Source organism: Paraburkholderia sp., from assembly GCF_028283785.1.
Taxonomy (GTDB): domain Bacteria; phylum Pseudomonadota; class Gammaproteobacteria; order Burkholderiales; family Burkholderiaceae; genus Paraburkholderia.
In genome coordinates, this window is sequence record NZ_JAPWKB010000002.1 from 229,246 (window position 1) to 286,916 (window position 57,671).

General features: G+C 63.5%; 53 protein-coding genes (2 of these 53 only partly in view). 22 read left to right on the forward strand and 31 right to left on the reverse strand.

Features of this window, described 5'->3' with window-relative positions; all coding sequences use genetic code 11:
* On the reverse strand, positions 1 to 283 hold the 5' end (the start) of the coding sequence (locus PW947_RS01550) for an ATP-grasp domain-containing protein (RefSeq protein WP_299629031.1). The gene continues 809 nt to the left of window position 1, outside the view; only the first 283 of its 1,092 coding nucleotides appear in the window; its start codon is at positions 281 to 283; its stop codon lies beyond the left edge, outside the window.
* A gap of 12 nt (positions 284 to 295) precedes the next feature.
* Between PW947_RS01550 and PW947_RS01555 the strand changes: the two genes are divergently transcribed.
* The 9 genes from PW947_RS01555 to PW947_RS01595 all read left to right on the forward strand — a co-directional run bounded on the left by PW947_RS01555 (position 296) and on the right by PW947_RS01595 (position 9,890).
* Positions 296 to 1,084 carry a HisA/HisF-related TIM barrel protein gene (locus tag PW947_RS01555; protein ID WP_299629033.1) on the forward strand — a complete coding sequence of 263 codons (789 nt, stop codon included), beginning with the start codon at positions 296 to 298 and terminating at the stop codon, positions 1,082 to 1,084.
* Positions 1,085 to 1,319: 235 nt separating this feature from the next.
* The gene (locus PW947_RS01560) at positions 1,320 to 2,717 is read left to right on the forward strand and encodes a formylmethanofuran dehydrogenase (protein ID WP_299629035.1); all 1,398 of its coding nucleotides are present in this window, start codon (positions 1,320 to 1,322) and stop codon (positions 2,715 to 2,717) included.
* A complete protein-coding gene (locus tag PW947_RS01565; protein ID WP_299629037.1) occupies positions 2,714 to 4,426 on the forward strand; it encodes a formylmethanofuran dehydrogenase subunit A in 1,713 nt (570 codons plus the stop codon). Before PW947_RS01560 ends, PW947_RS01565 begins: the two co-directional genes overlap by 4 nt.
* 29 nt (positions 4,427 to 4,455) lie before the next feature.
* A complete protein-coding gene (gene fhcD, locus PW947_RS01570) occupies positions 4,456 to 5,418 on the forward strand; it encodes a formylmethanofuran--tetrahydromethanopterin N-formyltransferase (RefSeq protein ID WP_299629039.1) in 963 nt (320 codons plus the stop codon).
* Positions 5,415 to 6,233 (forward strand): formylmethanofuran dehydrogenase subunit C, encoded by an 819-nt coding sequence (locus tag PW947_RS01575; RefSeq protein ID WP_299629040.1) that lies wholly within the window; start codon positions 5,415 to 5,417, stop codon positions 6,231 to 6,233. Before fhcD ends, PW947_RS01575 begins: the two co-directional genes overlap by 4 nt.
* 170 nt (positions 6,234 to 6,403) lie before the next feature.
* Positions 6,404 to 6,967 (forward strand): cytochrome b, encoded by a 564-nt coding sequence (locus tag PW947_RS01580; protein ID WP_299629042.1) that lies wholly within the window; start codon positions 6,404 to 6,406, stop codon positions 6,965 to 6,967.
* Between the two features lie 37 nt (positions 6,968 to 7,004).
* Positions 7,005 to 7,931 carry a pyrroloquinoline quinone biosynthesis protein PqqB gene (gene pqqB, locus PW947_RS01585; protein ID WP_299629044.1) on the forward strand — a complete coding sequence of 309 codons (927 nt, stop codon included), beginning with the start codon at positions 7,005 to 7,007 and terminating at the stop codon, positions 7,929 to 7,931.
* A 31-nt stretch (positions 7,932 to 7,962) separates the two neighbouring features.
* Positions 7,963 to 9,180, forward strand: coding sequence for a pyrroloquinoline quinone biosynthesis protein PqqE (pqqE, locus tag PW947_RS01590; RefSeq protein WP_299629307.1), 1,218 nt, complete (start codon positions 7,963 to 7,965; stop codon positions 9,178 to 9,180).
* Complete coding sequence (locus PW947_RS01595) at positions 9,177 to 9,890, forward strand: response regulator transcription factor (protein ID WP_299629045.1); 714 nt, start codon at positions 9,177 to 9,179, stop codon at positions 9,888 to 9,890. The genes pqqE and PW947_RS01595 overlap by 4 nt, the downstream gene beginning before the upstream one ends.
* Here the strand turns inward: PW947_RS01595 and PW947_RS01600 are convergent.
* A complete protein-coding gene (locus PW947_RS01600; RefSeq protein ID WP_299629309.1) occupies positions 9,850 to 10,812 on the reverse strand; it encodes an ATP-binding protein in 963 nt (320 codons plus the stop codon). The two genes, PW947_RS01595 and PW947_RS01600, sit on opposite strands and share 41 nt — an antisense overlap.
* A 281-nt stretch (positions 10,813 to 11,093) precedes the next feature.
* On the opposite strand from PW947_RS01600, the gene PW947_RS01605 reads away from it, so the two are divergent.
* On the forward strand, positions 11,094 to 13,448 hold the full coding sequence (locus PW947_RS01605) for a TonB-dependent receptor (protein WP_299629047.1): 2,355 nt from the start codon (positions 11,094 to 11,096) through the stop codon (positions 13,446 to 13,448).
* A gap of 54 nt (positions 13,449 to 13,502) precedes the next feature.
* Here PW947_RS01605 and PW947_RS01610 read toward each other — a convergent pair whose 3' ends face one another.
* Positions 13,503 to 14,549, reverse strand: coding sequence for a beta-propeller fold lactonase family protein (locus PW947_RS01610; RefSeq protein ID WP_299629049.1), 1,047 nt, complete (start codon positions 14,547 to 14,549; stop codon positions 13,503 to 13,505).
* A gap of 210 nt (positions 14,550 to 14,759) precedes the next feature.
* The gene (locus PW947_RS01615; protein WP_299629051.1) at positions 14,760 to 15,338 is read right to left on the reverse strand and encodes a DUF3280 domain-containing protein; all 579 of its coding nucleotides are present in this window, start codon (positions 15,336 to 15,338) and stop codon (positions 14,760 to 14,762) included.
* A 209-nt stretch (positions 15,339 to 15,547) separates the two neighbouring features.
* On the opposite strand from PW947_RS01615, the gene PW947_RS01620 reads away from it, so the two are divergent.
* The 6 genes from PW947_RS01620 to PW947_RS01645 are packed head-to-tail and all read left to right on the forward strand — an operon-like array spanning position 15,548 to position 22,145.
* Positions 15,548 to 16,363 (forward strand): DeoR/GlpR family DNA-binding transcription regulator, encoded by an 816-nt coding sequence (locus tag PW947_RS01620; RefSeq protein ID WP_299629053.1) that lies wholly within the window; start codon positions 15,548 to 15,550, stop codon positions 16,361 to 16,363.
* A 22-nt stretch (positions 16,364 to 16,385) separates the two neighbouring features.
* A complete protein-coding gene (locus PW947_RS01625) occupies positions 16,386 to 17,306 on the forward strand; it encodes a substrate-binding domain-containing protein (RefSeq protein WP_299629055.1) in 921 nt (306 codons plus the stop codon).
* Positions 17,303 to 18,880, forward strand: a complete 1,578-nt coding sequence (locus tag PW947_RS01630) for a sugar ABC transporter ATP-binding protein (protein WP_299629057.1) — start codon at positions 17,303 to 17,305, stop codon at positions 18,878 to 18,880. The genes PW947_RS01625 and PW947_RS01630 overlap by 4 nt, the downstream gene beginning before the upstream one ends.
* Positions 18,877 to 19,878 (forward strand): ABC transporter permease, encoded by a 1,002-nt coding sequence (locus PW947_RS01635; RefSeq protein ID WP_299629059.1) that lies wholly within the window; start codon positions 18,877 to 18,879, stop codon positions 19,876 to 19,878. The genes PW947_RS01630 and PW947_RS01635 overlap by 4 nt, the downstream gene beginning before the upstream one ends.
* A complete protein-coding gene (locus tag PW947_RS01640) occupies positions 19,871 to 20,854 on the forward strand; it encodes a sugar kinase (RefSeq protein WP_299629061.1) in 984 nt (327 codons plus the stop codon). Before PW947_RS01635 ends, PW947_RS01640 begins: the two co-directional genes overlap by 8 nt.
* Positions 20,847 to 22,145 (forward strand): D-tagatose-bisphosphate aldolase, class II, non-catalytic subunit, encoded by a 1,299-nt coding sequence (locus PW947_RS01645; protein ID WP_299629063.1) that lies wholly within the window; start codon positions 20,847 to 20,849, stop codon positions 22,143 to 22,145. Before PW947_RS01640 ends, PW947_RS01645 begins: the two co-directional genes overlap by 8 nt.
* 73 nt (positions 22,146 to 22,218) lie before the next feature.
* On the opposite strand, the gene PW947_RS01650 is transcribed toward PW947_RS01645, so the two are convergent.
* The 5 genes from PW947_RS01650 to PW947_RS01670 form a co-directional block, all read right to left on the reverse strand.
* Complete coding sequence (locus PW947_RS01650) at positions 22,219 to 22,725, reverse strand: hypothetical protein (RefSeq protein WP_299629065.1); 507 nt, start codon at positions 22,723 to 22,725, stop codon at positions 22,219 to 22,221.
* A 31-nt stretch (positions 22,726 to 22,756) separates the two neighbouring features.
* Positions 22,757 to 23,821 carry a poly(3-hydroxybutyrate) depolymerase gene (locus tag PW947_RS01655; protein ID WP_299629067.1) on the reverse strand — a complete coding sequence of 355 codons (1,065 nt, stop codon included), beginning with the start codon at positions 23,819 to 23,821 and terminating at the stop codon, positions 22,757 to 22,759.
* Positions 23,822 to 24,067: 246 nt separating this feature from the next.
* The gene (locus PW947_RS01660; protein WP_299629069.1) at positions 24,068 to 24,373 is read right to left on the reverse strand and encodes a hypothetical protein; all 306 of its coding nucleotides are present in this window, start codon (positions 24,371 to 24,373) and stop codon (positions 24,068 to 24,070) included.
* Positions 24,374 to 24,388: 15 nt separating this feature from the next.
* Positions 24,389 to 24,970, reverse strand: a complete 582-nt coding sequence (locus PW947_RS01665) for a sigma-70 family RNA polymerase sigma factor (RefSeq protein ID WP_299629071.1) — start codon at positions 24,968 to 24,970, stop codon at positions 24,389 to 24,391.
* A 77-nt stretch (positions 24,971 to 25,047) separates the two neighbouring features.
* Positions 25,048 to 25,788, reverse strand: a complete 741-nt coding sequence (locus PW947_RS01670) for an SDR family oxidoreductase (protein ID WP_299629073.1) — start codon at positions 25,786 to 25,788, stop codon at positions 25,048 to 25,050.
* 97 nt (positions 25,789 to 25,885) lie between these two features.
* On the opposite strand from PW947_RS01670, the gene PW947_RS01675 reads away from it, so the two are divergent.
* The 4 genes from PW947_RS01675 to PW947_RS01690 all read left to right on the forward strand — a co-directional run bounded on the left by PW947_RS01675 (position 25,886) and on the right by PW947_RS01690 (position 30,048).
* Positions 25,886 to 26,797 carry an AraC family transcriptional regulator gene (locus PW947_RS01675; RefSeq protein WP_299629075.1) on the forward strand — a complete coding sequence of 304 codons (912 nt, stop codon included), beginning with the start codon at positions 25,886 to 25,888 and terminating at the stop codon, positions 26,795 to 26,797.
* Positions 26,798 to 26,916: 119 nt separating this feature from the next.
* Positions 26,917 to 28,254, forward strand: a complete 1,338-nt coding sequence (locus tag PW947_RS01680; protein WP_299629077.1) for a chloride channel protein — start codon at positions 26,917 to 26,919, stop codon at positions 28,252 to 28,254.
* Between the two features lie 102 nt (positions 28,255 to 28,356).
* A complete protein-coding gene (locus PW947_RS01685) occupies positions 28,357 to 28,794 on the forward strand; it encodes a MarR family winged helix-turn-helix transcriptional regulator (protein WP_299629079.1) in 438 nt (145 codons plus the stop codon).
* A gap of 189 nt (positions 28,795 to 28,983) precedes the next feature.
* On the forward strand, positions 28,984 to 30,048 hold the full coding sequence (locus tag PW947_RS01690; RefSeq protein WP_299629081.1) for an ornithine cyclodeaminase: 1,065 nt from the start codon (positions 28,984 to 28,986) through the stop codon (positions 30,046 to 30,048).
* A 40-nt stretch (positions 30,049 to 30,088) separates the two neighbouring features.
* Here PW947_RS01690 and PW947_RS01695 read toward each other — a convergent pair whose 3' ends face one another.
* The 6 genes from PW947_RS01695 to PW947_RS01720 all read right to left on the reverse strand — a co-directional run bounded on the left by PW947_RS01695 (position 30,089) and on the right by PW947_RS01720 (position 36,874).
* Entirely contained in the window at positions 30,089 to 30,508 is a 420-nt protein-coding gene (locus tag PW947_RS01695; protein ID WP_299629083.1) for an Lrp/AsnC family transcriptional regulator, read from the reverse strand.
* Between the two features lie 53 nt (positions 30,509 to 30,561).
* Positions 30,562 to 31,734 (reverse strand): M20 aminoacylase family protein, encoded by a 1,173-nt coding sequence (locus PW947_RS01700; protein WP_299629085.1) that lies wholly within the window; start codon positions 31,732 to 31,734, stop codon positions 30,562 to 30,564.
* A 10-nt stretch (positions 31,735 to 31,744) separates the two neighbouring features.
* Positions 31,745 to 33,181, reverse strand: a complete 1,437-nt coding sequence (locus PW947_RS01705) for an amidase family protein (RefSeq protein ID WP_299629086.1) — start codon at positions 33,179 to 33,181, stop codon at positions 31,745 to 31,747.
* Between the two features lie 21 nt (positions 33,182 to 33,202).
* Positions 33,203 to 34,282, reverse strand: coding sequence for a porin (locus tag PW947_RS01710; RefSeq protein WP_299629088.1), 1,080 nt, complete (start codon positions 34,280 to 34,282; stop codon positions 33,203 to 33,205).
* 138 nt (positions 34,283 to 34,420) lie between these two features.
* A complete protein-coding gene (locus tag PW947_RS01715) occupies positions 34,421 to 35,746 on the reverse strand; it encodes an MFS transporter (RefSeq protein WP_299629090.1) in 1,326 nt (441 codons plus the stop codon).
* A gap of 171 nt (positions 35,747 to 35,917) precedes the next feature.
* Positions 35,918 to 36,874, reverse strand: coding sequence for a LysR substrate-binding domain-containing protein (locus PW947_RS01720; protein ID WP_299629092.1), 957 nt, complete (start codon positions 36,872 to 36,874; stop codon positions 35,918 to 35,920).
* A 166-nt stretch (positions 36,875 to 37,040) separates the two neighbouring features.
* Between PW947_RS01720 and PW947_RS01725 the strand changes: the two genes are divergently transcribed.
* Positions 37,041 to 37,610, forward strand: coding sequence for a thioredoxin domain-containing protein (locus PW947_RS01725; protein WP_299629094.1), 570 nt, complete (start codon positions 37,041 to 37,043; stop codon positions 37,608 to 37,610).
* A gap of 34 nt (positions 37,611 to 37,644) precedes the next feature.
* Here the strand turns inward: PW947_RS01725 and PW947_RS01730 are convergent, their stop codons facing one another.
* Positions 37,645 to 38,841, reverse strand: coding sequence for a diguanylate cyclase (locus PW947_RS01730; protein WP_299629096.1), 1,197 nt, complete (start codon positions 38,839 to 38,841; stop codon positions 37,645 to 37,647).
* Positions 38,842 to 39,101: 260 nt separating this feature from the next.
* Positions 39,102 to 39,605: a septal ring lytic transglycosylase RlpA family protein gene (locus tag PW947_RS01735; RefSeq protein WP_299629098.1), complete on the reverse strand. Its 504-nt coding sequence runs from the start codon at positions 39,603 to 39,605 to the stop codon at positions 39,102 to 39,104.
* A 231-nt stretch (positions 39,606 to 39,836) separates the two neighbouring features.
* Between PW947_RS01735 and PW947_RS01740 the strand changes: the two genes are divergently transcribed.
* A complete protein-coding gene (locus tag PW947_RS01740; protein WP_299629100.1) occupies positions 39,837 to 41,030 on the forward strand; it encodes a glycosyltransferase family 4 protein in 1,194 nt (397 codons plus the stop codon).
* A 229-nt stretch (positions 41,031 to 41,259) separates the two neighbouring features.
* On the opposite strand, the gene PW947_RS01745 is transcribed toward PW947_RS01740, so the two are convergent.
* The 14 genes from PW947_RS01745 to PW947_RS01810 all read right to left on the reverse strand — a co-directional run.
* A complete protein-coding gene (locus tag PW947_RS01745) occupies positions 41,260 to 42,738 on the reverse strand; it encodes a DUF1254 domain-containing protein (RefSeq protein WP_299629101.1) in 1,479 nt (492 codons plus the stop codon).
* 135 nt (positions 42,739 to 42,873) lie between these two features.
* Positions 42,874 to 43,275 (reverse strand): hypothetical protein, encoded by a 402-nt coding sequence (locus PW947_RS01750; protein WP_299629102.1) that lies wholly within the window; start codon positions 43,273 to 43,275, stop codon positions 42,874 to 42,876.
* A gap of 105 nt (positions 43,276 to 43,380) precedes the next feature.
* Positions 43,381 to 44,628 carry a serine hydroxymethyltransferase gene (gene glyA / locus PW947_RS01755; protein ID WP_299629104.1) on the reverse strand — a complete coding sequence of 416 codons (1,248 nt, stop codon included), beginning with the start codon at positions 44,626 to 44,628 and terminating at the stop codon, positions 43,381 to 43,383.
* Between the two features lie 114 nt (positions 44,629 to 44,742).
* Complete coding sequence (locus PW947_RS01760; protein ID WP_299629106.1) at positions 44,743 to 46,128, reverse strand: L-serine ammonia-lyase; 1,386 nt, start codon at positions 46,126 to 46,128, stop codon at positions 44,743 to 44,745.
* A 271-nt stretch (positions 46,129 to 46,399) separates the two neighbouring features.
* Positions 46,400 to 47,446 carry a GlxA family transcriptional regulator gene (locus tag PW947_RS01765; RefSeq protein WP_299629107.1) on the reverse strand — a complete coding sequence of 349 codons (1,047 nt, stop codon included), beginning with the start codon at positions 47,444 to 47,446 and terminating at the stop codon, positions 46,400 to 46,402.
* A gap of 7 nt (positions 47,447 to 47,453) precedes the next feature.
* Complete coding sequence (locus PW947_RS01770; protein ID WP_299629109.1) at positions 47,454 to 48,443, reverse strand: LysR substrate-binding domain-containing protein; 990 nt, start codon at positions 48,441 to 48,443, stop codon at positions 47,454 to 47,456.
* A 142-nt stretch (positions 48,444 to 48,585) separates the two neighbouring features.
* Positions 48,586 to 49,353: a pyrroline-5-carboxylate reductase gene (locus PW947_RS01775; RefSeq protein ID WP_299629111.1), complete on the reverse strand. Its 768-nt coding sequence runs from the start codon at positions 49,351 to 49,353 to the stop codon at positions 48,586 to 48,588.
* Between the two features lie 98 nt (positions 49,354 to 49,451).
* The gene (locus PW947_RS01780; protein WP_299629113.1) at positions 49,452 to 50,945 is read right to left on the reverse strand and encodes an aldehyde dehydrogenase; all 1,494 of its coding nucleotides are present in this window, start codon (positions 50,943 to 50,945) and stop codon (positions 49,452 to 49,454) included.
* 17 nt (positions 50,946 to 50,962) lie between these two features.
* Entirely contained in the window at positions 50,963 to 52,294 is a 1,332-nt protein-coding gene (locus PW947_RS01785) for an FAD-binding oxidoreductase (RefSeq protein ID WP_299629114.1), read from the reverse strand.
* Between the two features lie 5 nt (positions 52,295 to 52,299).
* Positions 52,300 to 53,190 carry a dihydrodipicolinate synthase family protein gene (locus PW947_RS01790; protein WP_299629116.1) on the reverse strand — a complete coding sequence of 297 codons (891 nt, stop codon included), beginning with the start codon at positions 53,188 to 53,190 and terminating at the stop codon, positions 52,300 to 52,302.
* Between the two features lie 155 nt (positions 53,191 to 53,345).
* A complete protein-coding gene (glyA, locus tag PW947_RS01795; protein ID WP_299629118.1) occupies positions 53,346 to 54,641 on the reverse strand; it encodes a serine hydroxymethyltransferase in 1,296 nt (431 codons plus the stop codon).
* A 134-nt stretch (positions 54,642 to 54,775) separates the two neighbouring features.
* A complete protein-coding gene (locus PW947_RS01800) occupies positions 54,776 to 55,657 on the reverse strand; it encodes a glycine betaine ABC transporter substrate-binding protein (RefSeq protein WP_299629120.1) in 882 nt (293 codons plus the stop codon).
* 81 nt (positions 55,658 to 55,738) lie between these two features.
* A complete protein-coding gene (locus tag PW947_RS01805) occupies positions 55,739 to 56,623 on the reverse strand; it encodes a proline/glycine betaine ABC transporter permease (RefSeq protein WP_299629122.1) in 885 nt (294 codons plus the stop codon).
* Positions 56,620 to 57,671: the 3' portion of a glycine betaine/L-proline ABC transporter ATP-binding protein gene (locus PW947_RS01810; RefSeq protein WP_299629124.1), read on the reverse strand. Its footprint extends 232 nt past the window's final position; the window shows 1,052 of its 1,284 coding nt (coding positions 233-1,284); its start codon lies off the right edge, out of view; its stop codon occupies positions 56,620 to 56,622. Before PW947_RS01810 ends, PW947_RS01805 begins: the two co-directional genes overlap by 4 nt.

Consider the following 57,671-nt stretch of genomic DNA (forward strand, 5'->3'; position numbering starts at 1 on the left):
CGATGCGCGCGACAAACGCACTCAGGATCTCGCCGGGACGCGCAACGGATTGCACCGGAACCGTGGTCGCATGCGCTGCGCGCATGGCAGGCGAGCGCTCGAAACGCGAACTCGCGTACGTGACCTGCACGCCGTCCAGTTCGCAGAGATCGGCGGTCAGCGCGTCGCGCATCGCGCGTCCTTCGACGATCAACGCGCTCAGGTCGGCCAGACTGCCGATCCCCGCCACCTCGGGATCGATGCCGCCGCCGGATAGATACTCGTAGACGAATAGCTTGATCAAGGAAAGTCATCCATGCAGGTGATACCGGTTCTCGATCTGCTCGACAATCACGCCGTCAGGGCCGTGCGCGGCGAGCGCGCTAGTTACCGACCTATCCAGTCGAGCCTCTGCGCGACCAGCGATCCGCTCGTCGTCGCTCGTGCGCTCCTTGCAGCAACCGGTGCGCGGATGCTCTATATCGCGGACCTCGGCGCGATCGTCGAACGGCGCGCGCATATCGACGTGCTTGCCCGACTGTGCATCGCGCTCGGCGAACCCGCCGCGTCGCCCACGACGCCCGTTGAAATCTGGCTCGACGCCGGGTTCGCCGATCTCGCATCCATGCATGCGCTTTTCGCATGCGTCGCAGATCGCGTGCAGCAGCGCATGCGCGACCGCATCGCCACGCCGGACTGTCGGGCGGCCTCGCTCGTGCCGGTGTTCGGCTCGGAGTCGCTCGACGACATCGACGCACCGCGCGCCGCCGAATCGTCGGGCTTGCGCCCGGTACTGTCGCTCGATCACCGGGGCGGTCAACTGCTCGCTACTGACGTCGCGCATCGTGCCGCACTCCTCGATTCCACTCACGCGTGGCCGTCCCGGTTGATTGCAATGACACTCGATCAGGTCGGCGCGTACGAAGGACCGGATCTCGCTCTGCTCTCCACACTGCGCGCACGCGCCGGCAACCGGTCCGTGATCGGCGCCGGCGGTATCCGCAACGACGACGATCTTCACCGCGCCACGCAAAGCGGCGCGACCGCGTGGCTCGTCGCATCCGCCGTCCACGACGGCCGCCTCAACCTGTCTGCCGGATCGTGACGCGCTGCGGCTTGCCCAGTCCGGCTGAACACAATATCCATGCCAACGTACCCCGTCGTGTGCGACTCGTGATTCAGGGACACGTCGGGCATGGGTCGGTGCTGGCAAGTGACACAGTGTTTCAGCGCGACGCACATTCTGTGCTGCGTTTTCGCGGTTCATCGCGGGTTGCCATGCATGCGCGAGACGCATGCGAGAGGCACAGCCTTGCTGCGCCTCTCGCATGCAGACCGGCATGGTCCTTGCTCAAACGCCGCGCATGCACAGCGCATCCACCCAGTCATCCAGCACGACCGACACCGACTCGCCCGTATCCATCACGGACGACTGGACCTGTCCATTCTGTCCGCTCCTGTGCGACGACATCGCGGCTCACATCGACACCCGCGACGCGGTCAGTGCGCCCGACGTAGACTGCCCTCGCCTGCGCGCTGCGCTGATCCAGTGTGGCGTCGGTGATTCCGGCGCGCTGCCGTCGATCGACGGCAATGCCGTCGATCTCGACGCGGCGCTCTCGCGTGCGGCCGACTTACTCGCGCAATCACGCAGGCCGTTGTTCAGCGGGCTGTGCATGGACATCGCCGCGGCGCGGGCGCTTTATCCGCTCGCCGCCGCCTGCGGCGCGGTGCTCGATCATCTGCATGGCGACACGCTGGCTGCATCGACGCTCGCGCTGCAAGACCGTGGCGCGTTCTTCACGACGCTATCCGAGGCGCGTTCACGCGCCGATCTGATCATCGTGATCGGCTGTCGGCCGTCGGCGCGCTATCCCCGCGTTTACGAGCGGCTTTTTAGCGGTAATGGCCAAAAGCGGAAGGTCTGCTTCGTCGGATGCGAGACCGATCCGGCAATCTCCACGTCGCACATATCTCAGGCGTCGCAACCGTCGCATGCGTCCACGGAATGCGAGACCTTGGCGACGCATGCAAACCTGTTCGATCTGCTCGCGTCATGGTCGATGCTGCTCGACGGCCGTCGCGTAGACAAACTCATCGAGCCGGAACTCGTGCGCCTGAACGCCGCCATCGACGCAGCGCGCTATACCGCCTTCGTCTACGAACCGGCCACATTTCCCGGCTCACAAGCGGCGCTGTTGATCGAAGCGCTGAACCGGATCATCAAGGCCGTGAACCGAACTACTCGCGCGGGCGGCCTCGCGCTCGGCGGCGACGATGGCGCGTTGAGCGTCAACCAGACCATCACGTGGCTATCGGGTTTTCCGCTACGCACGCGAGTCGCGCGTGCGGCACGCCCGGCAGACCAACCGCCGCTGGAATACGACCCGTATCGATATGCGACCGCTCGCATGCTTGCAGCGCATGAGTCGGATGCGCTGCTGTGGGTGAGCAGTTTCGGCGCGCAGCCGTTGCCGTCTTCGCTCGACGCCGACGTGCCTGCGATCATCCTGGGCCATCCGGCGATGTCGGCGGGTGCGTCGGGCGGCCGCGCGGCGCCGACGGTGTACATCCCCGTCGCAACGCCCGGCGTCGATAGCGATGGCCACCTGTTCCGGCTCGATGCGTCGGTCGTCGCGCCGCTCCGTGCGGCTCGCGCGACTGCACTGCCTACCGTGGCGCGCGTCGCCGCGTTGCTTGCCGGACGGGTGGAAAGTGCGTTGCGGGGCCCGCAATGAGCATCGCGCGGCTCAGGGGCGGCATCGTCTACGACCCCGCCAACGGTGTGAATGGCGAACGGCGCGATCTCTATATCCGCGACGGCCGGCTGGTCGCGCAGCGCCCGGATGACGCGCCGCCCGCCGCCGATCGCGACTACGACGCGAGCGGGATGATCGTCATGGCCGGCGGCATCGATTTGCACTCGCATATTGGCGGCGGCAAGACCAACCTGTCGCGGCTGCTCTTGCCCGAGGACCACCGCGCGGATCCGCTCCGCGATGCCCGCTATGAAGCCGTACAGGATGCGCAGGGCCGTTATCTCCGGCTGCCCTCGTGCGGCGTCTGTACGCCCGGCACGCTCGCGACCGGCTACCGTTACGCGGAAATGGGCTACACCGCAGCGTTCGAGCCCGCGATGATCGCGTCGAATGCGCGACATGCGCACCTCGAAATGGGCGACACGCCGATCATCGATCACGGCGCATACGTGATGCTCGGCAACGACGAACTCTTTCTGCAGATGCTCGCGGCGCGCGATAGTGAAGAACGGTTGCGCGATTACGTCGGCTGGACGATTCATGCCAGCAAGGCGCTCGGCGTGAAAGTGGTCAATCCGGGCGGCATTTCGGCGTTCAAATTCAATCAGCGCTCGCTCGATATCGACGAAGCGCACGTGCATTACGGCATCACGCCGCGCGACGTACTGCGCTCGCTGACGCACGCGTTGACCGAGTTGCGCGTGCCGCATCCGTTGCATGTGCATGCGAGCAATCTCGGCGTGCCGGGCAATATCGCATCGACCATCGCCACGATGGATGCGGCGGAAGGCCTGCCGATCCATTTGACCCATATCCAGTTTCATAGCTACGGCACAGAGGGGCAGCGCAAGTTCTCATCGGGCGCGGCGCAAATCGCCGAGGCAGTCAACGCGCGGCCGAACGTGTCGGTCGATGTGGGACAGATCATCTTCGGACAAACCGTCACGGCATCCGGCGACACGATGATGCAGTTCCGGAACACACCGCTTGCGCAGCCCAGAAAATGGATCGTCGGCGATATCGAATGTGACGCGGGTTGCGGGATCGTACCGTTCCGGTATCGCGAACAAAGTTATGTGAATGCGCTGCAATGGATCATCGGGCTCGAAATTTTTCTGCTGATTGACGATCCGTGGCGCGTATCGATGACCACGGATCATCCGAACGGCGGACCGTTCACCAGTTACCCTCATCTGATCCGGTTGCTGATGGACAAAACGTTCCGCGACGAGCAACTGGCAACGTTGCATTCCGACGCGCAAGCCGTCAGCGGACTGGCCGGCATACAACGCGAACTGTCGTTGTACGAGGTGGCGATCCTCACGCGCGCCGGTCCGGCGCGCCTGCTCGGATTGACGGATCGCGGGCATCTCGGCGCAGGCGCGGCCGCCGATATCGCCGTGTACCGGGACGATCCGAATCGCGAAAAAATGTTCACCACACCGGCCTACGTGTTCAAGGATGGCGAACTCGTCGCGCGCGACGGCATGCTCGTCGCCACGCCGACTGGCGGTATCCACTTCGTTTCGCCGGATTTCGATCGCAGCATCGAAAAAACGGTTCGTGCGTATAGCGATTCGAACCTCGTCGGCAATCCGCTGCATGTGCCGATCAGCAACGATGAAATTTGCGCCTGCTGCCGCGGCGGAAAACTGCTGCCCGTGGCTTGCCATTCCGTCCGCGCATGACAGCGCCCACGCCATGAAAATTTCGCGCCATGAACCCTAGCGAACCGCCGATGCAAATCAACGGCACGGTGATCGACGATACGTTCGCCGAGGCCTTTCCGATGAAAGCGACGCGGCTGCTGATCACCGCGCACACGCCCGTGTGGGCAAATCACGCTGCATCGTCGATGACCGGGTTCGCGACTTCGGTGATCGGTTGCGGCTGCGAGGCCGGCATCGAACGTATCTTGAGCGCGGACGAAACACCGGACGGACGGCCCGGCGTGGCCGTGTTGCTGTTTGCGGTGTCGTCGAAAGAACTGGCGAAGCAGATCGAGCGTCGCGTCGGCCAGTGCGTGCTGACATGCCCGACCACCGCAATCTATGGCGGTATCGACGCGCAGACGAGCCGTGCGCCGCTCTCCGACCGCGCGCGCATGGGCGCAAGCCTGCGGTTTTTCGGCGACGGCTGGCAGATTTCGAAGATGCTCGGAGAGACGCGCTACTGGCGCGTCCCGGTCATGGACGGCGAGTTTGTTTGCGAAGACACTGCGCTGACGGTGAAAGCGGTGGGCGGCGGCAACCTGCTGCTGCTCGCGCGCGACACCGATTCCGCGCTCGCCGTCGCCGAAGCCGCCGCGACCGCGATGCGCGCGCTGCCGAATGTGATCATGCCGTTTCCGGGCGGTGTCGTGCGCTCAGGATCGAAGATCGGCTCGAAATATGCAGGCGCAACGGCATCGACCAACGATGCTTTCTGTCCGACGCTCACCGGGCTGTCGCGCAACAGCGAACTGACTGCGGAGGTGGGTTGCGTGCTGGAAATCGTGATCGACGGATTGACCGGCGACGACGTCGGCGCTGCGATGCGAGCCGGTATCGCGGCGGCCACGGCGCGCGGTCATGCAGCGGGCGTGTTGCGCATTTCAGCGGGAAATTACGGCGGCAAACTCGGTCCGTATCACTTTCATCTTCGCGATCTTGCCGACGGCGCAAAGCCGGTCCCGACATGAGCGCGCTGACATTGACCGTCAGACACACACCGGGTTTCCGGGTGGACGCGGCGCGCCTGCAACCGGCGGCACTCGCGGCGCTCGATCTCGCCAGCGTCGATCGTATTCTGCTGCCCGCAGGCAACGAAATATGCGCGCTGGCCGACATCTTCGACGTATCGCGCGACGACAGCGCCGTCCCGGCACTGACCATCGACGGCGACGTGCGATGGCTCGACCATATCGGCGCGCAACTCGCCGAAGGCAGCATCGTCGTACGCGGATCGTGCGGCGATTACTGCGGGTTCCAGATGTCAGGCGGCACGCTCGACGTCACGGGCAACGCGGGACGCTTTACCGGCTGCGAAATGCGCGGCGGGCGGCTCACGGTCAGAGGTGCGAGCGGCGATTTCGTCGCGGGCGCACTGCCCGGCAATATGGAAGGCATGACAGGCGGCACGCTGACGGTGCATGGCAACGTCGGCGCCCGGCTTGGCGACAGGATGCGGCGCGGCCTCGTGCTGGTGGGTGGTGATGCCGGTGAATGCGCGGCGTCGCGCGTTGTTGCCGGCACCATCGGCATCGCGGGACGGGTCGGTCCGAACTACGGATACGGCATGCGGCGCGGCAGCGTGCTGCTGCTGCAACCGCCCGACGAGATTCCGGTTTCGTTCGCCGAGGGCGGTCGTGGGTTCGGCGTGTTCTGGTCGCTCCTGCTGCGCTCGTTTTCCGCTGAAATCGCGCCCTTTTCGGCCTTGCGTCGCGATCTGCTGCCGCGCCGCCTTGCGGGCGATCTCGCCGTCGATGGCCGCGGCGAGTTGTTCATCGTCGGCTGAGGCGATTCATGCGATCCATGCGTGTCGTGCATGCATGCGCGAAACGCATGGATCGCGAAAAGCCCCTGGGTAATACCGGATAGCTTGATCGCGTCGACAGGATCAAACAGGAAACCGGTAGTCCGCGCGGCAACGTGTCATCCGCGTCGGGAAGACACAAGGAGACGAACATGAATACCGTGCAAACACACCGGGCCGCGTCTCATGTCACCGACGCGCAGCAGCGTTTCGCGCCATCGCTGATCCTGTTGCACTGGGTGATCGCCCTCGCGATCCTCGCGATGCTCGGCATCGGTCTTTATATGGTCGGATTGCCTAGAGGTTTGCCGTTCAAGGCCGCGCTGATCAACTTCCACAAGTCGCTTGGAATGACGGTTTTCCTGCTGGTGCTTGTCCGCATTGTGGTGCGCCTGGTCGTCGGTAGACCCGCCATGCCGCCGATGCGAGCGTGGCAACGCGCCGCCGCGCGCATCACGCAGGTTCTTTTATACGTCGCGATGATTGCGATGCCGCTGACCGGCTATCTCGGTTCGTCGTTCAACACCTACGGCACGCGTTTCTGGGGCGTATTGCTGCCCAAGTGGGGATGGGACGATAAAGGGCTGCGCGAACTGTTTTTCGGCATCCATGAAATTTGCGCATGGATCATGATCGCACTGGTTGCGTTGCACGTGGCGGGCGCGTTGAAGCACCAGTTGATCGATCGCGACGGATTGTTGTCGAGGATCACATGATCCCGACCGGCAACGCGGCCAGTTACGGAGAGCGTCGATGAAAATTCGTGTGCTGGGATCGGCGGCGGGCGGCGGTTTTCCGCAGTGGAACTGCAACTGCCGCAATTGCGACGGCGTCCGGCGCGGCACGCTGAAAGCGACGCCGCGCACGCAGTCGTCGATTGTGGTCAGCGGCAATGGCGAGGACTGGCTTCTGGTCAACGCGTCGCCGGACATTCTCGCGCAGATCGCCGCGCACCCGGTGCTTCAACCGGCACGGCGCGTGCGGGACAGCGGCATCGCCGCCGTGCTGACGATCGATGCGCAGATCGACCACGTCACCGGTCTGTTGATGCTGCGCGAGCGCAGTACGCCGCTACCGCTCTACACCACCGACGTCGTCTGGGACGATCTGAGCAGCGGATTTCCCGTCACGTCGATCCTGTCGCATTACTGCGGCGTCGAACGTCACGGCGTGCCGCTGAACGGCGAACCGTTTGCGATTTCCGCATTGAACGGCGTGCAGGTCGAAGCCGTGCCGCTGACGAGCAAGGCACCCCCCTATTCGCCGCATCGTCATGCGCCGCAAAGGGGCGATAACCTCGGCCTGGTGTTTATCGACCCAGCGTCCGGCACGCGCGCGTTCTACGCGCCCGGACTCGGTGCAATCGAGCCGGACGTGCTTGCTGCGATGAAAAGTGCCGATCTCCTGCTGATCGACGGCACCTGCTGGACCGACGACGAAATGATCGGGCTCGGCCTGTCGCAGAAAACCGCTGCGGATATGGGGCATCTCGCGCAAACCGGCGCTGGCGGCATGATCGAAATGCTCGACTCACTGACGCGGCCCGGCGTGCGCAAAGTGCTTATTCACATCAACAATACGAACCCGATTCTCGTCGAGGACGGGCCCGAGCGACGCATGCTCGCGGAACATGGCATCGAGGTTGCATACGATGGCATGGCATTCGACTTCGGCGCATGAACAGGCGGCCACCGTGAACGATTCGACACCGATTCCCACTTCCGCAGCGACGCACGGCCGCCCCGACGGGACGCTGCCGACGGTCGCCCCGCCATTGTGGTTACTCGCGGAATTGACGTATCGGTGTCCGTTGCACTGCGTGTTCTGCTACAACCCGACCAACTACGCCGCGCACAAGAACGAGTTGACCACCGCGCAATGGATCGCGGCGTTGCAACAGGCGCGCGCACTCGGCGCGGCGCAACTCGGATTTTCAGGCGGAGAACCGCTGCTGCGCGACGACCTCGAAACGCTGGTCGCACACGCGCGGAAACTCGGTTTTTACACGAACCTGATCACGTCGGGGATCGGCTTGACCGATACGCGACTCGACGCATTGCAGGCCGCCGGACTCGATCATATCCAGCTCTCGTTTCAGGACTCGACGCAGGAACTCAACGACTTTCTCAGCAGCACACGCACATTCGACCTGAAAAAACGCGTTGCGGCATCGATCCGCTCGCATGGCTTTCCGATGGTGCTCAATTGCGTGCTGCATCGATACAACCTGCCGCATGTCGACAAGATCATCGACATGGCGCTCGACATGGGCGCTGAATATCTGGAACTCGCGAACACGCAGTACTACGGCTGGGCGCATGCGAATCGCGCACAACTGATGCCGACCGCCGATCAGCTGCGTGAAGCGGAATCGGTCGTGAACCAGTACCGTCAGCGCATCGGCAATCGCTGCACGATCTATTTCGTGGTGCCCGATTACTTCGAAACGCGACCCAAGCGTTGCATGAACGGTTGGGGATCGGTGTTCCTCGGCATCGCACCGGATGGCGCGGCGCTGCCGTGTCACACCGCGCGCTCGCTGCCCGGCCTGACCTTTCCGAATGTGATCGATACGCCGCTGCGCGAGATCTGGTACGACAGCGACGCATTCAACCGGTTTCGCGGTCATAGCTGGATGAAAGAGCCTTGCCGCAGTTGCGATGAGCGCTTCAACGACCTCGGCGGCTGTCGATGCCAGGCGTATCTGCTGACCGGCGACCCCGCGAACGCGGACCCGGTATGCGACAAATCGCCGGAGCATGAACGTGTGATTCAGGTCGTACGCGCCGCCGCCGAACGAACCGACGACCGAACCACCGAACACCCGGTGCTGTTTCGCAGCGACGCGAACTCACGTCGCTTCATCGCGCAACCCGGCCAGCCCGCCACCGAAGAACCGCTGCGGAACGGACCAGGAGTACGCATATGACCACGGCCGATATCTCCGTCCTGCTCGTCGACGATCATGCGGTCGTACGCGAAGGTTATCGTCGCCTGCTCGAACTGAGCCCGGATGTGCGCGTCGCGGGCGAAGCCGGCGATGCGGCGCAGGCGTATCAGCGCTTTTGCGCGCTGCAACCCGATGTGGTGGTGATGGATCTCGCACTGCCCGGCGCGAGCGGCATCGAAGCGATGCGGCGGATGCTGGCGCGTGAACCCGACGCGCACGTGCTGATTTTCAGCGTTCACGAGGAAACGATTTTCGTGCGGCGGGCGCTCGATGCGGGCGCGCGCGGCTATGTGACCAAAGCGAGCGCGCCCGATGTTCTGGTCGAAGCGGTGCGCTCGGTGGCGAAGCGGATGTGCTATCTCAGCCCCGATGTTTCGCAGGCGCTCGCGCTGCGGGCGAGTTTCCAGGAAGGGCCGCCCGGACGGCAACTGTCGGCGCGGGAATTCGAAGTGTTGAGGCTACTGGTGCAAGGCTATACGTTGCCCAGCATCGCGGAACGGCTTGGCCTCAGCCAGAAAACCGTCGCCAATCACCAGTCGGTGATCCGTCAGAAGTTCGGTGCGGACAACGGAGTTCAACTCGCGCAGATGGCCAATCGGCTCGGCCTGCATTCTGGCGATTCGGGCACTACGACGCCCAACGAGGGGTTCACACCGTTTGGCTCGCTGGGGACGGGAAGCCCGGCGTAGCGGCCGTGCCCAACCTGCGTGTCGGTACGCGCGCGCAGAACAGAAACCCGCGACCGGGCTCGCTTGCGATGTGAAATTCGCCGCCCAGCGCCTCGACGCGTTCGCGCATTCCGATCAAACCCAAACCCTCGCGCGGCTGCGCCAGATCGACGCCGGGGCCGTCGTCGGTCATCGTGACGACGATCTCGCCGGGTTCGCCCGACTCGTCGCGCGCCCGCACCAGATAGATTTCGACGCGCGCCTGCCGCGCGAATTTGGAAATGTTGGTCAGGCCTTCCTGCACCAGACGATACAGCGTGATGTTTTGCGCGTCGGTGAGCGTCGAGAAATCGCCATCCACATTCAGCGCGAAGCTTGCATGCGGCAAACGCTCACGCCAGCCATCGACGCAATGTTCGAGCGCGCCCGGCAAACCGAACTCGTCGAGTCCGCTCGGACGAAGCCGCCGGATCATCCCGCCGATCGCCCGATACACATGCTGCGCGCACTGCATCAGCGCAAGCGACAGGCGATGCACTTCCGGCGCATCGCTTGCGGACAGATCGCGAATACGGGCAGCGTCGAGCGACATCGCATTCAGGTACTGCCCCAACTCATCATGCAATTCGCGCGCGAGGTGCCGCCGCTCATTTTCCTGCGCGTCGATCAGTTGCGTCGCGAGACGGCGGTTTTCCGCGAGCAGGCGTTCGGCCTGCTGCTCCAGCGCGCGGCGGCGCACTACTTCCCGTTGCGATTCCCGATAACGCCGCCACGCGAACCACGCGAGGCCGCTGGCCAGCACGCATAAAGTGGGCGGCAACTCGTCGAGCTGAAAACGTTCCGCGCCGCGTGTCACCTGGTACGCGAGTTCGCCGAAGTCGAACGTGATGCAGGCCGCCGCCGCGCCCAGCGTGGACCCGGCCACGACCAGCAGGTCGCGCAGCACGGTCGGGGGTCTCGCCTGAACATCAGAACCAGTCACGGAATCCGGTCGCATTGCGGCACCTGTCGTTCGCATCGGTCCGCCAGAATCGCATGCGCGGCGGGAATGAATCGGCGTTTGGGAAAGCTTCCCTGTGCGATCGGGAGAACTTCCCGGCTCACTTTCGACTGCCCTGTGCGACGCTATCTCATGCGTCGCATGCGCCACACGCATGCATGACGTACACGCATCCGACGACGATCGCACCATAACGATAGCGACAGTATCGGCAGGAGACAACGATGAAGAGCATGCCGCGCAAAACGCCCGCCAGGCATCCGTTTAAACCCCGTGCAATCCGGCTGTGCGTCGCGACCGCCATCGCGAGCATGAGCGTGTCCGCATGGGCCCAGCAGAGCGGCGCAGCCGCGGCGGATAACTCACCGGCCACACCACCCGCATCGCCGGCGTCGGCCACGGCGGCGGCGTCGCAGGAGTTGCCGTCCATCCTCGTGATCGGCACCACGCCGCTGGTCGGCGTGGGCACACCGCTCGAACGCGTGCCCGCCAACGTGCAGACGTTTCGGGGCCGCGATATCGAGCAGCAGCATCCCGCGACGCTCGGCGATTACTTCGCGCAAAACCTGCCGGGCGTGGATATCGCCGATGCGCAGGGAAATCCGTCGCAACCGGATATCAACTATCGCGGCTTCACCGCATCGCCGTTGCTCGGCACGCCGCAAGGTCTGTCGGTGTTTCTCGACGGCGTGCGGATCAACGAGCCGTTCGGCGACGTCGTGAACTGGGATCTGATTCCGCAGGCCGCGATCGATACGATCCAGTTGATTCCAGGCTCGAATCCGAGCTTCGGGCTGAATACGCTGGGCGGCGCGCTCGCGATCACGACCAGGAACGGCAGTGCGAACCCGGGCGGCGAAGCGGAGGTCAGTTTCGGCTCGTTCGGTCGCAAGACCGCGCAGATCCAGCAAGGTGGCACGATCGGGTCCAATCTCGACTACTACTTCACCGCGAACGTAACCAACGACAACGGCTGGGCCGATCACAATTCGAGCCAGTTGCGTCAGGCATTCGGCAAACTGCGCTACCACGATGCAGACACCACGATCTCGGTGTCGATGGGCGGTGCGGACAACCATCTGAATGGCTCGCAAACCATTCCGCGCTCGTTTCTCGACAATCGCAGCCAGGCGTATACGTTTCCGGACACGAACCAGAACAGCGTCGGATATCTGACGATTGCCGGCGAGCATTATTTCTCGCCGAATGTCGAACTGAGCGGCAACGTGTATTACCGCCATTACCGGAACACGAATATCAGCAGTAACGTGAACGACGATTTCGGCGAAGTCGACGACGACGGCAATATCAACACGACCCAGGCCACCAACGACAAGTCGGTGATTCTCACTGACAGCTACGGCGCGAGTCTGCAACTCACGTTGCTCAACCGGCTGGCCGGGATGGACAACCAGTTGATCATCGGCGCGGCGGGCGACTTCGCGAATTCGCATTTCACGCAAACCTCGCAGGATGCGGAATTCACCGATACGCGCGCGACCGTCGGGATCGGCGACTTCGAGCCGCAAACGGACGCGAAAACCCGCAACCAGACCTATGGCGTGTACTTCGAGAATACGCTGGCATTCAACGAGCAATGGTCGATGACGCTGGCCGGTCGCTACAACTGGTCGAAAGCCGTGATCGCCGACGAGAGCGGCGTGCAACCGCTGCTCGACGGTAATCACACGTTCTCGCGCTTCAATCCGGCGATCGGCGTCAACTGGAATCCGACCGCGTACCTGACCGCGTACGCGACGTACAACGAAGGCATGCGCTCGCCGACCGCGATCGAACTCGCGTGCGCCGACCCCGCCGCGCCCTGCTCGCTGCCCAACGATTTCATCGCCGACCCGTCACTCAAGCCGGTGATTTCGAAGACCTTCGAAGTCGGCGCGCGCGGGAGGATCGGCGCATCGACGACATGGAGCGCGGCGGTCTATAGCACCACGCTCGACGACGATATCCAGTTCGTCAGCAGCGAAGGCGCGGCGAGCACGCTCGGTTATTTCATGAACGTAGGCAAGACCCGCAGGCAAGGTCTGGAACTGGCCGGGCGCAGCCGTTTCGGACCGGTCGCCATCGCGGCCAGCTATAGCTACGTGAATGCGACCTACCGGTCGTCGTGGGATGAAAGCAGCGCGAGCAATTCGAGCGCGGACGGCAATGGCAACATCAGCGTGAAATCCGGCGACCGGATTCCCGGCATTCCCGCCAACACGGTCAAGCTGCGGCTCGACTACACGCCGTTCGCGAAGTGGAATATCGGCACCAACCTGACGTATCGCGGCAGTATTTTCGCGCGCGGCGACGAGAACAATCAGGACGTGAACGGCAGGATCGCCGGCTATTTCCTGATCGATCTGGACACCACGTACAACATCACGAAACAGCTTCAGGTGTTTGCGACCGTCAAGAATCTGCTGAACAAGAAGTACGCGAACTTCGGCATTCTCGGCGAGAACTTCTTCAATGGACCGAACCATACCTTCGACGGCGCGAATCCGGTCAACGAACAGTTTCTCGGCCTTGGCGCGCCGCGCGGCGCATGGATCGGCATGCGGTATGCATGGAAGTAAAGCGGCCGCGCTGCGAGGCTGCAGCGCGGTCCTGGTGCGGTTTTTCCGGCGCGTTCAGCGCGTGTCGATCGAGCCCGCGCTGCGCGGATACGTGACGATGCCCCACGCAAGCGGCAAATCGCCGATCTGCTTCAGCGTCTGGTAGCTGGTTGCGTCGAGCACATAGACCGCGTTCGAGCGTCCGCACGCCATCAGCAGCTTCGAGCCGTCCGGCGTAAAGCTGAAATGCCAGCAACGCTGGCCGACCGGCGCATCGCTGATGTGCTCGTACGTCTTCGCATCGAAAACCTGCAGCGTCTTGTCGCGCGACGCCGCGATCAGCAGACGCTTGCCGGTCGGATCGAACGCGAGGCCGTACGGTCCCATTTTCGTATCGACGGTCTTCACGGTTTTCAGGCTCTTGCCGTCGAGCACGACGAATTTATTGGTGTTTTCGAGCGTGACGACATACTGCTTGCCGTCGGGCGTCGCGCGAATGCCGCGAGGCCGTGAGCCTTTGTCGAGCTTGATCGTGCGAAGCGGCTTGCCGGTTCCGCTGTGATAGACGGACACCGTGTCGTCGCCCTCGTTGGTGACCAGCAGCATCGTGCCGTCCGGCGAGAACTCGACACCTTCGGTTTCGTGTCCGCTCTTGACCGAGTGCAAGACCTTCAAGGTCTTCAGATCCACCACCGCGATTTCGGCCGGCGGTTTGTTCGCGTCGTCGTCATCGTCCTTGCCGCCTGCTCCCGGCGGCCCGCCGGTTTCGCCGGGCTCGTAGGTCACATACGCGTACTTGCCGCGCACGCGCACGAACTCGGGGTTCTGACCGATCTTCACGCGGCGCGTGACCTTGCCCGACGCCGTATCGATTTCCGCGAGATCGGCCGTCTTCTTGTTCGCAACGTAGAGCCGCGTACCGTCCGCATTCAGGCTGAGTCCGCGAGGACCGTCATCGCCTAGCGAAACGGTTCGGGTGAGCGTCATCTGATCCAGATCGATCACGCCGACCCCGGCCGTCTCGCTCGTCACGTATGCGGTCGGCGCGGCCTGCGCGATGCCCGCGTAAGCGACGACGACGGACAGCAGCGCGAGATGCGTAGCCGAATACTTGAAATGCATGGTTGTCTCCAGCGTGTTTTTCGACGTTGTATGGCGTACCGGTTTGGCCTGTCCGCAGGTCAACGCTCAAATTAGCGCATCGGAGGAGCGCTTGACAATGGAGCGCGTCGGGAGAATCTCCCGAATTGCGGCGCGACGCACATGCGGACAACGCGGATAACGCGGATAACGCGGATAACGCGGACGCGAAGCGATCCGGAGACGGCGCCGTCATCGTGACTGTGCATCCTTGTCGGCTTCGAGCAGATCGAGCAACGACTTCGACGCACGACGCCATGACTGATCGGTATTGCCGCGCATATCGACCGAGCGCTGAAACAGCGTCTTTCCGCTGGCGACATCCTCGACACGCAGGTTGATATTGAGGATCAGGTTGCTGATCTTCTGGACCCAGCACAGACCGACACGCTCGACGCCGAGCGCACGACCGATCTCGCGCTCACACCCATTGCAGGCATTCAGGTCTTGCGACGATTGCAGCCGCGCGATCAGCGGCGCGGCCGGCGTGTTGTCGGCGACGCGATACAACCCGCGGCTGGCCAGTTGCGCCCGCAGTTCGCCGCTGATCATCCCGATCCGGACAGCCTGCGTGCGCGTGGTGTCGGCGTCGTTATAGGCCGCGTTGTCGTCGATCAGCGTGCAATCGGGAATCGCGATCGAATGCAACGGACCGCCCGGCGCAACGGCGTGCGCGACCTGTCCGACATCTTCCGCGCGCACGTCAAGCGCCGCGATGACGACGCTGCAACCGACTGCCAGCAGGACGAGTGTGCGGCGCAATCGTGACATGTTCGCGGGTTCGTTTTGGGTTGCGGTTCGGGTCGAGCCGTTCGCCGACGGCCGGGTTTTGCGTAGCGGCTTGCAATTTCCGTGCGTCCCCGCGCCTGATTCGCCGCCAGGGAAAACCTTGAGACCCGCCCGGCCCAATTCCTTTGACCGACTTTCTTTTCGAAACTAAACTCCTTCGAAACGAAAGCACCTTTGGAAAGAGCGGAGACATGCTGGCAAGCAAGAGTTCACTGAAGCGGCGGCTGCAAATCGTCGAGATGGTTCGCAAGCGCGGCGAAGTCTCGGTCGAGGAACTGAGCCAGGCGTTCGACGTCTCCAGCGTGACGATCCGCAGCGATCTGACGTATCTGGAAGAGCAGCGCTATCTGGTGCGCTCGTTCGGCAAGGCCCGCTATCTCGCGCAACGTGCCGATGAAAGCGTGCTGACGCCGCTATCGGATTTCGCAACGCGGAAAGCCGGCGAAATGGCGGTCGCGCGGCTCGCGGCGGATTCGGTCGGCGATTACGCGTCGGTGTTTCTCGGCGCGGGCGAGATCGTCCACAAGCTGCTGCCGCTGCTGTCGGACTGCGCGAATCTTGCGCTGCTGCTCAACGACATCGCGATGGCGCAGACCGCGCAGCGCTTCATCCATTGCGAACTGCAACTGACGGGCGGCCACCTCGACCTGAACAACACCGTGCTGACCGGCCCCGACGCCGAACGCTCGGTCAGCGCGCGCTCGCTCGATCTATGCATCCTCGAAGCGTCCGGACTGGACGCCGACGGCAATCTGTTGTGCGCCGATCCCGGCCTCGCACGCGTGTTCCAGGCCGCTATCGCGACCGCGACGCGCAGCGTGGTGGTCGCGTGGCAGCCGCGTCTGTCCGAACGCGACGGCCATGTGTTCTGCAATCTCGCCGACCTCGACCGCGTCGTGATCGACGACGGCATCGACCCGCCGACGATGGACCTGTTTCCCAGCAAGCAGCTTCACCTACATCGACGCGAAAACGGAATTCTCGAATTCCGGCAAGCCGCGCACTGATCCATTCAAAGGAAGAGACACCATGACGAAGCGCACTTCATTGACGGCGATGCTGTCCACCATCGCGACCGCCACGCTGATGGCGGCATCGCCCGCCGCCCACGCTGCCGACGTGAAAATCGGCGTGTCGCTGCTGACCCAGCAGCATCCGTTCTACGTCGCGCTCGCCGACGCGATGAAACAGGAAGCGGCGAAAGATCACGCACAGCTCGATATTTCGATTGCCAATCAGGACCTGAGCAAGCAGATCGCCGACGTGCAGGACTTCGTGACGCGCAAGGTCGATGTGATCGTGTTGTCGCCGGTCGATTCGAAAGGCGTCAAGGCCGCCGTGCTGACCGCCGAACACGCAGGCATTCCGGTAATCACCGTCGATATTCAGGCGCAAGGCGTCGAAGTCGCGTCGCATATCGCCACGGACAACTATGCAGGCGGTCAGAGCGCGGGCCAGTTGATGTGCAAGGTGCTGGGCGGCAAAGGCAAGGTCGGCATCATCGACTATCCGACGATCCAGTCGGTGATCGATCGCGTGAACGGCTTCAAGAAGGCGCTCGGCGCGTGTCCGGGCGTGCAGGTCGTCGCCGTGCAGCCGGGCATCACGCGCGCCGACGCGTTGAGCGCGGCGCAGAACATGCTGCAGGCGCATCCTGATCTCGACGGCATTTTCGGTTTCGGCGACGATGCGGCGATGGCGGCGGCAGTAGCCGGAAAATCGGCGGGCAACCATGTCAAGGTGATCGGCTTCGACGGGATGCCCGAAGCGCGCGCCGCCGTCGACAAGAATCCGAACTTCGTTGGCGTGATTCGTCAGTATCCGGAAAAGATGGGCGCGCTCGCGGTCGATACCGCCGTCAAGGTCGCGGCCAAACAAACCGTCGCGAAGACGATTCCGGTGACGCCGGGCGTCTATCTGCACGAAAACGCGACGCAAGCCGCGAAATGAACGCGCGCGCCGATGCCCGCCGGGCCGTCCCGGCCTCGCCATTGCCGCCGGCCGGCGCATCGGGCGCAAGCCCGGTCGCGCCGCTGCTCGAACTGCGCGGTATCGCCAAGTCGTTCGGGCCGGTCGAAGCGATCAAGGACGTGTCGCTCAAACTGCGGCGCGGCCGCGTTCACACGCTGCTCGGCGAGAACGGCGCGGGCAAGTCCACGCTGATGAAAATCCTCGCGGGCGTGTATCAGCCGACCCGCGGCGAACTGCTGATGAACGGCACGCCCGTGTCGTTCAGCCGCCCGGCCGACGCGCAGCAGGCCGGCGTGTCGATCATCTATCAGGAACTCAGCCTCGCCGCGAACCTGAGCGTCGCGGAGAACATCTTCGCGGGACACGAGCCGCGCCGCTTCGGCATCGTCGATTTCCGTCAGCTGATGCGCCGCACGCGCGAGCTGCTCGACGAACTCGGCATTCCCGTCGATCCCGCCGCGCCCGTATCGCGCCTGTCGATGGCACAGCGGCAACTGGTCGAAATCGCGAAGGCGCTCAGCCGCGACGCCGATATTGTGATCATGGACGAACCGACTTCGTCGCTGTCGGACCGCGACGCGGACGTGCTGTTCGATATCGTGATGAAGCTGAAGGCGCGCGGCAAGGCGATCGTCTACATCTCGCACCGGATGGACGAGATCATGCGCATCTCCGACGACATTTCGGTGATGCGCGACGGCCGCTATATCACCACCGAAGACAAGGCCGGCACGACCATCGGCGCACTGATCGCGTTGATGGTGGGCCGTGAAATGAACGACGTGTATCCGCGCCGCGCCACGCCGTTCGTCAGGGGCGACGCGCCGCTGCTCGACGTGCGCAACCTGACGCTCGACGGCAAATTCCACGACATTTCGTTCGATGTGCATCCCGGAGAGATCGTCGGCTTTTTCGGCTTGATCGGTGCGGGACGCTCGGACGTGATGAACGCGCTGTTCGGTATCGGACGACCGCAGGGCGACGTCGTCATGCACGGCAAACGCGTGAAACTGCGCTCGCCCGAGAATGCGATTTCGGCCGGCATCGCGTACGTCACCGAAGACCGCAAACACCAGGGTCTGGTGCTGATGCACTCGATCGCGCAGAACGTGACGATGGCGAGCTTCGAGCGCAAAGGCTCGCGCTTCGGAATCTTGCGCAGCCGTTTCGACGACGACGAAACCGCCGCCGCGATCACGCAGATGAACATCAAGGCGCACGGTCCGTATCAACGGGTCGGCGATCTGAGCGGCGGCAACCAGCAGAAAGTCGTGTTTTCGAAATGGCTCGCGCTGAAGCCGAAGCTGCTGATTCTCGATGAGCCCACACGCGGCGTCGATGTCGGCGCGAAATTCGAAATCTATCGTGTGATTCGCGAACTCGCCGCAGCGGGCACGGCCATCGTGCTGGTCTCGTCGGAATTGCCCGAGGCGCTCGCGATGAGCGACCGCCTCGCGGTGATGCGCGAAAAACGGATCGTCAAACAGTTCGACACGGCCGGCCTGACGCCCGAAACCGTGATGTCGTACGCAACGGGAGCCATGCAGTCATGAAATCCACCTCTCTTCAAGCGGACCCGCAAACCGCCAAACGCAGCGCGTCGCCCGCGCATGGCGCGATCTCGCGGCTGTTGCGTCATTACGGCGGGATCGTCTGCGGGTTAATTGCGCTATGCGTGCTGTTCGCGCTGCTGTCGTCGAACTTTCTCGCGATGAACAACCTGCTGAACATCGTGATGCAGGTGTCGATCATCGCGATTCTCGGCTTCGGCATGACCTACGTGCTGCTGCTCGGCGATATCGATCTGTCGGTCGGTGCGGTCATGGCGCTGGTCGGCAGCATTGCCGCGTATGCGATGCAGCACGGCCTGCATCCTGTCGTCGCGGTGTGTGCGGCGATGCTCGCCGGACTCGTCCTCGGCTGGATCAACGGCGCGTTGTCCGCGATGCTGACCATTCCGTCGTTTATCGTCACCGTGGCGACGATGGGCGTGTTTCGCGGCTTCGCCTACATCACGTCGGACGGCCTGCCGATTTCCGTCGACGACGACCGGTTCGCGGCACTCGGCAACGGCACCTTGCTCGGCGTTGCGTTTCCGATCTGGGTGCTCGCCGCGCTGCTGCTGATCAACCACTTCGTGCTGTCGCGCACCGTGTTCGGCCGCAAGGCGTATCTCGCGGGCGGCAATCGTGAAGCGGCGCTGTATTCGGGCATCAACGTGAACCGGTTGCGGATCGGCATTTTCATGATCTCGGGGCTGATGGCGAGCATCGGCGGTGTGCTGATGACGTCGCGTCTCTACTCCGCGCAACCGAACGCCGGCATGGGCTACGAACTCGACGCGATCGCCGCGGCCGTGCTCGGCGGCACCAGCCTGAGCGGCGGCTATGGAACCATCGTCGGCACCTTGATCGGCGCGCTGATCATCGGCGTGATCAACAACGGCATGAACCTGTTGAGCGTCCCCTATTTCTACCAACTCATCGTGAAAGGCGTGGTGATTCTGGTCGCCGTCTGTATCGATGTTCAAACGAAGAAACGCCATGCGTGATCTGGAAAAAACTTCCGCCAAAGCGGACGGCGCCATCCTGACGATGGGCGAAATTCTCGTCGAGATCATGGCCACCGAACGGGGCCAGTCGTTTCGCCGTCCCGGCACGCTGATCGGTCCGTACGCCAGCGGAGCGCCCGCCATTTTCATCGACCAGGTCGCGCATATGGGCAGCCGCTGCGCGATGATCGGTTGCGTCGGCGACGACGATTTCGGCACGCTGAATGTCGACCGTCTGCGCGACGACGGCGTGGATGTATCCGGGATCGCCGTCATCAAGGGCGCGACGACGGGCAGCGCGTTCGTCACCTATCGCGAAGACGGCGAGCGCGACTTCATCTTCAACATCACCAACAGCGCATCGGCGCGTTTTTCGGTCGCCAATATCCGCGACGAACAACTGAAGGATTGCCGCCATTTTCACGTGATGGGTTCGTCGCTGTTCTCGTTTCGCATTATCGAAGCGATGAAGAAGATGATCGAAACGGTCAAGGGACAAGGCGGCACGGTCAGCTTCGATCCGAACATCCGCAAGGAAATGCTGCGGATTCCGGAGATGCGCGAGGCGCTCGATTTTATTCTCGACTACACCGATGTGTTTCTGCCGAGCGGCCATGAAGTGACGCTGCTGGCGAGCGCGAGTTCGGAACGCGGCGCGATCGACGAACTGCTCGAACGCGGCGTACGCGAAGTGGTCGTCAAGCGCGGCAAGGACGGATGCAGCTTTTACGACGGCACGCGCGAGATTCACCTGCCTGCATTCGCGGTGGACGAAATCGATCCGACCGGCGCGGGCGACTGCTTCGGCGCGACTTATATCGCGTGCTGGTCGCAGGGCATGAGCGTCGAACAGTCGTTGCGCTACGCGTGCGCGAGCGGCGCGCGCGCCGTCACCGTGCGCGGCCCGATGGAAGGCACCGCGACACGCGCGGAACTCGAAGCATTCATCGCGAATACGGAGATTCATCATGTCTGACATCGTCGCGCGTCTGTCGAACGGCCATCCGGCCGCGGCCTCGCTAAAGGGAATCTATTCGATCTGTTCCGCTCATCCGTGGGTGCTGGCCGCCGCGATGGAACAGGCGCGCGACGACGGCACGCCGTTGCTGATCGAATCGACGTCTAACCAGGTCGATCAGTTCGGCGGTTACACCGGCATGAAGCCGGCCGACTTCGTCCGCTTCGTCCACCAGATCGCCGACGACACCGGCTTTCCGCGCGATCACCTGATCCTCGGCGGCGACCATCTCGGACCGAACGCGTGGCGCGCCCTGCCCGCCGACGAAGCGATGACACGCGCCGATGCGTTGATCGACGCGTACGTGTCCGCCGGTTTCACGAAAATCCACCTCGATACCAGCATGGCCTGCGGCGGCGATCCCGAGCGGTTATCGGACAGCGTGGTTGCCGCGCGCGCGTCGCGTTTGTGCGCGGTCGCCGAAGCAGCCGCGGCCCGGCTCGGCAACGGCAAGCCGCCCGTCTACGTGGTCGGCACCGAGGTGCCGGTGCCGGGCGGCGCCAGCGAAACCTTGAATACCGTCGATGTCACGAGCCGCCAGGCGGCGCTCGAAACCGTCGCCGTGCATTGCGACGCATGGCGCGCGCGCAATCTGGACGACGCGTGGCAACGGGTGATCGCGCTGGTCGTGCAGCCGGGTGTCGAATTCGACCACACGAAAGTGATCGACTATCGACCGGCGCTCGCGACCGGTCTGTCGGATGCATTGAAAGACATGCCGGGGATGGTCTTCGAAGCGCACTCGACCGATTATCAAACGCCCGACGCACTCGACGCGCTGGTGCGTGACGGTTTCGCGATTCTGAAAGTGGGTCCGGGCGTCACGTTTGCATTGCGCGAGGCACTCTACGCGCTCGCCGATATCGAAGCCGCGCTGTTGCCGGATCTGCTGCCGCACGACGAGCAGTCGGCATTGCGCGACGTCGTTGAGTCCGTGATGTTGCGTCGTCCGGGTAACTGGGAAAAGTACTATCACGGCGACGCACGCACAACGCGCCTGCTGCGAACCTATAGCTATAGCGACCGCGTCCGCTACTACTGGGCCGACGCGGATATCGACGCGGCCGCGCGCAAGCTGTTGACCAATCTCGCGCGCGTGACGATCCCCGAAAATCTGCTGAGCCAGTTTTTGCCGACCCAGTATTGGGAACTGCGGCGCGGTGTGATCGACGGTTCGCCGGAGAGTATCGTGCGCAGCAAGGTGCGCGAGGTGATCCGCAGTTATGCGCGGGCGTGCGGCGTGAAGTAAGCGCAATGTGAATCCGCAATGCGATTCCGCTCGCGGCGCGGGCATGCAGCGCCCGTCGCCGCGATGCGCGAGTTCAGGTCGCTCTTGCGGACGAGAACAGCGGTCCGAGCTTTTCGCTCAGCCAGTACGAATAGGAGATTTCGATGTTCTCCTGAAGGGCGACGAGCGCTGTGGTCTGATCGATGAACAGCTGGCCTACTTGCGCGACGAGATTGAACTCCTGCTCGACCAGTTTCGACACCGTATTGGCGCCCTTGATCTGCGCACGCTCGCGGTTCAGGCCAGCCCATCCTTCCAGCCAGGTTTGCTGCTGCAACATCAGCCGTTTCACGATCGCCGTCTGCATCTCCAGCAACTCGTTGCAGCGCTGCATATCCATGCCGACCGCGAACAGCTTCGCGGTGTTCAGGCCGTTGGTCGCGCCGCGCACCGCCCAACCGCCCAGCAACGCGGGCGTCTTCATCGCGTCCTGCATCGCCGCGGCGTGGGCTGCGGGCGCGGTGGCCTGCACCGCGTTCGTGGCCGGTATCAGCGACACCGGCGATATCGGTGACGCGGGCGTTACCGTCATCTCGTTCATGCCTGTCTCCTCGTGTACGACGGTCAGCTCTTCAGCCGCCAAGCCGGTCGAGCATTCCGTGAAGCGCCTTGATCTGGATTGCATCGCGCGAGTAGTAATCCGGCTGGTTCGGCTGCTCGCTCGTGTAACCCCACCAGTCCCAGCATCCGTCCGGATTTTGCAGACCGCCGCCATCGGCGCCGGTGGCTTGCGGATAGAGCACGATGATGTTGTTGCTGTCCGCGATTTCGTTGTAGCCGGTCGTCGTGATATAGCGGTTTCCATACGGCGCCTGATTGGCCTGATCGGCGCGGCCGTAGACAAAATTCACGTAACCGTATCCCTGCTTGCAGCCGTGCAACACGATATGCACACGCGCCGGGGAGCCCTGCTCGACCTCGAACGGCACGTACGCATAGCCGAATTCGCTCATGCTCGCGCGTGGACCATCGAAGAACTCGGTTTGATCGAAGCGGATCAAGCGTCCCTTCAGATTCGCCGACGGCGGCGCAAGGTCGTCGTAGATGTGATTCAGAATCCGGTGAGACTGCACGAACTTGCCGCAATTGATATACGGCGGCTGATTCGCGCCGAGCATCGAGTCTTCCGGATTCTCCGTGACGATCGAATGGCCGGCCGCGACGGTGTCGTCGAATGCGATGTCTTCCGACGCCACGCCCAGCAACTCGTAAAACCGTCGCGTGCATTTGACGACATCGGAATAGACGACAGTGTCGTGCGTACCCGTGAACAGATAGACGCGGTCGCCTTTCAGATTCGATAGCGGATCGATCATTCTGTCGCGTTCGGTATCGCGGGCGAGTTGCACGAGTTTCAGCGCGTTCGGACCGGTCTGCGCCGTCAATGGACTCATGCAGATGTATTCGGCGTTTTGAACATACGCGTCTTCTGCGAGCGGCGCGGCGTCACGAAACGACTCGGCGCACCGGAACGGTCCGCCCGCAATCACGCCGACACCCGAAAAACTCGCGGAGTGCGCGAGATGCAACTGAACCGTCATGAACGCGCCCGAAGAAAGTCCGGAAATCGAACTGTCGCCCTTCTGAACGTTGTAAGTGCCGAGTGGCACGATCTTCGAACTGGTGTCGCTTTTCATTGGAAAGCCCCCGTTTGAACAGAACAGCCATGCCGCCTCGCGATAGAACGCCAGGGCAATTTATGACACGCTTATTTCTCTCATCGACGTCGCGACTGACTTCACAAATTGCGGTGCCCTATTGGTATAGGCGACGTTGCGCAGTGCAGCAAGGGGTATTTTTGGCGGCGCCGGTGGCACGGGGCCATGACGACACGAACGCCGGACGAACCGGCGTTCACGCGATGACAATCCAGCGATGGCGATTCAGTCTTGCGCGCGTCGGCCGAAGCGCGACCGGCATGCACTGCGGAAACGTTCCCGCTCTTCCGGCGTCATCGCTTCCCACTTGCGCCAGTCACGCCGTCCGCGCCAGCGACCGTGTCCGCGAAAACCGCCGAACAAAATCCGGCTCAGCACCAGCAACCCGAGCGCATGGGCGAAATCGATCCGCAGCGCGCCGACGAACAACGCAGGCACCACCCAGTTCCACAATGTCATCACCGCCCAACCGAGCACGGCGACACCGACCACCACCAGCAACAGCTTGCCGGCACATCTGATTCGATACATGTTTCCTCGACTCCTTTAGATATCCAGTTCGTCGTACACCACTTGCAACCGGGCCCGCAGATGCAACACCGCGTACCGTTTGCGCGCGAGCAACGTATTCACCGTCACTCCACTCTCGATGGCCATTGCCTTGAACGTGCGGCCTTCCAGTTCATGCGCGATAAACACCTCGCGCTGATTCGCCGGCAACGCATCGAGCGCCTCCTGCAACGCTTCCAGTAATACGGCGCGTGCGTAAAGTGCATCGGGACCGGCATCGTCGGACGGCAGTTCGAGATCGAGCCGGTAGTCGTCGCCGGGGTCATCGCCGTCGTCGGCAAGTGTCGCGAGCGACACTTCCTTCTTCTTGCGAAACCGGTCGATGATCCGGTTGCGGGCGGCCCGAAACAACCAGGCACCGGCCTGTTCGATCGGTGCTGGAAGCCGGTACGCCTGCACGAACTCGTGAAACACGTCCTGAAGAATGTCCTCGGCCTCGAACGGATCGCGAACCCGACGCCGGATAAAATTCACCAGCTTCGAGCGCTCACGCACGACGGTCGCGGCAATATCGCTGTCTCGTTCACTCATCGTGTGTGGGGTGGGCGGCGGTTCCATGGATCTGAAGACGTTTCAGAATCGGGAATATTGTGGCCGGTTCAAGAAATTTCACCGGCCCGTATCGATTCAGCTCACTACGCGCCGGCCAGCGCAACCGCGTCGGCACCGGCCGCGATACGAAGCGGGCTGGACGCATCGTTCACCGCGCGCCACACGGCTTCCGCCACGTCGATCGAATGCGTGATCGCCGACTCCTGCTGCCATTGAGCAAAGACCTGCTGCACGAGCCCGGCGTACGCGTCTGGAAAACCGCCCTGCATTCTTGACCGCGCGTTTTCACCGAAGCGCGTTTCCGGCGCACGTCCCGGCAACACCACCCGCATCCTGACGCCGAATGGTTCGAGTTCCAGCGCGACGGATTCGGAAAACGCGTTGACCGCGGCCTTGCTGGCGGTGTACACGGACAGCAGATGCAACGGCTTCAACGTGACGCTCGACGTGACGTTGACGACCACGCCCGCTTTCCGCTCGCGAAACTGCGGCAGCACCGCCTGCGTCATCGCGATCGTCCCGAGCGTATTGGTTTCGAAGACCTCGCGCGCAACGTCCATCGACGTGCCTTCCAGCGCATTCAGATAGCCGATGCCCGCATTGTTGACCAGCGCATCGATCGGTCCGGCCGCATCGACGGCCTGGCGAATGCTGTCGGGATCGGTGACGTCGAGCGCGATCACGCGCAGCCGGTCCGCGTGCGGCAGCTCGACTTCGCGCGGCGTGCGCATCGTCGCAACGACGTGCCAATCGCGTTCGAGAAAATATCGGGCGGTTTCGAGGCCGAATCCGGATGAGCATCCGGTGATCAAAACGGTTTTCATCACAACTCCTTTAGTGTTTGACGCCCCTCCACGATAAGCGACTGAATCCGGACTCGCTATAATCAACCGTCCACTTTTCATTTGCAGGAGTCCGGCTATGGTCGACCCACTCGCGGAAATCGTCACGCTGCTCCAGCCGGTTCCCACGACGTCGAAGGTGGTGAGCGGCAAGGGTCGCTGGCGGGTTCGCCGCAGCGATGCAGGACAACCGTTCTACGGTGTGATCCTCAGCGGTTCGTCGCGGCTCGTCGCGAACGGACAGGCGCCGGTTCAGCTCCAGCAAGACGACTTCGTGCTGATTCCGGAGACGTTCGACTTCACGATGTCGAGCCTCGAACCACCCGAACCGGCAGACAGCGACCCCGCACCGGTCGCGCAGCCCGGCGGCGGCGTCAGGCTCGGCGATCCCGACGGACCGCCCGACGTGCAGCTTCTGGTCGGACATTGCGCGTTCGGCTCGCCGGATGCGGCGCTGCTCGTGTCGCTGCTTCCGCAACTCGTGCATATTCGCGGCGAGCGCAGACTGACCACCCTCGTCAAACTGGTCCGGGAAGAGTCGCTGGAGCAACGGCCCGCGCGCGACGTCGTGCTCGCGCATCTGCTCGAAGTGCTTTTCATCGAAGCGCTTCGCTCGACGACAACCGCCGCGTCGCCCGGTCTCGTGCGCGGACTCACCGACGCGCGGCTCGCCATCGCGCTACGTCAGATGCACGAAAGTCCGCAGATACCGTGGACGGTGGCGCAACTGGCGCAGGCGGCGGCGCTGTCGCGGTCCGCGTTTTTCGAGCGCTTCAGCCGCGCCGTCGGCGTCGCCCCGATGGAATACCTGTTGTCCTGGCGCATGGCGCTCGCCAAAAATCTGCTGCGCCAGAAAGCCGTCGGCGTCGCGAAAGTGGCCGAACGGGTCGGCTACAGGTCGGCGAGCGCGTTCAGCGTCGCCTTCACGCGCCATGTCGGCTTGCCGCCAACCCAGTACGCACAAGGACTGCTGGACCCGCCGCCCGCCTGACCCGTGCAACCGATCTGCGCCGCCTGAAGCGATCCTCCGCAAGCGCCACGTCACGATCCGTTCTTGTTCATGCCGCTGTGCCAATGGCTATTACCTCATGCCATGATATATTTGCGGCTATGGTCACAATGATTAATATCGTCCGGCGCGGCGCGAGCCGGCGCACGATGCTGCGCGCGCGCCGTCTATGGCTCGACTACGGCGTGTTCTGGCTCGGCGCGGTCGCGGTCGGCCTGATCGCGGTTGCTTATGCACGGCTGATCGACTTCGGCTACGCGGCGTTTCTGAGTTACGAATCGCGCTATCCGTGGTTGCCGCTGCTGACGACACCCGCCGTTAGCGCGATCTGCGTCTGGGCGACGCTGAGGTTCTTTCGCGGCGCGGAAGGCAGCGGCATTCCGCAAGTGATCGCGGCACTGCACGGCCCCGCCGAAATCGCCGGAAAGCTGCTGACCATCCGCATTCTGATCGGCAAGATCCTGCTGTCGTTCGTGGCGATTCTCGGTGGCTTCACGATCGGGCGCGAAGGACCGACCATCCACGTCGGCGCGGCGCTGATGTACAACCTGCGCCGGTTCTATCCGAAGCGCTTCCGCACCATTCAAGGCGCGGGACTCGAACGACGCCTCGCTCTGGCAGGCGCCGCCGCCGGTCTGTCCGCGGCCTTCAACGCGCCGCTGGCCGGCGTCGTGTTCGCCATCGAGGAACTGACGCGCAGCTTCGAGTCGCGCACCAGCGGCGTGCTGATTACCGCGATCATCTTCGCGGGCGTGGTGGCGCTCAGTCTGCAAGGCAACTACACATACTTCGGCACGATCGAAGTCGCCGGACATTTTCCGAACCTGCTGGCCGTCGCGGTCGTGCTGATCGGCGTGATGTCGGGCGTCGCGGGCGGCATCTTCTGCTGGCTGCTGCTCAACACCAAACGCTGGATGCCCGCGCCCGTGCTGAAGTTGCGCGGCGAGCGTCCGGTCGTATTCGGCGCGGTGTGCGGCCTGCTGATCGCGATCGTCGGTGTGGCGTCGGGCGGTCATACGTTCGGCAGCGGCTACCTCGAAGCGCGCAACATGCTCGAAGGTCAGGCGCATATCACCGTGCTGTATCCGCTGCTGAAGATGGCGTCGATGGTCGGCTCGTATCTGCCGGGCGCGCCGGGCGGCCTGTTCGCGCCGTCGCTGGCGATCGGCGCGGGGATCGGCAACGTGCTGCATCTGGTGTTCTCGCAGATGCAGTTGCCGATGCTGATCGCGCTCGGCATGGTCGGCTATCTGGCGGCCGTCACGCAAAGTCCGATCACGGCGTTCGTGATCGTGATCGAAATGATCAACGGCCACGCGCTCGTTATTTCGCTGATGGCGACCGCGTTGATCGCAAGCCGCGTGTCGCGCATTTTCGCGCCGCCGCTCTACGAAGCGCTATCCACGCGCTACCACGCGCCCGCGCACCCGAAGCACTAAGCGCTAAGCGCTTGCGTGGCGCGAGCCGTGAGCGTCGGCCCGATATATGATCGCGCTGACGATGCATCCGCACGTCACTTTCGAAAGCGGGACGACAACGCAATGGCAGCACGCGGCAAATCGTCGGCAGGCATGCCGGCCAAGGAAGATCTGGAAGCGATGTCGATCTTCCGGTATCAGTTGCGCCGGTTTCTGCGATTCTCCGAAGAGGTCGTGCGCGACGAAGGCGTGACCACCTTGCAGTATCAGTTGATGCTGCATGTGCGCGGTTTCGAAGGCCGCGAATGGGCGACTGTCGGCGAACTCGCGGAGCGGCTTCAGGCCGCACCGCACGGCACGGTGGCGCTGGTTTCGCGTTGCGAGACAAGCGGTCTCGTCGAGCGCCGCGCGAGCCGTGCGGATCGCCGCCAGGTGGAAGTTCATCTGACCGCCAAAGGCGAGCAGTGTCTGGCGCGGCTTGCGTCGCTGCATAAGTCGGAAATCGAAGCCTTTGGATGGGTGTTCGACCGCCAGCCCGGTCAGGACGAAAGCGAGGGCTGAGCGGAACGGCGGGAGAAACTCTGCGGTCCGCACGTTGCCGACGGGCCCGCGCAACGCGATCGATCATTCTGTAAGCGAAGCCTGGCGTTTCGACAGCAATCCTCTCTCCATGCAGCATTGTCGATGCTATCGACTGACGCGCGACTTTGGGAAACTCTTCTCATTGTTCAACGATGTCAGGAGTGTCCAATGCAGTCCCGCCTTCCCACTACCGTTTATCTGAGCGCCGACGACGTCATCCGGATCGTGCAGCGCGTCGGTCTTTCACGCTGCATCGCCGGTGTCGCCGCGCGCATCGAGCGTGACTTTCTACGCTGGCCCGAATTCGATAAAAGCGCGCGCGTCGCCTGTCATTCGCGCGACGGCGTGATCGAACTGATGCCGATCGCCGACGCACACGAATTCGCGTTCAAATACGTCAACGGTCATCCGTCCAACACGCGCGCCGGCTTGCCGACCGTCATGGCATTCGGCGTCCTCGCCGATGTCGACACCGGCGCACCGCGTCTGCTATCGGAACTGACACTGACGACCGCGATCCGCACGGCGGCGATGTCGGCGCTCGCGGCCCGCACGCTCGCGCGCCCCGAATGCCGCGTGATGGCGTTGATCGGCAACGGCGCGCAAAGCGAGTTCCAGGCGATCGCGTTCCGCGATCTCGTCGGCATTCGTACGCTGCGCGTGTACGACGTCGATCCCGCCGCTACCGCGAAACTCGTCGCGAATCTCGTGGATCAGCGCCTCGACATCGTCGTATGCAATAGCGCGGCCGACGCGGCGCAAGGCGCGGACATCGTCACCACCGTCACCGCCGACAAGACCAACGCGACGATCCTGCGCGCCGACATGATCGCGCCCGGCATGCATATCAATGCGGTCGGCGGCGATTGTCCGGGCAAGACGGAACTGCACGCGGACGTCCTGACGCGCGGCAACGTGTTCGTCGAGTACGAACCGCAAACGCGTATCGAAGGCGATATCCAGCAGATGGCGGCCGACTTTCCCGTCACGGAACTCTGGCAGGTGCTGGCGGGAACGGCGCCGGGACGCAGCGGCGACGCGGAAGTGACCGTGTTCGATTCGGTCGGCTTTGCGCTGGAGGATTACTCGGCGCTGACCTTTATTCGCGACACAGCTGCCGAACTCGGAATCGGCGACGTCGTCGAACTGATTCCGCACAGCGACGATCCGAAGAACCTGTTCGGCGTGCTCGACAGGCACACGACGAACACCGGACCCGCCGTGTTTGCATAAAACGGCATCGATGGAAACGGCCGCGCATAGGCGGCCGTTCCTAGCGAAAGCTCTTGAGCAGAATGCTCGTTTCGGTATGCCGGATACCTTTGATCAAGCGCACCCGTTCAAGCACTTTCGACAATTCGGCGGGCGAACTCGCGCGCAATTCCGCCCACAGATCCCAGCGCCCGTTGGTGTCGTGCAATGCGACCGCAGCGGGTTCGCCCAGCAGGCTCGCAATCACTTCGTGAGTCTGATTGCCTTCCACCTGAACGCCCATCCACGCGCGAATCTGATCGGGCTCGGCTTCGGGGCGAAGCTTGATCGTATAACCCACGATTACCTGCGCGTCTTCCAGACGGCGCAACCGGTGCGTGATCGTGCCGCGCGCGACGCCGAGTTTTGCGGCCAGGGTCGCGACACTCATCCGCGCGTCGGCACGCATCAGCGCAATCAGTTTTCTATCGATATCGTCCATCTCATGTATCGAAGCCGCCGCCGTCCATGCGGACAGCGGCGGCTTCACCTTCCTCAGTCGGTCAGATAACGTTCGGCCAGCAACGCCCAATAGGCGCTGCCGATCGCGATGTTGTCGTCGTTGAAGTCGTAGCCGGGGTTGTGCACCATGCAGCCGCCGTCGCCCGCGCCGTTACCGATCAGCAGATAGCTGCCCGGGCAATGCTCCAGCATGACCGCGAAGTCCTCGCTGCCGGTCAGCGCCGCGCCTTGCAGCGTCACCCGATCCGCACCGAGCAAGTCGAGCCCGACCGATCGTGCGAACGCAGTCTCAGCCGCCGCGTTGACCAGCACCGGATAGTCGCGCGTGTACCGGATGTCGGCACGCACGCCGAAGCTGTCGGCCTGCGCCGTCACCAGCGAGCGAATCCGCGACTCCAGCAGATCGCGCACGTCGCGATCGAGCGCACGCACGCTCAGTTCGAGCCGCGCGCTGTCCGGAATCACGTTGTTCGCGCTGCCCGCGATCAGCGCGCCGACGGTCACCACGGCCGTCTGCTGCGGATCGACGTTGCGCGACACGATGCTCTGCAAGGCCATGACGATGCTCGCCGCCGCCACCACCGGATCCGATGCGCGATGCGGCATGGCGCCGTGTCCGCCGCGCCCCGTGATGACGATCGTCACGTCGTCGCTGGACGCCATCGCCGGTCCTTCGCGAAACACCAGATGACCTTGCGGCACACCCGGCATGTTGTGCATCGCAAAGACCGCATCGCACGGAAAGCGCTCGAACAGCCCTTCTTCGACCATGATCTTCGCGCCGCCGGGATGCTCTTCGGCAGGCTGGAAAATCAGATGCAAGGTGCCGGAGAACGTGCCATCGGTCGCCAGATAGTGCGCGGCGGCCATCAGCATCGCCGTGTGGCCGTCGTGGCCGCACGCGTGCATCACGCCGTCGTGAACGCTCTGCCACGGATGCCCGGTGCTTTCCTGGATCGGCAATGCATCGAGGTCGGCGCGCAAGCCAAGCCGCTTGCGTCCGCTGCCGCGCGTGAGCGTGGCAACCACGCCGGTCTGCGCGATGCCCCGCGTCACCGCGTAGCCGAGCGCGGTGAGCTGCGCCGCGATCACGTCGGACGTACGCGTTTCGGCGAGGCCCAGTTCGGGATGACGATGCAGGTCGCGGCGCAACGCGATGAAGCGCTCCGCCTGCGCCTGCATTGCGCCGATCAACGGATGATTCATGGCGTCTCCGTCAAAACGCGAACGGCATACGCGCGCGCTGCTCGATCGCGGCACCGGCTGCGAGACACAGATCTTCGCGGAACGCACCGGCGACGATCTGCACCCCGACCGGCACGCCCTCGTGAACGCCCGTCGGCACACTCAGGCCCGGATAATTCAGCGCGGCGATCAGTTTCAGCGGCAACTGTGCATCGAGGATGCGCGACATCGCGGCGTCGCCTTCCTGATCCATACCGTAGCGAAACGGCATATCGAGCGAGGTCGGCATCAGCACGACCGGATACTGTTCGAGGAACCCATTCCATCGGCGACGTAGACGATCCCGGCGCGCCAGCCCCTGAATGTAGCCTTCGAGCGTTGCGCTGCCGAAACGGGCCTGCATGCCGCGCAACGCGTGGCGCGCCGCGTCGTCGCCGTCGGCTTCGATCGCGTGCGCGAAGCCCGTCGAGATTTCAGTCATCGCGATCGTCATCCAGATATCGAAGCCCTCGCGCATATCCGGCGGGGCCGCCCGCTCGACGACGTAACCCGCGTCGGTCAGCCACCGCGCGGCCTGATGCAAAGCGTCGCGCACGGTTGGGTCGAGCGGCAAGCCGTCGAATTCGTCGACCAGCGCCACCTTGATCGGCGCGTCGGGCGCCGGACCGGTCAGCGGCGCGGGCACCCAGTTCGGATCGCGCGCGTCCGCTGCGGACATGGCGGCGAGACTCAGTTGAAGGTCCCGTACCGATCGCGCAATCGGCCCTTGAACTGCGAAGAATTGCGCGGCGAACGTGCGCAATTCGCCCGAACTCGGCGTGAACGATGGAATACGCCCGGCCGTCGGACGCAAGCCCGTTACACCACATGCGTAGGCCGGATAGCGGACCGAACCGGCGAGGTCATTGCCGTGCGCGACCGGACACATACCGGCTGCGACCGCCGCCGACGCGCCGCCCGACGAACCGCCCGGCGTGAGCGTGTCGTTCCACGGGTTCAGGGTGCGGCCGTGTAACGCGTTGTCGGTAAACCAGCGCATCGAAAACGCGGGCGTGTTGGTGCGCCCGACAATCACCGCGCCTGCCTTCAGCAGATTCGTCACCACCGGACTGTGCGTCTGCGCAATCAAATCGCGTTTCGCGACGACGCCATGCGTAGTCGGTTCACCGACGACGTCCACATTGCATTTGATCGTCACCGGCACGCCATGCAGCAGACCGCACGGTGCGTTCGATGCGCGCTGCGCATCGGCCTCGTCGGCGGCGCGCAGCGCGGACTCGCGCGTGACATGCGTGAGCGCGTTGATGCGCGGATTCTCCGCGTCGATGCGCGCGAGACAACTCGTCACCGCCTCGCGACTCGAAATCGTGCCGCGCGCGATGGCGTCCGCAAGCTGCCATGCGTCCCACCGCCAGAGGTCGGTCGGCAAGGTCGTTTCTGCGATCCCGGATTGCATGCTTCCCATCATGAAGTTCCTTGAAATGGCGCGTTAAAACAGATGACGGATACCCACGCGCGACACGATCTGACGGTCGGTGGACGATGGCGCCGTCAGTGCAATCGATGCCACCGTGCCCGCGCCGCTCGCCTTTTGCGCGTCGATATCGATATAGATGTCCGTGCGCCGCGACAGCAGGTAATCGACGCCTGCGGTCAGCGTGTACCAGCGCGATGACTCGAAGCGATCGAACGACACCTTGCCCGCCAGCACGAAATCGGGCCGCACATGCCAGTCGCCGCCGACGTGCAGCACCTGGTCGGTGGCGGCGCGGCCTGCCAGCTTCAGATGCGTGTTGGTGTACAGCGCGGCGGCACTCCACGCGCCGAATACGTATGTCGCACCCGCGCCGAGAATCCGCTGGTTATCGACGATCAGCGTCGTGGTCGGCGTCACCGTGCGGCCGAGTACCGTCGCCGCGCCGGTCAGGCCCGCGAACACCGGCGCCTTGTCGATGTCGGTCAACACCACACCGGCGGAAAAGCCGCCGTACGCGTATTGCAGATTCGCACTGATCGCACGGCCCAGATTCGTCGACGACGTACCGGCGTTCTGGCCGAACGCGTACATCGCGCCGGCCTTGAAGCCCGCGACGGTCGCGCTCGTAAATTGCACCGCATTGTTCAGACGCTCACCGGATACGCGATCGAGATCGGCGTTCTGCACGCCGAACAGCCCGCAATTCAGGCACGGCAGATAGCGTTCCAGCAGCACCGTATAGTCGTACTGGCGACCCATCGTCACTTCGCCGATCGCCTTGTCGCCGAGTCCTACGTAGGCCTGCTTGCCGAACATCAATCCGCCCTGACCCAACGCCCCCGTATTCGCCGAGAAGCCGTTTTCCAGCTTGAAGAACGCGCGCATCCCGCCGCCGAGATCTTCGGAGCCTAGAAAGCCGAGCGAATTGGACTTGTTGATGCCGTCCTGCATCTTCATGAGCGAATGACCGCCGTAGTTGTTCACGTAGGTCAAGCCGTTGTCGATGCTGCCGAACAACGTAACCGTCGATTGCGCGGCGGCGGTCGCGCTCGCGAGAGAAAGTACGCAGGTCGCTGCAATAACGCGTTTCACGAGGAAGGTCTCCAGTGTGGTGATGCGGTCGATCGAAATCGTCGGCGCGAAGCCGCCCCGGTCGGCCGGCTGGCGAGCCGGCAACCTTCTGTGGGTCTTATGGGGAAAACGACGGGGAAACGGAGACGGAAGCGCCGGTCAGGCGTGCTGGCGCGCGTCCCGGGCAAGCGATTCGCGCTGCGTCATGACAAGCACGCCGAGGGTGCCGAGCACGACGCTCGCCGCGATGTACCAGGCGGGTGCCAGGCGATCGCCGGTGACGCGCGTCAGCCACGTATTGATCAGCGGTGCGAGACCGCCGAAACACATCGCGCCGAGGTTGTACACGATCGCCATGCCGGTCGAGCGGATCTGCACCGGAAAAGCTTCGGCCAGCGCTGCCGCGGACGGTCCCCAGAAAAAGCTGGTCAGGAAAGCGGCGACCACTTCGAAGCGCATCAGGCTTGCCGCGCCGGGCGCACTCATCAGATTCGCGAGCAACGGATACGCGAGCACGCCGTACAGCACCATCGGTAGAACCATGACACGGCGGCGGCCGTAACGGTCGGCGAGATAGCCCGTCAGCGGGCACATGACGAGCAGCACGAGCGCGCCGGCCAGCATGCCGAGTTGGCCCGTGCCCGCATCGATTCCAAGCTGACCGCTCGCGAACAGCGGGATATAGATGAGCCCGACATACGAGGACGTCGTACAGACCGCGACGATGCCGAGCGTCGCCAGCAATTGCCGTGGATAGCGGCGCACGATGCCGGCCAGCGACAGACGCTCGCCCGGCACATGACGCTTCTGGTTGACGAACGCGACGAACTCCGGCGATTCATCGACGCGAGAGCGGATGTAGTAGCCAACCGGCCCGATCAGCGAGCCGAACACGAACGGCAGGCGCCATCCCCATTCGTGCAACGACGCCGGCGACAGATTGTGCAGCAGCAGATACGCGACCGCGCCGCCGAGCGCGAACGACAGCGCCTGCGAACAGGCCTGGAAGCTGCCGATCAGATTGCGACGGCCCGCAGGTGAATATTCGAGCAGCATCGCGGTTGCGCTGGCGAATTCGCCGCCCGCGGAAAAGCCCTGCAACATCCGCGCAAACACGATCAGCACCGACGCCGCGATACCGATCGACGCGTAAACCGGCGTCAGTCCGATCAGCAACGTCCCTGCCGACATCATCAGGATGATCGCGGACAGCGCCGCCTTGCGACCCGCGCGATCCGCATACATGCCGAGCAGAATGCCGCCGAACGGTCGGACGACGAACGCGATACCGAAGGTTGCAAATGCGACCATCAACATCGCGGTGCCGCTTTGGGCCGGAAACATCAGCCGCGAAATGATGATCGAGAAGCTGCTGAAGATGCCGAAGTCGAACCACTCCAGCCCGTTCCCGATCACCGACGACACGATCGCGCGGCGGCGTGCGCCAGGTGCGATCGTCGATGATGGTGTCTCTTGCATTGTCATTGACGCCTCGTGACTTGAATTCGAATGTCGGACCCGGTTGGGAATCCATGTCACGATCGTAGACTGGCCGCGCAACCGGTCCTAGCCAACGAAACAATTCGGTGTAAAGTTTTTCTTTACACGCGGGCGCACGGCGCAGCCTTCTTCTCAGCCCGCTGCTCAGCCTCTCTCTCAGTCCGCTTCGAGAAAATCCACCGACGTCATCATTCGCCGGATTGCGGGTTCGGTGCTATCGCGGCACGCCCTCGCCGCGTCGACGAAACATTCGATCATCAACTGTGCGGCGGAACTGGGCGTGTCGGCGCGCCGCATCACGAGACTGGTGGTCATCTCAGGCAGTTCGTCCTGGATTGGCAGTGCCGCGAGCCGCTTTCGCATCAGCGGCGATTCGACCAGCGGCCACGGACAGACCGTCAGCATGTCGCTGCCTTCCATCATCGCGATCGACACCAGCGTCGAGCGCGCGTAATGCACCTGATCCGGCGACAAGGCCAGACCGTGACGCGCGAGCATCGTGCTGTGCCGCTGTTCATGCATGTCTTCGCGCATCGTCATCACCCAACGCTGATCGGCAAGCGCGCGCAACGACGTGCAACCGGCGAGCGGATGTCCGACGCGTCCGACGATCGCCAGTCCGCACGAAAACAGATGACGCGAAATGAAGTTTGCGCTCTGGTTTTTGGGGGGCGCCAAACCCAGCGAGAAATCGAGCGTGCCGTCGCGCAAACCCGCGTGCGACGTGCCGATGGCCTCGGTGAAGTCCAGCCGCACATCCGGGCGCAAACGCTGAAAATCCATCAGCGCGCGCGGCAGGATGGTCTGACTGACCCACGGCGTGACGCCGACCGTCACCGCGCCGCCCTTCAGGCCGCGAATCTGTTCGATCTCTTCTTCCGCGCGATCGACCTGCGCGAGAATCAGGCGCGCATGCGCGAGCAACCGCCGGCCCGCGTAGGTCAGCGCGACGCCTTGCGGTTGACGTGTGAACAGCGGCGCGCCCGCGTGACGCTCCAGTTCGCGCAACGCAAGGCTCACCGCCGTCGCCGACAGGCCGAGCTGTTCGGCCGCTGCCCGCATGCTGCCTTTCTCCGCGATATACGCGAAGCACCGCAAATGCTGAATTTTCATCGAGTGTCACCGCCTGAGACGAACCCTGGTCGCCGCCATGATAGCGAGAACGGCGTGCGCGGCCCAAGCGCGTCGTACGCAGCGCTATGGCACACTCATTGCGCGTATCGACACGCTGGCAGCAGCGCTTCTATCAAACCCTGACCTGTTTTGAGGACTCGACAAGATGAGTAACACCGACCCGGCACTCGCGACGTGGAATGCAGATCCCCTCACCTGGGGACACGGCCCGCGCGTGTTCGAAATCTTTCTCGAACCGACCTGTCCATTTTCCGTCAGGGCGTTCGGCAAGCTCGACGCGCTGTTGCAACAGGCCGGCGCGGACCGGATCACGGTGAAGCTGCGCCTGCACTCGCAACCGTGGCATATGTTTTCCGGCGTGATCGTGCGCGCTATCCTGGCGGCATCGACGTTGCCGGGCGGGAAGGAAACGGCGAAGTCGGTGATGGCGGCCGTCGCGGCGCATCGGGAAGAATTCGAATTCGCGAAGCACAGCGGTGGACCGAATATGGATGCCACGCCCAACGACATCATCGCGCGGCTGGAGGGTTATAGCGGCGTGGCACTGCGCGACGCGTTCGCCAATCCCGAGCTCGATCGCGAGATCAAATGGCACACCCGGTACGCGCGGCAGAACGGCATTCATGCATCGCCGACGTTTATGGTCGATGGCATCGTCGATCCGAAACTGAGCAGCGGCGACGAGGTGTCGCTGTGGGTCGAACGCCTGCGTTGATCGCTGCGCCGGCACGCGCGTGCCGCAGCACGCGTCAGCCGGCGACGCGCGACGACATATCGGCGTGGCCGGCGAAGCCCATCGGCTGCGCGGTCCGGTGATCGATCCTTGCGCCGTTCTTCTTGTTGCGCTTCGCGTCGTACATCGCGGTGTCCGCGAGACGCAACACGGCGTCGATATCGGTGTCTTCCGCCCGCACGTTCGCAATCCCGACGCTCGCGCCGATCGTCACCACGAGGCCCTGCGATAGCTCGAACGGCTGCTCGATCGCGCGCGCAATCGCCACGGCCAGTTCCTGCGGCGTCTGACCGCCGGCGACGGTATCGATGATCACGAATTCGTCGCCGCCCATGCGCGCCACCAGCGCCTGCTCGCCCGACAGCGCGCGCAGACGCAACGCAACCTGAATCAGCAGCATGTCGCCGGCACCGTGACCATACGCATCGTTGACCGCCTTGAAACCGTCGAGGTCGAGATAGAGCAGCGTCATGCCGGCACGCACGAGCGGTGTGTCTCGCTGCGCTGCGGCCTTGAAAAGACCTTCGCGGTTGAGGAGTCCGGTCAGCGCATCGTGACGCGCACGGTGGCTGTTCTCGCGTTCGGCTTTCATCGTCGAGATCAGCATGCCGTTGAGCCGCCTGGCCGCGACGCTCATCGCAAACATGTAGAACGGAATCTGCAGCAGCGTCAGCAGAAGTACCGGCTGGCCACCGAGCAGCGCGCCGATACAACACGGTCCCAGCGAACAGAAGATCATCACCGCGACGAGACGCGGCGCGGCGAAGTTGCGGAAACAGATCCCGCCGACCATCGCCGCCGCCGACAGAAACGACAGCGTCGCAGCCACCCAGTCGCCGCTGACCGCGCTGACGAATGCGCCGTAGCCGACCGTCGCGCCCCAGAGCGGCGCCAGCAGAATATAGAGGTCGCTGGGTGTCGAGAGCGCCTGCGCCGCCCGGCGCCGCGACACGACGAGCACGCACAACCGGATCGTGCACACGGCAATTTCCGCGGCAAGCCAAAGCTGGAAAGGTAAGGTGGGATGGCGATGCGCGAGGACCCACGCGACGGCGATCGTGTTGAGTACGCCGCCGAAGAAAATAGGTAAGGTGCCGAACAGTGTGCCGACCAGGGCGACGCGAATGTCGTGTGGTGTTTCCGGACCTGGCGCTGTCAGCCATCGGGCCAACCGGCCACGTGGCAAAGAATAGATTGTTTGAGTGCTTTGCACGAGCAACACCTTTTCGCGGGCCACTGCCCGACCCTGATCGCAATGCGACGAATAAACGAGGGGGTGGTCGGCGTCGGCACACTTGCGAAGCGGCTTACCGCAGCGCTTCCCCCGAATACGCTGTGGTGCTGCTTGATGTTGCTGCCCTGATCGAACTGGACGTGTCGCGCGGACTGATCGCGTCACTGGCCGTGGCGTCCCGACCTTGAGTTTATCAGGCTTCCGACTGAAGGCCGGACTCCTTGCATCCGGTGCAAGGCTCAGCGCTTCGATGCCGCTGCGCCGGGTTTGACACTGCCATCGGCTTGCGGCACTTCCGTGGGCGTCACGGCAACGGGCGCGGTGCCGTCTTTCTTCAAGCCGAGCTTGTCGGCGGTCTTCGGCGATACATCGACGATCCGGTCTCCGACATAAGGACCGCGATCCCGGATCTCGACCACTTCGCTGCTCCCGTTCTCCAGATTCGTGACCCGCGCCTTGGTGCCGAGCGGCAGCGTCTTGCTCGCCGCCGCATTCGACTGCGGGTTCATCGGCGTGCCGTCCGCCATCTTCTTCTTGTAGAACTTGTGGCCGTAGTAAGAGGCCTTGCCCTTGCGCGTCTTGCCGGTCCTGTCGAGCGCCGCTTGCGATGCAGCCTTCGGCGCGGCCTGGGTGGCTTGAGTGGCTTCGGCCGAGGCCGGTTCTCTTGCGGCAAACGCCAAGGTCATCCAGCACGACAGCGTCAGCAAGAGCAGGGTTCGAAGTTTGCGTAGTTGACCTTCCATGTGCCACTCCTCATCGGCTGTCGCCTTCCCGATTATAGATTCCGGTCGCGACCGCCAACGCCAACGCCAACGCCAACGCCTCCGCAAGCATGCCGAAAGTTATCGAAAGAAAAATCATCCGCGCGAGCGCGACGCTCTGTCTGATAGCGGACATTACGCGTCCCGTCTGACGATTACAGTCCACGTTCACCGGTTTCTGACGCACTAACGAGAACAACGGAGGACGAACGGGTGAAATCGGATCTCAACGTCGGCCTGAGTGTCGACCGGAACACTGCGCCGCTGAAAATCATCCATCTCGCCAATCATGTCCGGGAGATCGGCAACGGCATCGTCAACTTCATGGTGGACCTCGCGTGCAGTCAGGCGAACGCGGGACACACGGTGATGGTCGCCAGCGCTGGCGGCGAATACGAGGCGCTGCTCGCCCGACATGGCGTCGCGCATCTCCACCTCGCACAGCAACCCAAACCGTCGAAGCTGCTGCCGATGTCCGTGGCCTTCAACCGCGTCGTCACGCGCGAGCAACCGGACATCGTTCACGCGCACATGATGACGGGCATGCTGGTCGCAAGGCTGGTTCGCGTCGGAAGACCGTATCGTCTTGTCAGCACGGTCCATAACGAATTTCAGCGCACCGCGAAAGTCATGAGTCTTGCCGATCGCGTGGTCGCGGTCGGCGCGGCGGTGGCGACCTCGATGGCGGCGCGCGGCGTGCCCGCGACCCGCCTGCGCACTGTCGCCAACGGCACGATCGGTTCGCCGCGCCGCACGATCGACGCGCACGCGTCGCTGCCCGCGCCCGCGCTTCGGCATCCCAACATCGTGACGGTGGCGGGCATGTATCACCGCAAGGGTATCGGCGTGTTGCTCGATGCGTTCTCGCAGATCAGAACCGACGCGCGACCCGCGCATCTGTATCTGGTCGGCGACGGCCCGGATCGCGCCGTATTCGAAGCGTATGCCGCCACGCTCGGTATCGCGGATCGCACTCACTTCGTCGGATTTCAGCCGGACGTCGCCGGGTTTCTCGCTCAAGCCGACGTGTTCACGCTGGCGTCGCTGCGCGACCCGTTCCCGCTCGTGGTGATCGAAGCGCGCGAAGCGGGCTGCGCGATCGTCGCGTCGGAAGTGGACGGCATTCCGGAAGCATTGGAGTTCGGTGCCGCCGGTGTGCTCGTGCAAGCGGGCAATCCGCATGCGTTGTCGGACGCGTTGCAATGCATGCTGTCCGACGATGCCGCGCGCGAAGCATGGAAGCAGCGCGCCAGAACGAATCTCGGATGGCTCGACATCAGCCGGGTGAATCGCGAGTACCTGTCGATCTACGAGGAAGTCATCTGGCGCGCGCAGTCGTCCGCGACCAGCGCGCCGCCGGTGCCGGTGCCGATGCCGGGCGCAACGGAACAGAACCCGGCGCCGTGACGACAGGCGCGCACCGCGCGCCGGCTCCGGAACCAGCGCGTGAATGCGCTTTGCGACGATGATCGCCCCGGATTGCGACGCCAACTGCATGAACGGTGTGTCGTCGAGCTCGCCGTCGTTCGTGGGACTTGTATGGACTCTCGTATTGAAGCAGGCGCACCCGGAATCGAAGTACTCCGGGTGCGCGTCCGGCTTGCCGCCGCGGGTTGCTGCGCAGTCGTACCGGGCGTCACCGCGTGCGGCGAATTTCCGGCGTATGCCACTGGTTGTTCAGCAGTGCCGCTTTGGGCCAGTAATAGCGCATCGTCACCATGAACGGTCCAGCCGGGGCAGGCAACCAGTTCGCTTCACGCGCGCTGCCCGGCGACTCGCTCTGGATATAGATCGTGATACCGCCATCGCGATCGGTCTTCAGACCGGGCAGCATCGGCGCATTGATCAGATAGCGATCGATTGGATTTTTCACCAGCAACTGGCTCGGCAACGCATACATCGTCATCGACCAGAACGCGTTGACAGGCGGCAACTGCCCTTTTCTGAAGTGAAGCGTATAGCGATGCTGGCTGCCGTCGAACGGCACGCCGGACGCATCCTTTTCGAGGATCGGGTACAGCGCTTCCTCGCGTGAATTGGCGCCGATCCCGACCTGCGTACCGGTTGCGCGCGCAACGTAATCGTTCTTCAGATAGGCGCGCGTGCCGAACAGCGAATCGGTCTTGCCGCCGAGCGACGCACGTTTCGAATCGATCGCTTGCTGTCCGTCTTGCATACCGGCGACGAACGCAGCTTTCTGGTCGGCGGACAACGCATCGGCATCGAAGCGCGCGCCCGGCACGATGCCGATCGTCGCGAAACGGCTGCGCAAGTCGGCTTCGGCCGGATTGACCGGTGCGAATTGCAACTCGAATGCGAGCTGATTGAAGAATTCCAGCGACGTGCGCATCATGTCGGGCCGCAACGGCTTGATCCACCGAACCGGCGTGACCGGCGCCGCAGCGTTGCCGGTGAACGCGGAAAGCGTCTGCACTTTATAACCGGCCTGAATCCGCTTCACGTTTTCGAGGTCGCCCGGATTCATCAGTTGCGTCCGTCCGACCACGTTCACGAGATCGGTCTCGGCGCGGATCACCTGCGTGATACCCACCGGCGCGCTGCCGTTCCAGCGCGGACCGGCAATCAGGTAATTGCCGCCGCCATTTCCGGTGGTACGGCTGCCGATATAAGCGAAATTGAAGGTGTACAGATCCATCAACTGGAACACGAAATAACGTTTCGGTTCCATCGGCGGAATGGTGATCACGACCGGCTCGGCACGCAGGTCGAGCCCGGCGAACGAATACGGCGTGTCGGAGTTCGGCGTGACGAAGGCGGTGTCGTCGGGCGTGAACACGCGCGCGATATTCAGAATGGTATTGAACGGCCCCTTGTACTGCGGATTCGCCGTGTCCACCGAAAACGCGTACATCGTCGTATAGGTCGCGACCATCGGCGTACCGTAGACATACGCTTCTTTCGCGATGGCGCGAATCTGTGCGGTGCTCGCGGTGACTGGCGGCGCGGCGGCCTGCTGCGCGGGATCGACGGTGGCTGCCGTGTGACACGCGCCCAGCACGATCGACGCGAGCGCGACGCAGATCCAGTCGACTGCACGTCGCGAGCCGTTGCGGGAACAACGGTTGAACACATCGGCACTTGTGCATCGGGGCATGTCGACCGCCGTACGTGATTCGATGCCTCGACCAATATCAAATCGCTTCGGGACGGTCAATCCCAACGCGAACAGCCCGCCCGTCAGGCCTCGGCGCGGTGTCGCGCACGCGTCGCGCCTCAACCGTCCGCGCGACTATTCCTTACAGCGCACTGCCTGCTTCGGCACGTAAATGATCACAGGATAGGTTCCATGATCGAGTTCGACGCGCGCCACGACCGCCATCGTCGTGCTGTCGATATCGTCGTACACGCTGACTTCCTCGTTGCGAAGACTGGTCAGACCGGTACAGGCCGACGCACGTCCCTCGTCGGAGACCTTGCACTGGATCGGGTTATCCGCGAGGTAGCGATACTGATCGCGGCTGGGCAGCGCCCGATAGTCCTGCAGGCTTTGCGCCGACCCGCCGATCCCCGTGACATAGCCGATCCCGCACTGCGGCGTGGACATCTCGCTGGCGCCCGATGTCTGCGCGTTCGCGGTCATGCTCGCGGTCGCGATGAGTGCTGCGAATGTCGATGCAAGAAGGTGTTTCATGGCGCCAATCAAGGTTGTCGGATCGAAGTGCTGGATTGTAATGGCATCTCGAAACCAGCACGTCGAAGCCCGACACCTCGCACGGCCGCGCTCACGCGCAGCGCGTCAACCGTACACCGGAAAGCGCTGCGTCAGTTCGTGGACGCGGGCGCGCACCCGCGCAAGACTGGCTTCGTCCGCGGGACTCTCCAGCACGTCGGCGATCAGGTTGCCCACGATCTCCGCTTCCTTCACGCCGAAACCGCGCGTGGTCATTGCCGGCGAGCCCAGACGCACGCCGCTCGTGACGAACGGCTTTTCCGGATCATTCGGGATCGCGTTCTTGTTGACCGTGATATGCGCCGCGCCCAGTGCTGCTTCCGCTGCCTTGCCGGTGATGTTCTTCGCGCGCAGATCGACCAGCATCACGTGGCTTTCGGTGCGGCCCGAGACGATCCGCAGACCGCGCTTGACCAGCGTTTCAGCCAGCACGCGTGCGTTTTCGACGACCTGTTGCTGGTATTCCTTGAATTCCGGCGACAATGCTTCCTTGAACGCCACCGCCTTGCCGGCGATCACATGCATCAGCGGACCGCCCTGAATGCCCGGGAAGATTGCCGAGTTGATCTGCTTCTCGAACTCGGCCTTCATCAGGATCACGCCGCCGCGCGGGCCGCGCAGGCTCTTGTGCGTGGTGGTCGTGACGAAGTCGGCGAACGGCACCGGGTTCGGATACACACCCGCCGCGATCAGACCGGCGTAATGCGCCATGTCGACCATGAAATACGCACCCACCGACTTCGCGATCTTCGACAGACGTTCGAAATCGATGCGCAGCGCAAACGCCGACGCGCCTGCGACGATCAGCTTCGGCTTGTGTTCCTGTGCGAGCTTTTCCGCGGCTTCGTAGTCGATGTCTTCGGCTTCGTTCAGGCCGTAGCTGACCACGTTGAACCACTTGCCCGACATGTTGACCGGCGAGCCGTGCGTCAGGTGACCGCCGTGCGCGAGGCTCATGCCCATGATCGTGTCGCCCGGCTTGAGCATCGCGAAGAACACGCCCTGGTTGGCCTGCGAGCCGGAGTTCGGCTGCACGTTGGCGGCTTCCGCGCCGAACAGTGCCTTCACGCGATCGATCGCCAGCTGCTCGGCGATGTCCACGAATTCGCAACCGCCGTAGTAGCGCTTGCCCGGATAACCTTCGGCGTATTTGTTGGTGAGCTGCGAGCCCTGTGCGGCCATCACGGCCGGGCTCGTGTAGTTTTCCGACGCGATCAGTTCGATGTGCTCTTCCTGACGGCGGTTTTCCTGCTCGATCACCGCCCAGAGTTCGGGATCGACGTTGGCGATGATGCTGGTGGCGCGGTTGAACATGATGAGTTGACGAGTAAACGAAGAAAGAGGGTTTCAGATGACAGCGGGAATGACAGCGGAAATGACATTGCAGATGCAGCGCCATGCCACGGTTACTTCACGTCGGGCGCTCGCTCAGCACTCGACCACGTTGACGGCGAGCCCGCCGCGAGACGTCTCCTTGTATTTGGTCTTCATGTCGGCGCCGGTCTCGCGCATCGTCTTGATGACGTTATCGAGCGTCACGTAGTGTTTGCCGTTGCCTTTGAGCGCCATGCGGGCTGCGTTGATCGCCTTGACCGCGCCCATCGCATTTCGCTCGATGCACGGAATCTGCACCAGTCCGCCGACCGGGTCGCAAGTCATGCCGAGGTTATGTTCCATGCCGATTTCCGCGGCGTTCTCGACCTGCAACGGCGTGCCGCCCATGACCGCCGCAATCGCCGCTGCCGCCATCGAACACGCGACGCCGACTTCGCCCTGGCAGCCGACTTCGGCGCCCGAGATCGACGCGGTTTCCTTGTAGATGATGCCGATCGCCGCCGCCGTCAGCAGGAAATCGACGATGCCCTTCTGGTTCGAGCCGGGCACGAACTTGACGTAGTAATGCAGCACGGCCGGGATCACGCCCGCCGCGCCGTTCGTCGGCGCGGTCACGACGCGGCCGCCGGCGGCGTTTTCTTCGTTGACTGCCATCGCATACAGGTTGACCCAATCGAGCATGGACAGCGGATCGCGCAACGACTCTTCGCCACGCTCGCGCAACTGGCGCACCAGTTCGGGCGCTCGCCGCCTGACGCTCATCGGCCCCGGCAACGAGCCTTCGACGCGACAGCCCCGCTCGACACACGCCGCCATCGCACTCCAGATTTCGAGCATCCCTTCGCTGACGTCGGACGGTGAACGGCTCGCGCATTCGTTCTCGAACGCCACTTCCGCAATCGACAGACCGCTCTCGTGACAGACGCGCAGCAGATCGTCGCCGGTGCGAAACGGATACCGGACCGGCGTGGTCGTCGCCACGCCGTTCACCCGCTCGCCGTCCGGATTCACGACGAAGCCGCCGCCGATCGAATAAAAAGCCTTCTCGACGATCAGCGTGTGATCCGCGTCGAACGCCTGAAAACGCATGCCGTTCGAATGAAGCACCGCCGTCCCCGTCATCAGCCGGCGATAGAACGCGATGTGCTCGCGCTCGTCGAAGCGCACGGCATGGGTGCCCTGAATCCGCAGCGTTTTGCCGGCGCGAATCGCAATCAATGCAGGATCGACGATGTCGGGATCGATCGAGGTCGGTACATGACCTTCGAGACCGAGCATCACCGCCTTGTCGGTGCCGTGACCTTTGCCGGTAGCGCCGAGCGATCCATACAACTCGACCTTGACCGATGCCACGCGATCGAGATGACCGGCTTCGCCGAGATGCCGCGCAAAGGTCTGTGCGGCAAGCATCGGCCCGACCGTATGCGAGCTGGACGGACCGACGCCAATCTTGAAGATATCGAACACGCTGACGTTCATCGACGGCCTTGAGGTGAGGGGTTGTTCCGAACCGCCATTCCATCGGCACCGGCCGCTTTCAGCTAGAAGGATTACGACAAGGGCGTGGGATGCGCTGGCCAAAGCGCTTTGAAGGGGTGTGCTTTTCCATCACTGCCGGTTAGCATCTTCATAAGACGTGATGATCCAGACGGGCTTCCCGGAAACCCGGCGGATTCTTACGGCACCGCCCCGGCGACCCGCGAGTACGCGGCAATGGCCAGGCCTGCGCACACGCAGACTGTGTGAGCGTCTACGCGGGCATCGCCGCGCCAGGCTCGGGCTGCACACCGTGCGCGCGAAACGCGTTCGGTGGTTCGCCGTACTCTTTCCTGAACTCGCGGCCCAGATGCGATGCATCCGAAAAACCGCAGGACGATGCGATTTCAGTCACCGTACGATCCGAACTGGTCAACAGCCACGCCGCCGTTCGCAGGCGCAGCAGACGGCCGTAGGTCAGCGGTGTCGTCGCCATTTCGCTGTTGAAGAGCCGTTCGAGTTGCCGCACCGACATCTCCAGACGGGCCGCCATTTCGCTGAGGCTGAGCGGCTGCCCGATATGCTGTTCCATCAGCAGAATGGCGCGCTTCACCTTCGGATGCGTCGCGGGTCGCAGGCCGGGCGGATGCGGTTGCGGCGCATTGCCTTTTTGCGCATCGTCGACCAGCAGGATTCGAAGCGCTTTCTGCACGATGGTCGCATCGAAATGCCGCAGCAGAATGGCCGCCGCGACATCGATCGACGCGCGGCCGCCGGAGCAGGTGATGCGTCGCCGGTCGATCACGAAGAGCCGGTCGGCGACGAGGTTGCGTTCGTCGGTCTGCGGGAATCGCTCGATGAAATCCCAGTAGTGAAACCAGCTGACGCACAGCCGGTAACCCGTCATCACTTCTGCCTGCATCAACGCGAACGCGCCCGTGCAGATGCCGACCAGCGTCGCCGACGTCCCTGCCGAATCGCGGATGAACTGCAAGGTCGCCTTGCTGGCCGACGCGCCCGCGTGCAGCAGTCCGCCGACCACGACGACGTAATCCAGCTCGCCGGCTTCGTCGAACGTGGCCCACGGCGTGATCTGGATACCGCAACTGGCGCGGATCGGCGCAAGCGATTCGCCGAGGATGCTCCACGCGCAACGAACCGGGCGACTGAAATCGCCTTCGTCGCTGGCCAGACGCAGCAGATCGACGAAGCCGGAGAAGGCCGTCAACGTGAAATTGGGCAGCAGCACGATGCCGAACCGGACCGGCGCAGGCTGCCCGTCCCGGAACTCGCCGCGCGGTGTCGCTGTGAGGCTTTGCATATCGAACTCAGGTTGCGGCGGTCGGCCAGTCTTTCATCATCGCGTCGACCTCTTCCGCGATCCATTGTCTGAACTGCAAATATTCAGGCCGGGCGCGCGCGTTTTTATGCGTGATCACGTAATGATGCCGGTCGTGGAAAACGATCGCGTCGCGCACCGGACGCACCAGCGTGCCCTGTTCGACCTGCCGGTGAACCAGATGATGCCAGCCGAGCAACGTGCCTTCCCCTGCTTCCGCCAGCGACACGAGCAGCCGGTAATCGTTGCTCTCGAAATGGTCGCCCGGCGCGTAACGGTCGGAACCGTCGCCTTGCTGGAACCAGTTGCTCCAGACCCGCCAGTCCACGTGTTCGCAGACCTGGCCGCGCCCGAGCAGCGACAGATGCAGCGTGGAGTGGCTCAATGGGTCCAGCGGCTTGAGCGTCTTGCCCTTGAAATGACCGTCGAAGAACGCGGGACTGCAAACCGGATACACGACATCGTGAAACAGCGGCTCGACGTCGTATTCGAGTTCGCGTGGCGGATTCTTCGTGATGATGAGATCCGGCTGCATCAACTCGTCGAGCTCCATGAAGTGCTCGGTGACGGTGACGTTGAGCCTGATTTCGGGGAAGCGCTTGCGAAAACGCGGCAGCCTGGACGACAGCCACAGCGCGGAAAACGTGTGCGAAATGCAGATGTTCAACGCCTGCCTGTCCGAGCGCCGCACCGCCTCGGCCGCCTCGGCGATGTTCATGATCGACAGGTACGACGCGTTGTACAGGATGCGGCCCGAATCGGTCAGCGCAATGTGCCGCCCGGTGCGCTCGAACAGCGGGACGTCGAGCGCATCTTCGAGTTCCTTGATTTGTCTGCTGATGGCCGCCTGCGTCACGCAAAGCACCTCCGCCGCCTGAGTGAAACTCTCATAGCGGGCCGCCGTGACGAAACAGCGCAATGCCCGCAGCGACGGCATTTGCGCGAGCAGTCTATCGGCGAACAGTTGCTTCTTCTGCATGGTCCTCACCTTCAAGGCGGTCGAACTCGGAAAGACCGCAAACCAGCGGCAGGCGGCGACTCAAACTGTACACCGACAAATAGCTATTCTCCTTGCGTTCGATAACGCGGACGTCGTCGAAGCCGTCCCGCGAACAATCCGGCTAACGTCCTTCGACACGCACGAGCACGTCGTCGAGTGCGTCGGCGTAGTGCGCATACGCGCCCTTGTCCGATAGCGCCCGATGCAACTGCTCGTTGATGCCGCCCGGCGTCATCGATTCCTGAACCAGCGCGCAAAATGGTGCGTCGCTTTCCGTGGTCCGATGCGCAAGCCCGACGCAGTAGGCCGCCAGATACGCACGCGCCGACGCGTCGTCGAGGCCTTGCCGGACCAGCCACGCGGCCTGCGTGTCGAGGACCGCGTAGAAACTTGCCATGGTCGCCGTCACGGCGGACAACGCATCGAATCGATGCTCGTCCGCGACTTCGACGGCCGCGCCGAGCGGCGAAAACAGCCGGCTCGCGATCCCGTCCGGCGGACAGATCGCGGTGCTGCCCTTGCCCGCGGCAACGGCGGGCAACGGTATCGCGCGCACGATCGCTTCGACCGGTCCGAGCATCTGCGTGAGTTCCTGAATCGGCAGACCGGCGATAAAGCTGATCACGTGATGGCGCGCGGCGAAGTCGAGCGCGCGCAGCACGTCCGGCGCGATCTGCGGCACGACCGCCAGACACACGACGTCGCTCGAATCGAGGACCTGCTGGTTGGTCTCGCACACCGAAATGCGCGGATCGCGTGCAGCGAGCGACGCCGCAATCCCGGCGTTGCGCGGCGACAGATAGAGATGCTCGAACGGCGCGCCGGTGTGGAGCAGCCCGGTCACGATTGCGTGCGTAATCGTGCCGGTTCCAATGAATCCGATTTGCATGGTCTGAAAACACGAAGTGCGCGAGGCCGACCCGATCGACCTCGCGCAGAAGAGAAGGAATCGCCGCGCGCGGCGCGGCGGGGAACGACCCGACCGGATCAGCCCAGCTTGATCCAGGTGGTCTTCAGTTCGCAATACTGGTCGTGTGCATACACCGACTTGTCCCGCCCGCCGAAGCCCGATTGCTTGAAACCGCCGAACGGCGTCGACAGGTCGCCTTCGCCGAAGCAGTTCACGGTGACCGTGCCTGCGCGGATCCGGGACGCGACCTTGTGCGCGTGGTTCACGTTGTCGGTCCACAGCGACGCCGCGAGACCGTAGCATGTGTCGTTGGCGATCTCGACGGCTTCGTCGATGTCGCGGTACGTGATCACGCACAGCACCGGGCCGAACACCTCGTCTTTCGCGATCCGCATCTCCGGCGTGACATCGTCGAAGATCGTCGGTTCGACGAACCAGCCGCCGCTTTCGACGCACACCGCGTTTCCGCCGTGCACAAGCCGCGCGCCCTCGGCCTTCGCCGCATCGATATGCGCAAGCACTTTCTCGTAGTGCTTCTGCTCGATCAACGCGCCGAGTTTCATCTCGGGGTCCAGCGGATCGCCGGTTTTCCAGCCTTCCAGAACCGTTTTGATCTTGCCGATCAGCGCGTCCTTGATGCTGGCAGGAACCAGCAGACGCGAGCCCGCGCTACAGTTTTCGCCCATGTTCCAGAATGCCGCGGCGACGGCCTGCTCCGCGACGGCGTCGAGATCGGCGACGTCCGGCAACACGACTTGCGGATTCTTGCCGCCGCATTCGAGAATCACCCGTTTCAGGTTGGTGTCTGCGGAATAGCGCAGAAAGCGCTTGCCGGTTTCGGTCGAACCGGTGAACGCGATCAGATCGACGTCGGGGTGCAGGCCGAGCGCCTGACCCGCGCTTTCGCCGAAACCCGTTACGACGCTGAACACGCCGGCCGGTACGCCGGCTTCCAGCGCGAGATCCGCGATGCGTAAGGTTGCGAGCGATGTCTGCTCGGCGGGCTTGACGATCACGCTATTGCCGACCGACAACGCCGGACCGATCTTCCATGCGAGCATCAGCGCCGGAAAATTCCACGGCAGCACCGCGCCGACGACGCCGATCGGTTCACGCGTAATCATGCTGACGACGTCCGCGCCCGAAGGCGACAACGCGTCGTAACGCTTGTCGGTGACTTCCGCGTGCCAGCGGATACACGCGGCCGACTCGGGAATATCCAGCCCGACGCACTCGGACACGGGCTTGCCCGCTTCGAGCGCTTCAAGTATCGCCAGTTCGTCGGTGTTGTCGTCGATCAGGCGCGCCAGCTTCAACAGCACGGCCTTGCGATGCGACGGCGCGGCCTTCGACCACACGCCCGCGTCGAACGCTTCACGCGCGGCGAGCACGGCCTGATCGACATCCTTCGCGTCGCAGCGGGCAATCTCAGCCAGCACCTTGCCGTTCGCCGGATTCAAGGTCGGAAACGTCTCGCTGGACGCCGCCGGGCATCGCGTGCCGCCGATAAACGCGCGCCCGTCGAGTGTCAACGCGTCGGCTTTCTGTTGCCATGCCTGAAAAGTCGTCATTTCGTATCCTCAATCGATTAAAGTTCGACGCCTGCCGAAAACTCCTTCACCCAGATCGCAGCGGACACCGCCACATCGGCGATCGGACGCATCGGCAACGGGCGAGGCTGCGGTTGATGCTGAAGCTGATCGATCATGTCGTTCGACAGACCCAGCGCGTACTCGGCGATCACCTTGCCCGATGCCGAACCCCGGCTGAGTCCCAAACCGTTGCATCCGATCGCCTGATACAGCCCGTCGTCGCGCCGTCCGAACAGCGCGCCGCTATTCGCCGACAGACAGAGCGCGCCGCCCCACGTGTATTCGAGCGTGACGTCGCCGAGCATCGGAAAGCGGCGCTCGAACGACCGTTGATGCAGCGACTTCGCCTTGCGCAAATCCGCCGACGACACTTCGAGGCCGGGCCGGAACGCGAAGTGGTTGCGGATGCAGATGCGATCGGTGCAAAGACGGCGCACCGTCGTGCCCATCGGATCGGCGGGAATCAGCGCCCACGAATCGATGCCGCCGAGCGCATCGACTTCCGCCGGTGTCAGCTTCCGGCTCAACGAAGCAAACGTGTACACCGGCAGCAGACCGTTCGGATGCTCGCCGAACGTCGCCGCATACGCGTTGGTGCACAGGACCACCTTGCCCGCCGCGATCGTGCCTTCGGCGAACGACAGCACTTTCGCGGACCCGCCGTGCTCCAGCCGTTTGACGGGACTCAGTTCGAACACCTCGACGTTCGACGGCATGGTGCCCGCAAGGCCGCGCATCAACGCGGCGGGCTGCACCGTGCTGCATCCGGGCGTAAAGATCGCACCGTGATAGAACGACGTTCCCGTGACTGTTGCGATTGCGGTTTCGTCGAGCCATTCGAACGGTTCGTCGATGCGGCGCAAGCCGTCCGCGAAATGCGTGAGCGCATCCTTGCCGCGCCGGTTGACCGATGCGTGGTACTTGCCGTCGTCCCGCCAGTCGCACTCGATACCCTGCGCGCGCACCACCGACCTCACGTAATCGATGCCGTGACGCTGCATCCGGATATCGGCCTTGTCGGCTTCGACGCTTCGCGAGTAGCTTTCGCTGCTGATGTCGTGCGGCAAATCGACGAAGAAACCCGAATTGCGCCCTGCCGTCGAGCGACCGATCCGGTCGGCCTCGACCAGCGCCACCGACGCCTGCGGCGCCAGTTCCGCGAGACGCCGGGCGGCGCACAGTCCGGTGATTCCGCCGCCGACCACGACATAATCAAACTGCCTGTTGCCCCGCAACGTTTTCACGGCCGACGGCGGCGGCAGACTCTCCCACCAGCCGTTGACGCCGTCAGCCGCAGGTAACCTGGCGAATTCGAGTTTCGAGCTCATGCAAGTCAGCGTCCGTTGCGAAGCAGCGGTTGCACGAGCGTCGCAAACGCGCGCCGTTCGTCGTCCGTGAGCACGCCCAGCGGCGCCCGCGCATTGCCCACCGCCTTGCCGGCCAGCTCGCATCCGTAGCGGACATACTGAATAAACTTGCCGCTTCGTTCGAGCAGTTCCAGCACCGGCAGCAGTTGCGTCATCAACGCGCGACCGCTGACGAAATCGCCACGCTTGACGCATGCATCGAGCAACGCAACGTGAACTTCAGGCAAAAAGTTGGCCGCGCCCGCAACCCAGCTTCGTGCGCCCCAGACAAAGAACTCGAGCGCCTGGTCGTCCATGCCGCAACTGAGCACGAGCTTGCTCCTGAAGTGCGTGGCCAGATGATGCAGATGCGCGATGTCGCCGGTGCTCTCTTTCATCGCGATGAAGTTCGGTCGCGCGAGCAGTTCCTCCAGCACGCGGTCGCTGATTTCCGTGCCGGTGCGTGCGGGGAAGTTGTAGAGCATGACCGGCATGTCGAGCGCGTCGTCGATCGCGAGCATGTGTTGCAGCAGTTCGTCCTGGGTCGGCTGCGCGTAGTAAGGCGCGGCGACCAGCAACGCGGAAAGACCGGCGCGTTTCGCGGCCTGCCCAAGCCGGATCACTTCGCGGGTCGTCGTTGCGTTGATCCCTGCCGTCAGATACGTCTTTCCGCCCGCCGCCTGCGCCACAGTGTCGAACGTGCGCACGCGCTCGTCGAAACTGAGCGCGTAGTATTCGCCCGTCGTGCCGCCCACGCCGAGACCGGACAGGCCGCGCCCGGCCAGGTCGATCGCGTGTTGCGCCAGCAGTTCATGGTCGATCTCGCCGTCGGCTTTGAACGGCGTGACCAGCGGTGCGTGTACTCCTTCGAAGCTCATCAACCTTCTCCCTGTTCAGACGCACACTGCCGATCCCTGCGCCCTTGCCGAAGCGAAAGTGAAGGCGTGCGGGGTCGTGTGATGCAGTGACGTCGCGTTAAAAATCCGTGTGCCGGGTCACGCGGCGCTGTTGTCCAGCGACGCGTAAATGGCGATCAGACCAGTGCGTCCGCGTGTGAATAAATTGGAAAGCGGCTGCACATTTCCCGCACCTGACTGCGCACCGCGCGTTCGACGCGTTCGTCGCCGTCAGGCCTTTTTTCCAGCGCCGACAGCACTTCGAGTATCAACACGCCGATCTCGTCGAACTCCGGCGTGCCGAAGCCGCGCGTGGTGCCGGCGGCCGTGCCGATCCGGATACCGGACGTGACGGCCGCGCTCGCGGTGTCGAACGGAATGGCGTTCCTGTTGCTGGTTATGCCGGCGCGTTCGAGCGCCTTTTCGACCTGCGATCCCGTCAGCCCTTTTGGCCGGAGATCGGCCAGCAGCAGATGGTTGTCGGTGCCACCCGTCACGAGCGTCGTGCCGCCGAGCTTCAACACCTCGCCGAGTGCCTGCGCGTTCTTCAGAACCTGGTCGATGTACTGGGTGAATTCAGGCCGCAATGCTTCGCCGAACGCGACCGCCTTGCCCGCGATCACATGCATCAGCGGACCGCCCTGCAAGCCGGGGAATACCGCTGCGTCGATCTGCTTCGCGATGTCGGCGTGCGTGGTGAGAATGACGCCGCCGCGCGGCCCACGCAGTGTCTTGTGCGTGGTGGATGTGACGACGTCGGCGAAGCGCAGCGGATTGGCATGTCGCCCCGCCGCGACGAGACCCGCGATATCGGCCATGTCCACCATCAGCATCGCGCCGACGCTGTCGGCGATGTCACGGAACGCGGCGAAATCGAGTGCGCGCGGATAGGCCGGATAACCGGCAATCAGCAATGCCGGACGATGCAGTTCGGCAAGCCGGCGCACCTCGTCGTAGTCGATGCGAAGCGTCTGCGGATCGACGCCGTACGGAACCGCGTCGAACCACTTGCCGGACAACGCGGGATGCGCGCCATGTGTCAGGCGCCCGCCCGCGTCCAGCGACATGCCGAGCACGATGTCGCCCGGTTTCAGCAGCGCGAGCATCACCGCGCCGTTCGCCTGTGCGCCGGAATGCGGCTGCACGTTCGCGTACTCGCAGTCGAACAACGCTTTCACGCGGTCGATCGCCAGTGCCTCGATACGATCGACATGCTCGCAGCCGCCGTCATGACGCTTCGACGGATAACCGCCCGCGTACTTGTTCGTCAGTACCGTGCCCTGCGCGTCCATCACCGCCGCCGACACGAGATTCTCCGACGCGATCAGTTCGATCTGGGATTGCTGGCGACGCAACTCCAGCGTGATCTCGGACGAGATCACCGGGTCGCGGTCTTGCAGGGACTCGCAGAAAAATCGAAGCTTATCGTTCACGAGCGACTCCGGGATATTCACGAACACGTTCCACTTCATGCCTTCAGATACGCCGCGCCGCTGTCAGGTCCGCTCGCGCGCGGCCGTCGAATCCAACGCGACGGGAGCCGCTCCCGTCGCGTCCGTGATGCGCATTACTGCGCGAGCCAGGCCTGTAACTTTTCCGGATGCGAATCGACGAACTTCTTCGCCGCCGTGGCGTAATCGTTCGTGCTGTTGCCCGCGAATTCGATCGCTTCCACATCGGCGAGCGTCAGCTTGAAATGCTGCATGAACACATCGGCGCGCGGGAACTTTCCGGCAAACTGCTTCGAGCCGAATGCGTGAATCTGCTCCTCGCCGCCGAGCGTGCCTTTCGGGTCTTTCAGATAACGCATCGGCCACTTCTGGAACAGCCAGTGAGGGCTCCAGACCGTCGCGACGATCCACTGTTTGGACTGGTACGCGCGCTGCACCGAAGCCAGCATGCCCGCCTCGCTCGACGACTGCAGGTTGTAGCCCGCAAGGCCATAGTCCTTGACGGTTTTTTCGGATGCCTGCATCAGTCCGCCGCCCGGCTCGATGCCCTGAATCGTGCCGTTCAGCTTGCTTTTGACATCGGGCTTGTTCAGATCGGCAATCGACGACAGTTCCGACTCGGGCACATACGCGGGAACCGCCCAGCCATTTTTGCCGCCCGTATAGATGATGCCGACGTCATCCATATCGTTCTTGTAGCGCGCGTAATAGGTGGCGTGCGTCACCGGCAGCCAGCCGCCCACCATCAGATCGACATCGCCACGCGCGACACCCTGATACTGAATACCGATATCCGCCTGCACGAACTTGACGGGCTGCTGCAGTTTCGTCTCCATCACGTACTTCGCCACATTGGCCACCGCCAGCACATCGGCCCAGTTCGTGATGGTGATCTTCAGCGGTTCCGCCGCGACCGCGCCGCCGCCGTAAAGGCCGACTGCACAGAAGGCCGAGGCGGCAATTTTCACAACATAGGACTTGAGCATGCCGGTGTTCATCTAGTGCTCCTTGATTATCGAAAGTGACTTGTTTTTCTGCCGTAGCTGCGGGTTTTGCGGCTGGATGGATCGAGCAATGCGCTAGGGCTGCGCGGCTGCCGTTTCGCGAGCGGCGCGCTTCGGTAGCCGCGCCTTGCTCTTTTTTCTGGACTTGACGCCGAAGCTCTCGGTCAGACGATCGAGGATGATCGCCAGCAGAACGACGCCGAGACCGCCCTCGAATCCGATTCCGATATCGAGCCGTTGAATCCCGCTCAGCACGTATTCGCCCAGCCCGCCCGCGCCGATCATCGAGGCGACCACGACCATCGATAGCGCCATCATGATGGTCTGGTTGACGCCCGCCATGATCGACGGCAGCGCGTTGGGAAGCTGGATCTTCCACAGCAGTTGCGCGTCGGTGCTGCCGAACGAGCGCCCCGCTTCCATCAGTTCTTCGCGGACCTGCCTGATACCGAGCGTGGTCAGCCGAACCACCGGCGGCATCGCGAAGACGATGGTTGCGAGGACGGCGGGCACGCGTCCAAGTCCAAACAGGATGACGGCCGGAATCAGGTACACGAACGCGGGCATCGTCTGCATGAAATCGAGCAGCGAACGGAGCACGACTTCGGCGCGACCGTTGCGGGCGCCCCAGATGCCGAGCGGAATACCGACCAGCAAACTGAAGAACGTCGCGGCGATCACGAGCGCCAGCGTCGATACGGTTTGCGCCCACAGTCCCATGTAGTGAATCGTCATGATCGCGATGCCGACGAAGGCGGCGAACACGACGCCCTTGCGCCACAACGCGATGGCCATAAAGCCCACCAGCATCACGACGAACGGCACCGCGGCGAGGCCGTCCTGAAGCAGCTTGACCACCGCATCCAGCGCCGCCGAAAAAGCGTCGAATCCGCCGCGAAAATGCAGGAAAAGAAAGTTGACCGCGTGCTCCGCCGCCAGCCCGATAAATGACGAGTTCATGCCGCCCTCCGTTGCATCACCTGTTTCAGAATCGTGCGGCACGACACCACGCCGGCCAGCATCCCCGCACCATCGACGACGGGCACGTCGTGTTCCTGTCCGAGCGCGATGGTCGAGAGTTCGTGCAGATCGGTGTCGATCGGAACGGCGGCGATGTCGCGAAGCAGTGCGTCGCGAATCGGCGCGTTGCCGCACTTGCGCAACGACGCCGACGTAACGCAGCCCTGATAGCGGCCGGCTTCGTCGCAGACGTAGCCGGACTCGACGCCCGCGTCGATCAGCGCATTCATGTAGCGATCCGCCGGCGCGCTCGCGTCGCACCGGATCACGCCGCGCTCGACCTTCGAAAGCAGACTCGACGCTTTCTGGAAGCGAGAAATATCGACGTTGCGGAAGAAGTCGCGCACGTAGTCGTCGGCGGGCGACTGAATCAGTTCGGCCGGCGTGCCGACCTGGACCAGCCGGCCATCCTTCATCACGCCCACACGGCCGCCGATCTTGATCGCCTCTTCGATGTCGTGCGAAATAAAGACAACCGTGCGCTGCTCTTCCTTCTGAAGACGCAACAGTTCGTTTTGCATTTCGAAGCGGATCAGCGGGTCGAGCGCGGAGAACGCTTCGTCCATCAGCAGGACCGACGGATTCACGGCCAGTGCGCGTGCGAGACCGACCCGCTGCTGCATGCCGCCGGACAATTCGCCGGGATAGAGTTTTTCGTACGAACCGAGACCGACGCGAACCAGCGATTTGCGGGCAAGCGCGTAACGCTCGGCTTTCTTGTGCCCGGCCACTTCGAGGCCGTAAGCGACGTTATCGATCACGGTGCGATTCGGCAGCAGCGCGAACGATTGAAAGACCATCGCCATTTTCTTGCGGCGCACGTCGCGCAGCGCCGGCGTGGACATCGGCGCGATGTCGTGACCTTCGAGCACGACCTTGCCGGAAGTCGGCTCGATCAGGCGATTCAACAGTCGAACCAGCGTGGATTTGCCCGAGCCGGACAGTCCCATGATCACGAAGATCTCACCGGCCCGAACGCCCAGACTGA

Coding starts and splice junctions, on each gene's coding strand:
- PW947_RS01745 (WP_299629101.1), bottom strand. CDS start 42,738: ATGCCCCGATGCACAAGTGCCGATGTGTTCAACCGTTGTTCCCGCAAC.
- PW947_RS01700 (WP_299629085.1), bottom strand. CDS start 31,734: ATGAATCATCCGTTGATCGGCGCAATGCAGGCGCAGGCGGAGCGCTTC.
- PW947_RS01560 (WP_299629035.1), top strand. CDS start 1,320: ATGGTCCTTGCTCAAACGCCGCGCATGCACAGCGCATCCACCCAGTCA.
- PW947_RS01760 (WP_299629106.1), bottom strand. CDS start 46,128: ATGAACGTCAGCGTGTTCGATATCTTCAAGATTGGCGTCGGTCCGTCC.
- PW947_RS01715 (WP_299629090.1), bottom strand. CDS start 35,746: ATGACAATGCAAGAGACACCATCATCGACGATCGCACCTGGCGCACGC.
- PW947_RS01635 (WP_299629059.1), top strand. CDS start 18,877: ATGAAATCCACCTCTCTTCAAGCGGACCCGCAAACCGCCAAACGCAGC.
- PW947_RS01660 (WP_299629069.1), bottom strand. CDS start 24,373: ATGTATCGAATCAGATGTGCCGGCAAGCTGTTGCTGGTGGTGGTCGGT.
- PW947_RS01670 (WP_299629073.1), bottom strand. CDS start 25,788: ATGAAAACCGTTTTGATCACCGGATGCTCATCCGGATTCGGCCTCGAA.
- pqqB (WP_299629044.1), top strand. CDS start 7,005: ATGAAAATTCGTGTGCTGGGATCGGCGGCGGGCGGCGGTTTTCCGCAG.
- PW947_RS01615 (WP_299629051.1), bottom strand. CDS start 15,338: ATGTCACGATTGCGCCGCACACTCGTCCTGCTGGCAGTCGGTTGCAGC.
- PW947_RS01595 (WP_299629045.1), top strand. CDS start 9,177: ATGACCACGGCCGATATCTCCGTCCTGCTCGTCGACGATCATGCGGTC.
- PW947_RS01685 (WP_299629079.1), top strand. CDS start 28,357: ATGGCAGCACGCGGCAAATCGTCGGCAGGCATGCCGGCCAAGGAAGAT.
- PW947_RS01605 (WP_299629047.1), top strand. CDS start 11,094: ATGAAGAGCATGCCGCGCAAAACGCCCGCCAGGCATCCGTTTAAACCC.
- PW947_RS01705 (WP_299629086.1), bottom strand. CDS start 33,181: ATGATGGGAAGCATGCAATCCGGGATCGCAGAAACGACCTTGCCGACC.
- PW947_RS01665 (WP_299629071.1), bottom strand. CDS start 24,970: ATGGAACCGCCGCCCACCCCACACACGATGAGTGAACGAGACAGCGAT.
- PW947_RS01775 (WP_299629111.1), bottom strand. CDS start 49,353: ATGCAAATCGGATTCATTGGAACCGGCACGATTACGCACGCAATCGTG.
- PW947_RS01780 (WP_299629113.1), bottom strand. CDS start 50,945: ATGACGACTTTTCAGGCATGGCAACAGAAAGCCGACGCGTTGACACTC.
- PW947_RS01800 (WP_299629120.1), bottom strand. CDS start 55,657: ATGAACACCGGCATGCTCAAGTCCTATGTTGTGAAAATTGCCGCCTCG.
- PW947_RS01765 (WP_299629107.1), bottom strand. CDS start 47,446: ATGCAAAGCCTCACAGCGACACCGCGCGGCGAGTTCCGGGACGGGCAG.
- PW947_RS01680 (WP_299629077.1), top strand. CDS start 26,917: ATGGTCACAATGATTAATATCGTCCGGCGCGGCGCGAGCCGGCGCACG.
- PW947_RS01645 (WP_299629063.1), top strand. CDS start 20,847: ATGTCTGACATCGTCGCGCGTCTGTCGAACGGCCATCCGGCCGCGGCC.
- PW947_RS01805 (WP_299629122.1), bottom strand. CDS start 56,623: ATGAACTCGTCATTTATCGGGCTGGCGGCGGAGCACGCGGTCAACTTT.
- PW947_RS01735 (WP_299629098.1), bottom strand. CDS start 39,605: ATGGAAGGTCAACTACGCAAACTTCGAACCCTGCTCTTGCTGACGCTG.
- PW947_RS01690 (WP_299629081.1), top strand. CDS start 28,984: ATGCAGTCCCGCCTTCCCACTACCGTTTATCTGAGCGCCGACGACGTC.
- PW947_RS01625 (WP_299629055.1), top strand. CDS start 16,386: ATGACGAAGCGCACTTCATTGACGGCGATGCTGTCCACCATCGCGACC.
- PW947_RS01640 (WP_299629061.1), top strand. CDS start 19,871: ATGCGTGATCTGGAAAAAACTTCCGCCAAAGCGGACGGCGCCATCCTG.
- PW947_RS01575 (WP_299629040.1), top strand. CDS start 5,415: ATGAGCGCGCTGACATTGACCGTCAGACACACACCGGGTTTCCGGGTG.
- PW947_RS01565 (WP_299629037.1), top strand. CDS start 2,714: ATGAGCATCGCGCGGCTCAGGGGCGGCATCGTCTACGACCCCGCCAAC.
- PW947_RS01620 (WP_299629053.1), top strand. CDS start 15,548: ATGCTGGCAAGCAAGAGTTCACTGAAGCGGCGGCTGCAAATCGTCGAG.
- fhcD (WP_299629039.1), top strand. CDS start 4,456: ATGAACCCTAGCGAACCGCCGATGCAAATCAACGGCACGGTGATCGAC.
- PW947_RS01725 (WP_299629094.1), top strand. CDS start 37,041: ATGAGTAACACCGACCCGGCACTCGCGACGTGGAATGCAGATCCCCTC.
- PW947_RS01785 (WP_299629114.1), bottom strand. CDS start 52,294: ATGAGCTCGAAACTCGAATTCGCCAGGTTACCTGCGGCTGACGGCGTC.
- glyA (WP_299629104.1), bottom strand. CDS start 44,628: ATGTTCAACCGCGCCACCAGCATCATCGCCAACGTCGATCCCGAACTC.
- PW947_RS01655 (WP_299629067.1), bottom strand. CDS start 23,821: ATGAAAAGCGACACCAGTTCGAAGATCGTGCCACTCGGCACTTACAAC.
- PW947_RS01790 (WP_299629116.1), bottom strand. CDS start 53,190: ATGAGCTTCGAAGGAGTACACGCACCGCTGGTCACGCCGTTCAAAGCC.
- PW947_RS01695 (WP_299629083.1), bottom strand. CDS start 30,508: ATGGACGATATCGATAGAAAACTGATTGCGCTGATGCGTGCCGACGCG.
- PW947_RS01675 (WP_299629075.1), top strand. CDS start 25,886: ATGGTCGACCCACTCGCGGAAATCGTCACGCTGCTCCAGCCGGTTCCC.
- PW947_RS01555 (WP_299629033.1), top strand. CDS start 296: ATGCAGGTGATACCGGTTCTCGATCTGCTCGACAATCACGCCGTCAGG.
- PW947_RS01650 (WP_299629065.1), bottom strand. CDS start 22,725: ATGAACGAGATGACGGTAACGCCCGCGTCACCGATATCGCCGGTGTCG.
- PW947_RS01750 (WP_299629102.1), bottom strand. CDS start 43,275: ATGAAACACCTTCTTGCATCGACATTCGCAGCACTCATCGCGACCGCG.
- PW947_RS01770 (WP_299629109.1), bottom strand. CDS start 48,443: ATGCAGAAGAAGCAACTGTTCGCCGATAGACTGCTCGCGCAAATGCCG.
- PW947_RS01610 (WP_299629049.1), bottom strand. CDS start 14,549: ATGCATTTCAAGTATTCGGCTACGCATCTCGCGCTGCTGTCCGTCGTC.
- PW947_RS01720 (WP_299629092.1), bottom strand. CDS start 36,874: ATGAAAATTCAGCATTTGCGGTGCTTCGCGTATATCGCGGAGAAAGGC.
- PW947_RS01580 (WP_299629042.1), top strand. CDS start 6,404: ATGAATACCGTGCAAACACACCGGGCCGCGTCTCATGTCACCGACGCG.
- PW947_RS01630 (WP_299629057.1), top strand. CDS start 17,303: ATGAACGCGCGCGCCGATGCCCGCCGGGCCGTCCCGGCCTCGCCATTG.